This is a genomic window from Colwellia ponticola (genome assembly GCF_005885605.1).
Classification (GTDB): Bacteria; Pseudomonadota; Gammaproteobacteria; order Enterobacterales; family Alteromonadaceae; genus Colwellia; species Colwellia ponticola.
The window spans coordinates 1-53,666 of sequence record NZ_SZVP01000020.1 but is presented as its reverse complement, the minus strand read 5'-3'; the positions used below and the strand labels follow the sequence as shown (position 1 = coordinate 53,666).

Annotated in this window: 42 protein-coding genes, 5 tRNA genes and 1 pseudogene; 25 read left to right on the top strand and 23 right to left on the bottom strand. The window is 38.7% G+C overall.

Annotation, left to right across the window (positions count from 1 at the left end):
- Positions 1-143 precede the first annotated feature (143 nt).
- A protein-coding gene (locus FCS21_RS15280; protein ID WP_138624406.1) for an IS3 family transposase occupies positions 144-1,321 on the top strand; the annotation gives its coding sequence in 2 pieces (ribosomal slippage) (positions 144-402 and positions 402-1,321; 1,179 coding nt in all).
- A 13-nt stretch (positions 1,322-1,334) separates the two neighbouring features.
- Here FCS21_RS15280 and FCS21_RS15275 read toward each other — a convergent pair.
- The 5 genes and pseudogenes from FCS21_RS15275 to fdxA all read right to left on the bottom strand — a co-directional run.
- Positions 1,335-1,634: pseudogene (locus FCS21_RS15275) on the bottom strand (integrase arm-type DNA-binding domain-containing protein); the annotation flags it as partial.
- Between the two features lie 165 nt (positions 1,635-1,799).
- Positions 1,800-1,876: transfer RNA gene (locus FCS21_RS15270), tRNA-Val, on the bottom strand.
- A 163-nt stretch (positions 1,877-2,039) separates the two neighbouring features.
- Entirely contained in the window at positions 2,040-3,440 is a 1,401-nt protein-coding gene (locus FCS21_RS15265) for an MATE family efflux transporter (RefSeq protein WP_138624405.1), read from the bottom strand.
- Positions 3,441-3,646: 206 nt separating this feature from the next.
- Positions 3,647-3,841: a CPXCG motif-containing cysteine-rich protein gene (locus tag FCS21_RS15260; protein WP_138624404.1), complete on the bottom strand. Its 195-nt coding sequence runs from the start codon at positions 3,839-3,841 to the stop codon at positions 3,647-3,649.
- A gap of 155 nt (positions 3,842-3,996) precedes the next feature.
- Complete coding sequence (fdxA, locus tag FCS21_RS15255; RefSeq protein ID WP_138624403.1) at positions 3,997-4,335, bottom strand: ferredoxin FdxA; 339 nt, start codon at positions 4,333-4,335, stop codon at positions 3,997-3,999.
- A 149-nt stretch (positions 4,336-4,484) separates the two neighbouring features.
- Here fdxA and FCS21_RS15250 point away from each other — a divergent pair, with 149 nt between their 5' ends.
- Positions 4,485-6,185: an NAD(P)/FAD-dependent oxidoreductase gene (locus FCS21_RS15250; protein ID WP_138624402.1), complete on the top strand. Its 1,701-nt coding sequence runs from the start codon at positions 4,485-4,487 to the stop codon at positions 6,183-6,185.
- Between the two features lie 35 nt (positions 6,186-6,220).
- Here the strand turns inward: FCS21_RS15250 and FCS21_RS15245 are convergent, their stop codons facing one another.
- Complete coding sequence (locus FCS21_RS15245) at positions 6,221-6,958, bottom strand: SRPBCC family protein (RefSeq protein ID WP_138624401.1); 738 nt, start codon at positions 6,956-6,958, stop codon at positions 6,221-6,223.
- A gap of 340 nt (positions 6,959-7,298) precedes the next feature.
- Here FCS21_RS15245 and thrS point away from each other — a divergent pair, with 340 nt between their 5' ends.
- The 5 genes from thrS (at position 7,299) to FCS21_RS15220 (ending at position 12,282) form a co-directional block, all read left to right on the top strand.
- On the top strand, positions 7,299-9,209 hold the full coding sequence (gene thrS, locus FCS21_RS15240) for a threonine--tRNA ligase (protein WP_138624400.1): 1,911 nt from the start codon (positions 7,299-7,301) through the stop codon (positions 9,207-9,209).
- Positions 9,210-9,459: 250 nt separating this feature from the next.
- Positions 9,460-10,017, top strand: coding sequence for a translation initiation factor IF-3 (gene infC / locus FCS21_RS15235; RefSeq protein WP_138624399.1), 558 nt, complete (start codon positions 9,460-9,462; stop codon positions 10,015-10,017).
- 203 nt (positions 10,018-10,220) lie between these two features.
- Positions 10,221-10,415 carry a 50S ribosomal protein L35 gene (rpmI, locus tag FCS21_RS15230; protein ID WP_033094689.1) on the top strand — a complete coding sequence of 65 codons (195 nt, stop codon included), beginning with the start codon at positions 10,221-10,223 and terminating at the stop codon, positions 10,413-10,415.
- A gap of 16 nt (positions 10,416-10,431) precedes the next feature.
- Positions 10,432-10,791 (top strand): 50S ribosomal protein L20, encoded by a 360-nt coding sequence (rplT, locus tag FCS21_RS15225; RefSeq protein ID WP_138624398.1) that lies wholly within the window; start codon positions 10,432-10,434, stop codon positions 10,789-10,791.
- 387 nt (positions 10,792-11,178) lie between these two features.
- On the top strand, positions 11,179-12,282 hold the full coding sequence (locus FCS21_RS15220; RefSeq protein WP_138624397.1) for a phosphoribosylaminoimidazolesuccinocarboxamide synthase: 1,104 nt from the start codon (positions 11,179-11,181) through the stop codon (positions 12,280-12,282).
- Between the two features lie 96 nt (positions 12,283-12,378).
- Here the strand turns inward: FCS21_RS15220 and FCS21_RS15215 are convergent, their stop codons facing one another.
- A complete protein-coding gene (locus FCS21_RS15215; RefSeq protein WP_138624396.1) occupies positions 12,379-13,416 on the bottom strand; it encodes a Leu/Phe/Val dehydrogenase in 1,038 nt (345 codons plus the stop codon).
- A 219-nt stretch (positions 13,417-13,635) separates the two neighbouring features.
- Between FCS21_RS15215 and FCS21_RS15210 the strand changes: the two genes are divergently transcribed.
- A complete protein-coding gene (locus tag FCS21_RS15210) occupies positions 13,636-14,037 on the top strand; it encodes a DUF4826 family protein (protein ID WP_246047301.1) in 402 nt (133 codons plus the stop codon).
- 80 nt (positions 14,038-14,117) lie between these two features.
- Here the strand turns inward: FCS21_RS15210 and FCS21_RS15205 are convergent, their stop codons facing one another.
- The 6 genes from FCS21_RS15205 to FCS21_RS15180 all read right to left on the bottom strand — a co-directional run bounded on the left by FCS21_RS15205 (position 14,118) and on the right by FCS21_RS15180 (position 19,361).
- Complete coding sequence (locus FCS21_RS15205; protein ID WP_138624395.1) at positions 14,118-14,591, bottom strand: GNAT family N-acetyltransferase; 474 nt, start codon at positions 14,589-14,591, stop codon at positions 14,118-14,120.
- 247 nt (positions 14,592-14,838) lie between these two features.
- Positions 14,839-16,209 carry an adenylosuccinate lyase gene (gene purB, locus FCS21_RS15200; RefSeq protein WP_138624394.1) on the bottom strand — a complete coding sequence of 457 codons (1,371 nt, stop codon included), beginning with the start codon at positions 16,207-16,209 and terminating at the stop codon, positions 14,839-14,841.
- Positions 16,210-16,294: 85 nt separating this feature from the next.
- Positions 16,295-16,936: a high frequency lysogenization protein HflD gene (gene hflD, locus FCS21_RS15195; RefSeq protein ID WP_138624393.1), complete on the bottom strand. Its 642-nt coding sequence runs from the start codon at positions 16,934-16,936 to the stop codon at positions 16,295-16,297.
- Positions 16,937-17,019: 83 nt separating this feature from the next.
- Positions 17,020-18,147 (bottom strand): tRNA 2-thiouridine(34) synthase MnmA, encoded by a 1,128-nt coding sequence (gene mnmA / locus FCS21_RS15190; RefSeq protein ID WP_138624392.1) that lies wholly within the window; start codon positions 18,145-18,147, stop codon positions 17,020-17,022.
- Positions 18,148-18,256: 109 nt separating this feature from the next.
- Positions 18,257-18,766 carry an NUDIX hydrolase gene (locus tag FCS21_RS15185; RefSeq protein WP_246047300.1) on the bottom strand — a complete coding sequence of 170 codons (510 nt, stop codon included), beginning with the start codon at positions 18,764-18,766 and terminating at the stop codon, positions 18,257-18,259.
- The gene (locus tag FCS21_RS15180) at positions 18,756-19,361 is read right to left on the bottom strand and encodes a pseudouridine synthase (protein ID WP_138624391.1); all 606 of its coding nucleotides are present in this window, start codon (positions 19,359-19,361) and stop codon (positions 18,756-18,758) included. Before FCS21_RS15180 ends, FCS21_RS15185 begins: the two co-directional genes overlap by 11 nt.
- Positions 19,362-19,542: 181 nt before the next feature.
- On the opposite strand from FCS21_RS15180, the gene FCS21_RS15175 reads away from it, so the two are divergent.
- Together FCS21_RS15175 and icd are read left to right on the top strand one after the other, a co-directional pair.
- A complete protein-coding gene (locus FCS21_RS15175) occupies positions 19,543-21,774 on the top strand; it encodes an NADP-dependent isocitrate dehydrogenase (RefSeq protein WP_138624390.1) in 2,232 nt (743 codons plus the stop codon).
- Positions 21,775-22,031: 257 nt separating this feature from the next.
- Complete coding sequence (gene icd, locus FCS21_RS15170) at positions 22,032-23,282, top strand: NADP-dependent isocitrate dehydrogenase (RefSeq protein WP_138624389.1); 1,251 nt, start codon at positions 22,032-22,034, stop codon at positions 23,280-23,282.
- 136 nt (positions 23,283-23,418) lie between these two features.
- Here icd and cspD read toward each other — a convergent pair whose 3' ends face one another.
- A complete protein-coding gene (cspD, locus tag FCS21_RS15165; protein WP_138624388.1) occupies positions 23,419-23,631 on the bottom strand; it encodes a cold shock domain-containing protein CspD in 213 nt (70 codons plus the stop codon).
- A gap of 390 nt (positions 23,632-24,021) precedes the next feature.
- Between cspD and clpS the strand changes: the two genes are divergently transcribed.
- Together clpS and clpA are read left to right on the top strand one after the other, a co-directional pair.
- Positions 24,022-24,354 carry an ATP-dependent Clp protease adapter ClpS gene (gene clpS / locus FCS21_RS15160; RefSeq protein WP_138624387.1) on the top strand — a complete coding sequence of 111 codons (333 nt, stop codon included), beginning with the start codon at positions 24,022-24,024 and terminating at the stop codon, positions 24,352-24,354.
- 20 nt (positions 24,355-24,374) lie between these two features.
- Positions 24,375-26,633 carry an ATP-dependent Clp protease ATP-binding subunit ClpA gene (clpA, locus tag FCS21_RS15155; RefSeq protein ID WP_138624386.1) on the top strand — a complete coding sequence of 753 codons (2,259 nt, stop codon included), beginning with the start codon at positions 24,375-24,377 and terminating at the stop codon, positions 26,631-26,633.
- 601 nt (positions 26,634-27,234) lie between these two features.
- Here clpA and FCS21_RS15150 read toward each other — a convergent pair.
- The 4 genes from FCS21_RS15150 to FCS21_RS15135 form a co-directional block, all read right to left on the bottom strand.
- Positions 27,235-27,310: transfer RNA gene (locus FCS21_RS15150), tRNA-Asn, on the bottom strand.
- Between the two features lie 169 nt (positions 27,311-27,479).
- Positions 27,480-27,555 (bottom strand) — tRNA-Asn (locus tag FCS21_RS15145).
- 169 nt (positions 27,556-27,724) lie between these two features.
- Positions 27,725-27,800 (bottom strand) — tRNA-Asn (locus tag FCS21_RS15140).
- Between the two features lie 68 nt (positions 27,801-27,868).
- Positions 27,869-27,944: transfer RNA gene (locus tag FCS21_RS15135), tRNA-Asn, on the bottom strand.
- 639 nt (positions 27,945-28,583) lie between these two features.
- Here FCS21_RS15135 and FCS21_RS15130 point away from each other — a divergent pair.
- The 3 genes from FCS21_RS15130 (at position 28,584) to FCS21_RS15120 (ending at position 33,337) form a co-directional block, all read left to right on the top strand.
- A complete protein-coding gene (locus tag FCS21_RS15130; RefSeq protein WP_138624385.1) occupies positions 28,584-29,972 on the top strand; it encodes an MATE family efflux transporter in 1,389 nt (462 codons plus the stop codon).
- The gene (gene uvrB, locus FCS21_RS15125; protein WP_138624384.1) at positions 29,969-31,990 is read left to right on the top strand and encodes an excinuclease ABC subunit UvrB; all 2,022 of its coding nucleotides are present in this window, start codon (positions 29,969-29,971) and stop codon (positions 31,988-31,990) included. The genes FCS21_RS15130 and uvrB overlap by 4 nt, the downstream gene beginning before the upstream one ends.
- A gap of 75 nt (positions 31,991-32,065) precedes the next feature.
- Positions 32,066-33,337 carry an NRAMP family divalent metal transporter gene (locus tag FCS21_RS15120; protein WP_138624383.1) on the top strand — a complete coding sequence of 424 codons (1,272 nt, stop codon included), beginning with the start codon at positions 32,066-32,068 and terminating at the stop codon, positions 33,335-33,337.
- Positions 33,338-33,458: 121 nt separating this feature from the next.
- Here FCS21_RS15120 and FCS21_RS15115 read toward each other — a convergent pair whose 3' ends face one another.
- Complete coding sequence (locus tag FCS21_RS15115; RefSeq protein WP_138624382.1) at positions 33,459-34,433, bottom strand: ion transporter; 975 nt, start codon at positions 34,431-34,433, stop codon at positions 33,459-33,461.
- A 204-nt stretch (positions 34,434-34,637) separates the two neighbouring features.
- Positions 34,638-35,294 carry a 7-cyano-7-deazaguanine synthase QueC gene (gene queC / locus FCS21_RS15110; protein WP_138624381.1) on the bottom strand — a complete coding sequence of 219 codons (657 nt, stop codon included), beginning with the start codon at positions 35,292-35,294 and terminating at the stop codon, positions 34,638-34,640.
- Between the two features lie 147 nt (positions 35,295-35,441).
- On the opposite strand from queC, the gene queE reads away from it, so the two are divergent.
- The 3 genes from queE to FCS21_RS15095 all read left to right on the top strand — a co-directional run bounded on the left by queE (position 35,442) and on the right by FCS21_RS15095 (position 38,377).
- Complete coding sequence (gene queE, locus FCS21_RS15105) at positions 35,442-36,110, top strand: 7-carboxy-7-deazaguanine synthase QueE (protein ID WP_138624380.1); 669 nt, start codon at positions 35,442-35,444, stop codon at positions 36,108-36,110.
- Between the two features lie 82 nt (positions 36,111-36,192).
- On the top strand, positions 36,193-37,119 hold the full coding sequence (gene murQ, locus FCS21_RS15100) for an N-acetylmuramic acid 6-phosphate etherase (RefSeq protein ID WP_138624379.1): 927 nt from the start codon (positions 36,193-36,195) through the stop codon (positions 37,117-37,119).
- A gap of 7 nt (positions 37,120-37,126) precedes the next feature.
- Positions 37,127-38,377, top strand: a complete 1,251-nt coding sequence (locus FCS21_RS15095; RefSeq protein ID WP_138624378.1) for an exo-beta-N-acetylmuramidase NamZ family protein — start codon at positions 37,127-37,129, stop codon at positions 38,375-38,377.
- A 38-nt stretch (positions 38,378-38,415) separates the two neighbouring features.
- On the opposite strand, the gene FCS21_RS15090 is transcribed toward FCS21_RS15095, so the two are convergent.
- The gene (locus FCS21_RS15090; protein WP_306461465.1) at positions 38,416-39,558 is read right to left on the bottom strand and encodes an NAD(P)/FAD-dependent oxidoreductase; all 1,143 of its coding nucleotides are present in this window, start codon (positions 39,556-39,558) and stop codon (positions 38,416-38,418) included.
- Between the two features lie 134 nt (positions 39,559-39,692).
- Between FCS21_RS15090 and FCS21_RS15085 the strand changes: the two genes are divergently transcribed.
- Positions 39,693-40,634: a formate dehydrogenase accessory sulfurtransferase FdhD gene (locus tag FCS21_RS15085; protein ID WP_138624377.1), complete on the top strand. Its 942-nt coding sequence runs from the start codon at positions 39,693-39,695 to the stop codon at positions 40,632-40,634.
- A gap of 42 nt (positions 40,635-40,676) precedes the next feature.
- Here the strand turns inward: FCS21_RS15085 and FCS21_RS15080 are convergent, their stop codons facing one another.
- Together FCS21_RS15080 and FCS21_RS15075 are read right to left on the bottom strand one after the other, a co-directional pair.
- Complete coding sequence (locus tag FCS21_RS15080) at positions 40,677-42,992, bottom strand: FdhF/YdeP family oxidoreductase (RefSeq protein ID WP_138624376.1); 2,316 nt, start codon at positions 42,990-42,992, stop codon at positions 40,677-40,679.
- A 104-nt stretch (positions 42,993-43,096) separates the two neighbouring features.
- Entirely contained in the window at positions 43,097-44,308 is a 1,212-nt protein-coding gene (locus FCS21_RS15075) for an MFS transporter (RefSeq protein ID WP_138624375.1), read from the bottom strand.
- Between the two features lie 139 nt (positions 44,309-44,447).
- On the opposite strand from FCS21_RS15075, the gene FCS21_RS15070 reads away from it, so the two are divergent.
- The 6 genes from FCS21_RS15070 to FCS21_RS15045 all read left to right on the top strand — a co-directional run bounded on the left by FCS21_RS15070 (position 44,448) and on the right by FCS21_RS15045 (position 53,478).
- A complete protein-coding gene (locus FCS21_RS15070; protein WP_138624374.1) occupies positions 44,448-45,323 on the top strand; it encodes a LysR family transcriptional regulator in 876 nt (291 codons plus the stop codon).
- 108 nt (positions 45,324-45,431) lie between these two features.
- Positions 45,432-46,898: an exonuclease SbcCD subunit D C-terminal domain-containing protein gene (locus tag FCS21_RS15065; RefSeq protein WP_138624373.1), complete on the top strand. Its 1,467-nt coding sequence runs from the start codon at positions 45,432-45,434 to the stop codon at positions 46,896-46,898.
- 5 nt (positions 46,899-46,903) lie between these two features.
- Positions 46,904-50,932, top strand: a complete 4,029-nt coding sequence (locus FCS21_RS15060) for an AAA family ATPase (protein WP_138624372.1) — start codon at positions 46,904-46,906, stop codon at positions 50,930-50,932.
- A gap of 22 nt (positions 50,933-50,954) precedes the next feature.
- Entirely contained in the window at positions 50,955-51,854 is a 900-nt protein-coding gene (locus FCS21_RS15055; RefSeq protein ID WP_138624371.1) for a DMT family transporter, read from the top strand.
- Positions 51,855-51,986: 132 nt separating this feature from the next.
- The gene (locus tag FCS21_RS15050; RefSeq protein WP_138624370.1) at positions 51,987-52,490 is read left to right on the top strand and encodes an FKBP-type peptidyl-prolyl cis-trans isomerase; all 504 of its coding nucleotides are present in this window, start codon (positions 51,987-51,989) and stop codon (positions 52,488-52,490) included.
- Between the two features lie 592 nt (positions 52,491-53,082).
- Positions 53,083-53,478: a hypothetical protein gene (locus FCS21_RS15045; protein WP_138624369.1), complete on the top strand. Its 396-nt coding sequence runs from the start codon at positions 53,083-53,085 to the stop codon at positions 53,476-53,478.
- Positions 53,479-53,666: the final 188 nt, after the last annotated feature.

Below are 53,666 nucleotides of genomic sequence, written 5' to 3'. Positions count from 1 at the left end.
GAGCTCGTACATAAGTACGCATTTATTTCTTTGATTAAGTAATTTTGTTGTTGACACTGGGGGAGTCCACATAAGTGGCATAGTTAATTTGGCCACCTAACTAGAGGTGTTATTATGCACCTCATCAAACCTTAGGTGACACCATGACAAAAAGAACAAGACCCAATTTCACACCAGAATTCAGACTTGAATGTGCTCAATTAGTCGTTGATAAAGGTTACTCAGTTATTGAAGCTTCACAAGCAATGAATGTGGGTAAATCATCCTTAGATAAATGGGTTCGCCAGTTAAAAGGTGAGCGTAATGGCATCACAAGTAAAGCAACACCATTAACGCCAGATCAACTTGAAATTCTAGAGCTAAAAAAACGTATTGCTCGTATTGAAGAAGAAAAGGAAATTCTAAAAAAGGCTACGGCTCTCTTAATGTCGGACTCGCTGAACAGTTCTCGATAATTAAAGCCCTTAAAGGGAGTCATGCCGTTAAACGTTGCTGTGAAGTATTCAATATTCATCGCAGCAGCTATAAGTATTGGGCAAATCATACAAGAAGGATTAAACCTGAAGAGGTTGAAGCACTTGCGATGGTGAAAAGCATTTACGTAGAAAGTAATAGCTCCGCTGGTGCTAGAACTATCGCAGGTATTGCGACAACTAGAGGTTTACCATTAAGCCGCTATGTAGCGACTCGTTTGATGAAAGAACAAGGCCTAGTGAGCTGTCAGCTTCCTAGCCATCAATATAAGAAAGCAACGCAAGAGCATATTGCAATACCAAACACGCTTGAGCGTCAATTTGTAGTAACAGAGCCTGATCAAGTTTGGTGTGGTGATATCACGTTTATTTGGACAGGCAATCGTTGGGCGTATCTTGCGCTTGTTATGGATTTATTTGCACGTAAACCTGTTGGTTGGGCAATGTCTAATTCCCCTGATACAAAGTTAACAGTGAAAGCATTAACAATGGCATTTGAATCAAGGGGACGACCAAAAGGCGTCATGTTTCACTCAGATCAAGGTAGTACCTATACGAGTCGAAACTACCGTCAATTGTTGTGGCGTTATCAGATTGAACAAAGTATGAGTCGTCGTGGTAATTGTTGGGACAATAGCCCGATGGAGCGATTCTTTAGAAGTTTAAAAACAGAATGGGTACCAGCAACGGGTTACCGCTCATTTATTGAAGCTGAAAGCTCAGTTGTTGACTACATCATTGGATATTACAGCAAAGTTAGACCTCACAGTTATAACGGAGGGTTAACACCGAATGAGTCAGAGAAAAGATACTGGCTTGAATACAAATCCGTGGCCAGTTTTACTTGACCACTACAAATAGCAATTGCTCTCTGTGCTGGTCATTTTTGTATTCTTTAGGGTCAATATCTTTTGCTAAAAGCTCTCTTGATGCTACTCGCTTCTTTCTGGCCTCTTGTATTGATACTTCTGGATAAGCTCCAAGACTTAATGAAGTACGTTTTTTTGTGAAAGGTTTGAAGTAATCTAACAGCCATTGTTTAGAGCCGTTTGGCATAATACGTAGTTGTAAGCCGTCACCGTCAGATAGCTTATAAATCTTATCTTTAGGCTTTGCCTGTTTAACTTGTGTATTGGTAAGGGGATTTACTTTTTTAGCCATTTTAGTAGTACAACTTTTGTTAGATAAATGCTGTACTACTAAATGTACTACTAAAAAGTGCAGATGTCACGGGACAGGAATGGAAGGTAATGGACATAAAAAAACCCGTAAAGCTTGTTTTATAAGGCTTTACGGGTCTTTAATGGTTCTTAATGAACCTGTATTTGGTGCTCGCTGCGGGACTCGAACCTGCGACACCTTGCATGTCATGCAAGTACTCTAACCAACTGAGCTAAGCGAGCAGCTGTTGATATTCAACGAGGGCTATATTATCTTTTGGTTAATCATCTGGCAAGTAGTTTTACTTAATTAATTGAAATATAAATACTACTTGTTGATTAAATGCGCAAGCTGCTGAAATATCATCCCCATTAAAACAAAAATATTGCTGTTAAGGTATAAAAATTAGTTAAGTGGTATGCGTTGATGTTCATCATTCAGTGAAAACTCGCCATTTTTAATGCGTTGTTGAATGACTTTTAAGCGCCAAGCAAGCAATATCGCTGCTACGGTTAAACCAACAATAAAACCAATCCAAAAACCATAAGGGCCCATTTTAGGCACAAACCAATCGGTGATCCCTAAAATCAAACCAACGGATAAACCAACGCCCCAATAAGACACTAAGGTAATATATAAAATCGATTTAGTGTCTTGGTAACCGCGTAACACACCAGCTGATATAACCTGAATAGTATCTGAAAATTGATAAACACTAGCGAGTAACATTAAACTGGCGGCTAACTCTATTACCGGGATTTCGGTACTATAAATACCTGCTATTTGCGTTCTAAAAACGACGGTGATCAGTGCGGTAAAACAAGCCAGTACTAAACCCAGTATTACCGAGTATCGGGTATAGTCTTTAGCTTGTTTAAAATTATTATTACCAACGGCGTAGCCTACTTTAATGGTTGTTGCCATGGCGATACTTAACGGTACCATAAAAATTAAACCGGTAAAGTTTAAGGCAACCTGGTGACTTGCTATGACTTGAGCGCCAAAGGGCACTAAAATAATAGCGACAATAGCAAATAAACTCACTTCAAAAAGCAGTGATAACGCAATAGGTACACCTAAAGAGAGTATGTCTTTAATTTCTCGCCAAACAGGCCAATAAAAGGCGCTAAATAAATCAGCTTGTTTTAATACTTTTGAATAAAAACAATAGATAAGCATACTGATAAACATAGAGCAATACACTAATGCGGTTGCTAAGCCACAGCCTGCACCACCTAAGGCTGGCATGCCCAATTTACCGTAAATAAAAATATAGTTTGCTGGGATATTTACCAATAAACCCACGATACTAATAATCATGGTTGGCTTAGTATATGACAATCCTTCAGAGTAATTACGCAGTACTAAATACAAGCAATAGCATGGCGCGCCCCAAACAATATACGCTAAATAGTCGAACATTAATGCGCCAAGGTTAGCTTCTAACGTTACTAATGGTAATAATAAGGGAGTAAGGAGGTAGTAAATGGCAATAAGTGCTAAGCCCATTGCTAAGGCTATCCAAGCGGTCTGATACGTTTTTTCTATTACTTGGTTGTATTTTTGTGCGCCTGAAAGTTGTGAGGTAATGGCGGCTAATGCCATGATTAAACCAGAAATGGTAAGTATCAGCGGTAACCAAATACTATTTGCAACTGCAACGGCGGCTAAGTCAGTTGCACTGACGCGGCCAGCCATAACAATATCAACAAAGCCCATCATGTTTTGAATTAATTGAGCGATTAATATCGGATAAGTTAGTTTTAGTAAGCTTTTACTGTGGGTAAAAAAATCAGCTAGATTCATGTTGACAACTTTTAACATTGAGAGAAAAACAAAGGCGTACGAACGAGTTATTCAACGCCTTTAAGTTGTCGGCATGATAGAGGAGATAGCTTGAGCAAACAAGAAAAATGATACTTTTAAAAGTAAAGTAAGCGTGTTAAATAAAGCCAATTTTAGGGAACGTTTAGTGTGTTAACGCAGACACTAAACGTTAACTTAAAGGTATATCAGTCATCACCATCAACCGTTAATTGAATTTTTTTTCTGTATTCATCAATATGTAAATGGTAGTGAATCTCCATACAGCAAGCAGGGCATTCGTCGTAATAATCTTGATCACCCGCAGAAGTATCTAAGGTAGCATGTAAATGATGACCACAATGAGGGCAAGTAATGCGTTTTTCACTAAGAGCGTTGTTCATATTAGCCTCCAAAAAATATTAGAAATATATCTATAACACTCAAATTCACGTTAACATTATTACTCGTTACGTACGGTAAGTATGACTACTTTTTACTGAATTACCAAAATAATCAGTACTATTTATAAAGTAGCTATATCGGCTTTATGTTGACGTTATGATTCATCAGTTTGGGTGTCTAAGTATTGAATTTTATCAGGGACACCATCCCATTTTTTTGCCTGCGCTAATGGCGCTTTAACTTCAGTAATTCGTGGCCAATGTTTAGCGAGTTCAGCGTTGAGTTCAATAAATTCTTGCTGGTCTGTTGGCACTTCATCTTCTTGGTAAATCGCATCTGCCGGACATTCAACCGGACATAAATCACAATCGATACAATCATCAGGGTTAATAACAAGAAAGTTAGGCCCTTCATAAAAAGCATCGGCGGGGCACACTGCGACACAGTCAGTGTATTTACATAATATACAGTTATCGGTTACTACAAATGCCATAGTTTTATTTAAACTTGTCAGTTTTATCTTAGTGGTGGTGTCGATCATACCTTTGTTGAGAGCAAATTCAATCTCTTGTTTATAAAATGATGGCGTACAGGTAAAATAGCGAAAAATATTACACTTCCTTTATGCCGGTATCCCACAGAATGATTCGTTTAACCAATATTAAACTCGCGCTTGATCATCAAGAACATGAACTTAAGCAAGCTATTTTAACTAAATTAGCGATTGATGACGCTCAGTTAATCAATTTCACCTTGTTTAAACGTGGTTATGATGCCCGTAAGAAAAATCAAATTTTACTTATTTATACGCTTGATATTGAAACAACAATTAATGAGGCGTTACTTGAGCAATTTAAGGATGATAATCAAGTTAAAGCAACACCTGATATGGCTTATAAATTTGTTAGCCAAGCGCCAAAAAACCTTAAAAATCGCCCAGTTGTTATTGGTATGGGACCTTGTGGTTTGTTTACTGGGTTAGTGCTAGCGCAAATGGGCTTTAACCCTATTGTACTTGAGCGTGGTCAAGAAGTAAGACAGCGAACTAAAGATACTTTTGGTTTCTGGCGTAAAAAAATATTAAATACCGAGTCTAATGTACAGTTTGGTGAAGGCGGTGCAGGTACTTTTTCTGATGGCAAGCTTTATAGTCAAGTTAAAGATAGAAAGCATTACAGCCGTAAAGTGTTACATGAATTTGTAGCAGCAGGAGCACCTGAAGAAATTCTTTATGTAAGTAAGCCACATATTGGTACTTTTAAACTAGTGACCATGGTTGAACAAATGCGCGCCAAAATTTTTGAGTTGGGCGGTGAAGTAAGGTTTAACCAACGCGTAGATAAAATTCACTTCGCTGATATTAACGACCAGGTAGAGGGTAAAAAAGCCACCATAGAAGGTATTGAAGGTTATCAGAATCAACAAGTGACCGGTTTAACCTTAGCGACGGGTGAACATATTGAAACTAATCATATTGCCTTAGCGATTGGTCATAGTGCTCGCGACACCTTTAGTATGTTACTTGATGAAGGCATTTACATGCAGGCTAAGCCTTTTTCTGTTGGCTTTCGTATAGAGCATGAGCAATCGGTTATTGATGATGCCCGTTTTGGTGAAAATGCTGGTAATGAAATTTTAGGGGCAGCAGATTATAAATTGGTGCACCATTGCAGTAATGGTCGCAGTGTTTATAGTTTTTGTATGTGCCCAGGTGGCACTGTTGTTGCCGCAGCGTCAGAAGAAGGTCGCCTAGTGACTAATGGCATGAGCCAATACTCTCGTCATGAACGTAATGCTAATAGTGCTATTGTGGTGGGTATTGAGCCAGCAGACTTTGTAACAAGTGAATTTGCTTCAGATAAAGATTACGTGCTTGCCGGGATGGAATTTCAACGTAAGTTAGAAGAGAAAGCCTTTAAAGTTGGCGGTGAAAATTATGACGCGCCGGTACAGCTTGTTGGCGATTTTCTTGCTGGGCGTAAAAGTGGTGAGCATGGTAGCGTTATACCGTCATACAAGCCCGGTGTGACTTATTGCGATTTAAGTGAAACGTTACCTGATTATGCCGTTGCCGCTATTAGAGAAGCATTACCCGCCTTTGATAAAAAAATAAAGGGTTTTGCTATGGCGCAGGCGACGCTAACGGCAGTAGAAACACGTACCTCGTCACCTATTCAAATAACCCGTGATAAAGTAACATTGCAGAGTTTAAACACCCAAGGTTTATACCCAGCAGGTGAGGGCGCAGGTTATGCTGGTGGTATTTTGTCAGCGGGTATTGACGGTATTAAAGTTGCTGAAGCAATAGCATTATCGATAGCTGCCGAGCATGAGGCTTTATAAGTTGCTTAGTCTAGAATAAATATCTTTTAGGTGTTTTATTCAAAGTCACTCTTATGTAAAGGTATTGTCGGTAACTCGGTAATACCTTTAACTTGCTGTTGTTGCCATTTGTTTTCTGGTAACTGACGCTTAATATTTCGCATGCTTTTCCAAATAGATTTAAGTGCTAAATGATCAGCAAACCATTTTGGTGTGTCTCCCCGACCATCAGCAATAAAAATATAGTCAATAGTAATCATAGTACCTTCATCTTCTGACCATGTAGGTGTTATTTTCCAATGGGCACTATGGGTTTTTACTTGCAGATAATCATTAGAATCACTCATATGTGACAGTATGTAGTCTGCAAACAAAGTAGGTTTTACATCTACTAGCGCTATTTCTACACTCAAATCATCATTTTGCCAATAAGTAGAATTGAGCATTAATATTCGAGGTCTAAAGGGCCATAGCTGAGTAAGCTTTATATAAAAGCTATTTTCTTTAGCGGAGTATTGCTTAATTACCTTACTTTCACTGGCATTCACTAACCAATTTGGGGTGTTATTAACATCTAGCAAAAACGCTATAAAGCCAGAGATATTTGAATAGACTATCGTCTTAGCTCTAATTTCGATTAGCTCTTTGTTTATATAACCATCTGTTATCGCGGGACGATAACTAACACTTTGTGTGCTGTTTTTTTTCCATAACGTCCACGGACTTTCTGAGGCCATGGCGAAGTGTAGGTTGCTGCAAAATACCAGCACGATAATAGAGGAAAATATTTTCACTACGTTCAGCTAGTTATTAAGTCAATTGTCAGCATTATTACCGATTTTTCAATAAATTACTATGTAATATCACCTAATACCTATCTTATTCTATGATGTCGTCATTAACGCTATCATCGCTTTTAGCATAACAATTAAAACAAACTATTGAGAAAGACGCTTACGTTTTATCTTGCATTTATCTTGCATTTATTTTGTATTGGTGGATAAAAAAAGTGCTTAAGCTAGTCAAAACCCTTGTTTAAAAAGGGTAAGGCTTTTACAATCAGTCCCTTAAAATTTTACGTTAACAATTTTCAAGCGACGCTTAGTATGCGCCGCCACTGATCTAAGGAAAAACATGCCTGTAATTACTCTCCCTGACGGTTCTCAACGCACTTTCGATACAGCAGTCTCTATAATGGACGTCGCCCTTGATATTGGTCCTGGTCTTGCTAAAGCAACCATTGCTGGTCGTATCGACGGTAATCTTGTTGATGCTTGTGAACTTATTACCCAAGACGCTTCTTTACAGCTAATTACTAGTAAAGATAGCGAGGGTCTTGAGATCATTCGTCACTCATGTGCACATTTATTAGGGCATGCAATAAAGCAGTTATACCCCAATGTTAAAATGGCTATTGGTCCAACAATCGACAATGGCTTTTATTATGACATTGATCTTGATGAATCTATCACCGAAGATGATTTAGCTAAACTTGAAAAACGCATGACTGACTTAGCCCGTACTGGTTATGAGGTAGTAAAAAAAACAGGTACTTGGCAAGATGCTTATGATGCTTTCACTGAACGTGGTGAAACATACAAATTACAAATTCTTGATGAAAATATCGATAAGTCAGATACACCGGCTTTATATCATCATCAAGAGTATGTTGATATGTGTCGTGGTCCTCATGTACCAAGCATGCGCCATTGTCATCATTTTAAATTAATGAAAGTTGCTGGTGCATACTGGCGCGGCGATTCAGACAATAAAATGTTACAACGTATTTATGGCACAGCCTGGGCTGATAAAAAGCAATTAAAAGCTTATATAGTACGTTTAGCAGAAGCTGAAAAACGTGATCACCGTAAAATTGGTAAAACATTGGATTTATTCCATTGGCAAGAAGAAGCGCCAGGCATGGTGTTTTGGCATAACGATGGTTGGACTATTTACACGGAATTAGAAAAATTCGTCCGTGAAAAGTTACATGCTTATGACTATGACGAAGTTAAAGCGCCTATGATGATGGACAGAAGTCTTTGGGAAAAATCAGGTCACTGGGATAAATATGCTGATGGCATGTTTACCACTGAATCTGAAAAGCGTGAATACGCGATTAAACCAATGAACTGCCCTGGTCATGTGCAAATATTTAACCAAGGCTTAAAGTCTTATCGTGATTTACCGTTACGCATTGCTGAATTTGGTTGTTGTCATCGTAATGAACCGTCAGGCTCTTTACACGGCTTAATGCGTGTACGTGGTTTTACGCAAGATGATGCCCATATTTTCTGTATGGAATCACAAGTTCAAGACGAAGTAAAAAAATGTATCGACATGGTCTATGATATTTATGGTTCGTTTGGCTTTGACGATATTGTTGTTAAGTTATCAACTCGCCCAGAAAACCGTATTGGTAGTGATGAAATTTGGGATAAAGCCGAGGCTGGTTTAGCACAAGCATTAACCGATAGTAATATTGCTTTTGAATATTTACCGGGTGAAGGTGCTTTTTACGGTCCTAAAATAGAATTCACCTTAATGGACTGTTTAGGTCGTGCTTGGCAATGTGGTACAGTACAGCTTGATTTTGCTTTACCAGAGCGTTTAGGCGCAACCTATGTTGGTGAAGATAACGAAAGATACATTCCTGTCATGATTCACCGAGCCATTTTAGGTTCATTAGAGCGCTTTATTGGTATTTTAATCGAAGAGTTTTCAGGCAAGTTCCCAACGTGGTTATCACCTATTCAGACAACAATTATGAATATTACCGATAAACAAGCACCATATTGTGAAGAAATTGTTAAAAAACTAAAAGAAAATGGCTTTAGAGCGAAATTAGACTTGAGAAATGAGAAGATAGGCTTTAAAATCCGCGAGCACACTTTAAAGCGAGTTCCTTATTTATTAGTCGTAGGCGATCAGGAAATGGAATCTGGTCAAATTGCCGTTCGAACTCGCAGTGGTGAAGATTTAGGAAAAATGTCGGTTGATGCTTTTATTGCTAAATTAAGCGAAGAAGTTAAAACACGGGCATAAAGTCGTTTTACTAACGACAAGAGTCAAGGTTACGTATCATCGTTAATTCAATGGTTAAGTAATATTGACTATTTATAATAATTTTAAGTTAGCTAACAATAATGTTTTACTTTATTTGTTAGTTAACGGTTGTTTTTTATTTTAGGTGTTTTGCTATAAATACAGCGTTAATCAATGTTAACACTGGCACATCACTAAAATGAATAAACACACGCTATAAATTAATCAAAAAAGAGTTCTTTGGAGGAACATGGCTATTAAAGGTGGACAACGAGGCGGGCGTAAAGAGCCGGCTCATCGTTTGAATGAGTTAATTACAGATATACTAAACAACGAAGTTCGTTTAATTAAGTTTGACGGAGAAGCAGGTGGCATTGTTACATTAGATGAAGCAATGGACCAAGCGGAAGATGCTGGTGTTGATCTGGTTGAAATTAGCCCTACTGCTAAGCCCCCGGTTTGTCGTGTAATGGATTATGGTAAATTCATTTACGAAAAATCGAAAGAGCAGAAAGAACAACGTAAAAACCAAAAACAAATTCAGGTTAAGGAAATTAAATTCCGTCCTGGTACAGATGAAGGCGATTATCAGGTAAAACTACGCAACCTGAAACGCTTTTTAGAAGGCGGCGACAAGGTCAAGGTAACATTACGTTTCCGTGGTCGTGAAATGGCCCACCAAGAGCTAGGTTTACAGCTATTAACTCGTGTTAAAAACGATTTAGAAGAGTTAACTGTGCTTGAGTTCTTCCCGCGTAGAGCGGAAGGGCGTCAAATGGTGATGGTCTTAGCCCCTAAAAATAGATAAACCTTGGTTTAGCGACTTAATTAAGTCGCTAATAAGCAATAGAAAATAGTAATTTTTCTATTCACCAAATTTATCTTTACGCTGGTAGTAAAGGCTTACAAGTAAAATAATACAGTAACGATATTAACGTTAATGACATTATTTTCGCCCTTACTGCTTAATATTTGGCATATACCTACGGGTATAAATGCGGAGTTATTCTCATGCCTAAAATGAAAACCAATAAAGGTGCTGCAAAGCGCTTTAAAAAAACAGCCTCAGGCTACAAGTTCAAACAAGCTGGCCTTCGTCATATCTTGACTAAGCGTCGTACTAAAGTTAAGCGTCATCTTCGTGCTAAATGCATGATCGCCGCATCTGACATTAAGTCAGTTAAAAAACTTTTACGTCACGGTTAATTAGGAGAGATAGAAAATGGCTAGAGTAAAACGTGGTGTACAAGCTCGTGCACGTCATAAAAAAGTTCTAAAGCAAGCTAAAGGTTATTACGGAGCACGTAGCCGTGTTTACCGTGTTGCTTTTCAAGCAGTAACTAAAGCAGGTCAATACGCTTACCGCGATCGTCGTCAACGTAAACGTCAATTCCGTCAGCTTTGGATCACACGTATTAACGCAGCAGCTCGTGTAAATGGTTTATCTTACAGCAAATTCATTAATGGTCTTAAAAAGGCTTCTATTGAAATTGATCGTAAGATCCTAGCTGACATCGCAGTATACGATAAAGCAGCATTCGCTTTCTTAGTTGAAAAAGCGCAAGCTTCTTTAGCTGCTTAAGTAAGAATGTAAGCTTAACTAAGGTTTAGCTAAGCTTGAAAAAAGGACGCTTTATAGCGTCCTTTTTATTTCCCCAAAACCTATTTAACTAACGTTATTAATGACGTTAATAAACAAGCTAAGCAATGTTAGCTGAGTAATGTTAGTTAAGTAGTTTTAATATTGATAAAATATTTACTACTAGGGCCTGTTGAACTTTCGCGGTTAAATTTTGTTCGAGATAAAAGCGTTTTAATCGCAGCGAGTAGTGTGTAGCCTAGTTATTCTACGCCAATACGACTTAACAAATCGCTGAAAAAAAACTCGAAAAATCAACATACCCTAAGTAAACCATTTATTAAAAACAACCAATCACTTACTCCAAATAAGTAATCAAGAGAAATAATTATGAATCTAGCTGATAAAGTTTTAGCGGTTAATAACGATCTTCCTATTCGAACTGATGCGCCTGTACATAGTGGCAAAGTACGCTCTGTTTATTGGTTAACTTCAGCTGATAGCGAACGTCTTATCCAAGAGAAGGGCTATGATGTACCTAGCGATACAGCATTAGCTATTATGGTTATTAGTGACCGAATTTCTGCTTTTGATTGTATCTGGTCAGGTGAGAATGATATGCGCGGTGTACCTGGTAAAGGTGCGGCGCTTAATGCGATTTCAAATCATTGGTTCTCATTATTTAAAGAGCAGGGGTTAGCCGATAGCCATATTTTAGATATTCCCCATCCTTTTGTTTGGATTGTACAAAAAGCAAAGCCTGTGATGATTGAAGCGATTTGTCGTCAATATATTACCGGCTCTATGTGGCGTGCATATACACAAGGAGAAAGACATTTTTGTGGTATTGAATTACCTGAAGGATTAGCTAAAGACAGTAAATTAACGTCATTATTGCAAACACCATCGACCAAAGGAATATTAACTGATATTCCTGGTGTGCCAGCGGTTGATGACGTTAATATTACCCGTAAAAATATTGAAGATAACTTTGCTGCGTTTAACTTTGCATCTGTTGATGATATTGCGCTTTATGAAAAGTTACTTACAGAAGGCTTCAATGTTATTTCTACTGCGTTAGCCAAAATAGATCAAGTGTTTGTTGATACCAAGTTTGAGTTTGGTTATGTCAAAGACAAAGCGGGTAACGATAAATTAATCTATATGGATGAAGTAGGGACTCCTGACTCGTCACGCATATGGGATGGTGAGCAATATCGCATGGGTAACGTTGTTGAAAATTCGAAAGAAGGTTTTCGTCAGCTGTTATTAAACCACTTTCCAGATCCTGATATTTTATTAAATAAAAATCGTATGAGCGAACGAGAAGCGTTAGCACGTGATAACAAACTCCCCTTGTCAGTATTGATGGATGTTTCAAAAACGTATACCGATATTGCAGAAAAAATTACCGGTGAAAAAATAGTGCTTTCAGATAACCCTAAAGCAGAGATTATTGCTATTTTACGTGAGCAATATCAGCTAATTGATTAAATGCTAAGGCAATACCTTATACTTTTAATATTAATAAAAAAACCAGCTAATTGCTGGTTTTTTTATTTTATGTAGACAACAAACATCACAGTACAGTTAAGTTTTACTCCCCTTATTGATAATTTCACGCGCCATTTCGTCGGCAATAACCCCTGTTGGTTTATTTTGTGCGTCCGCTTTAGCGTAAATATCTAATAGGGTGTGATAAATTTCGCCAACTTTTGCAATAGACTTTTCACGATGATAATTCTCTTCAAATGATATATTGATGATGCCACCCGCATTAATCACATAATCGGGTGCATATAATATCCCACGCTCCACTAACGCATGATCATGGCGTGGTTGTGCTAATTGGTTATTTGCGCAACCTGCTATAATAGATGCTTTTAAACGGCTCAACGTCTCATCATTGATTGTTGCCCCTAATGCACAAGGCGCATAAATATCAACATCTTGATCATATATTTCATCTAAACCAACCGCAATAGCATTAAATTTAGCGACCGCTGACTCCACACTAGCTTGGTTAATATCGGTAACGATAAGCTCTACGCCTGCTTGGTATAAATGCTCACATAACTGATAACCGACGCTACCTAACCCTTGAACCGCCACTTTAAGTCCGGTTAAATCATCACGATTAAACTTATGTTTTACCGACGCTTTAATACCTAAAAAAGTACCAAGGGCTGTGAAAGGAGCAGGATTACCGCTCTTACTTTCCGTACCGGTTACATAAGGCGTTACACTATTTGTGATAGCAATATCATGGGTAGTAATATTGACATCTTCAGCACTTAAATAACGTCCATTTAGCCTATTTAGCGCTTCACCAAAGGCTTTAAATAACGCATCAGACTTGATTTTACTGGCATTCCCAATAATAACCGATTTACCACCCCCCATACTAAGGCCAGCCATCGCATTTTTATAGGTCATACCTTTTGATAAGCGTAATACATCCACCAATGCATCTTCATCACTTACATAATCCCACATTCTACAGCCGCCAACGGCTGCACCAAGTTTAGTACTATGTATGGCAATAATGGCTTTAAGTCCACTGGCGTCATCGCTGCAATAAATAACTTGTTCGTGATCGTCAAAATCAGGTAGATCAAATAAGGCCATTGTTTTTCTCCATTGCTTTTTTTGCTTTATATGTGTTGTAATCGTTTTGAGCAGTGTGTTGAATTATTATCACAAACAATAGCACCTCGAAAATATTCAGGCTAGTTACTGATTAAATTAACAATTTACCATTAGGTTGTAAGCTGTAAGTTATTAGCTACAGGGTTAAAATAAGTCATAGCGATTAGCCCTTTGACTTAAATAATGAAGGGAGTAAACATGAGTAAAACAGAGCAGATGACTGAAGAGCAGCAGCAACAATGGGTAAAAGAGCACTATCAAGTTGCCACTAAGTACTTAGCAGGCAAGGGCATTATTACTGATAGTGTTACGCTAGAAGATAGTCGCTATTTAGTGCCACTATTAGCGCTATGGAAGCTAACGTCAACAGACGGGAAAAAGTTTTGGGTGTTATGTGGTGATTTACCTAGTGATCATAATCTTGTTGATGTTGCGCCTAATGCGCGTGAAGCATTAAGACATTTTTCTTTAAAATGGCAAATGCAGGCAGAAAACTTATTACAAGCCAATAATGAAGAGCAGAATAAATTTGCGGACTTATTGATTAGTCGTGCTGATGGTTTATACCAGCTATACAACGATAAGTCTTTGTGGGGATAAGTACTCGCTATTTGTCGCCAATACGGCAATATTTTATAGTAAGTATTGTCGTGTTAATAACTTAGCGCCGTCATTTAGTTTTAGTGGCTTAAGTAGTATTTTGCTTTTTTTATGTGTTTAACCGCTTTACAGGTTGCGCATGCCATACGTTGTTTGGCCATGCCAGCCTCCATATAGACTGAGCCAACAGGATAAAAACCGTGTTTAGTAAAGTATGTTACCTTCTCAAGCGGACTGGAAATAAAGACCTCTTTGAGGGTCAATTTATCTGCTATACGAAATAACCCTTGCAAGATAAATATATCTATTCTTTCACTTCGATAGCTCATTACAACAGCGATACGGCTTATTTCTCCTTGGGGAGATATTCGGCCAGTAGCTATAGGCTCTTGATTTTTATCATCACATACTAGCATGTGATAAGCGATAGTATCGTCATGGTCAAACTCTATTTTTTTGGGGATGCGTCTTTCACAGACAAATACTTTTTCGCGAATACTTTTAAGTAGCGGGGCTGCTTGTTGCCATTCTACTTGGCTAATACTGTAAGACATTTAAAATCCAACGTTAACGATAGAGTTTCAGAGCAAGGATATCTTAATCTTAGTTAACCATTATATTTATTACCAATAAAAAGGTATGTTTTTTATTTATTTCTATTATAGCGTTTGTTAATAAGAGGGAAGGTAAAGTCGTTAACATTATCAACGGTATTAAGGTTAATAATGTTAACTTTACGCATAAAAAAAGAAGGCGGTTAACCTTCTTTTTTTATGTTGTTATAAAGCAGTAAGTGTTAACTTATTTAAGCTCATCAATAAAAGCAACTGCACGACCAATGTAGCTAGCAGGCGTCATTTCACATAACTGTGCTTTAGCATGTTCAGGTAGTTCAAGGGTCATAATAAACTCACGCATTGAGTCACCGTTTACACGTTTACCACGAGTGAGTTCTTTTAATTTTTCGTAAGGTTTTTCAATACCGTAACGACGCATTACGGTTTGTATTGGCTCTGCTAATACTTCCCAGTTATTGTCTAGTTCGTCAGCTAAATTCGCTTCATTAACTTCTAACTTACTCATCCCTTTTAAGGTTGCACCGTAAGCAATCATAGTATGGGCAAAACCAACACCTAAGTTACGTAAAACAGTTGAGTCAGTTAAATCACGTTGCCAACGAGAAATAGGTAGCTTTTGTGATAAGTGAGTAAATAACGCGTTAGCAATACCTAGGTTACCTTCTGAGTTTTCAAAATCAATTGGGTTGACTTTATGTGGCATAGTAGATGAGCCAATTTCACCAGCAATAGTTTTTTGTTTGAAATGACCCATAGCTATATAACCCCAAATATCGCGGTCAAAATCAATCAAAATAGTATTAAAGCGAGACACGGCATCAAATAGTTCAGCAATGTAATCATGCGGTTCAATTTGTGTAGTAAAAGCGTTAAATGTTAAACCTAATGAGGTAACAAACTCATTAGCATATTCATGCCAATCAATTTCAGGGTAAGCACTCAGGTGAGCATTATAGTTACCTACAGCGCCATTAATTTTACCTAACATGTCAACGTTAGCAATTTGATCACGTTGACGTTGTAAACGAACATAAACGTTAGCCATTTCTTTGCCTAAAGTACTAGGTGAGGCTGGTTGTCCATGAGTACGACACATCATAGGAATGTTTTTGTATTCATTTGCTAACGTTTTTAGTGCAGATAAAATATTATCTATTTCAGGTAAAAGCACTTTCTCACGACAGTCACTTAACATTAAACCATGTGATAAGTTGTTAATATCTTCAGAGGTACAAGCAAAATGAATAAACTCAGTGACCGCATTTAATTCAGCGTTAGAACAAATTTTTTCTTTTAAGAAGTACTCAACCGCTTTTACATCGTGATTAGTGGTTGCTTCAATTTTTTTAATTGCTAGGGCATCTTCTTCACTAAAGTGAGTAACAATGTCATCTAAAATAGTATTAGCTTGTGCAGAAAACGCTGGAACTTCACTAATTTCGTTCGTTGCTGCCAATTTTTGTAACCAACGTACTTCAACAGTCACACGGTATTTAATTAAACCAAACTCACTAAAAATAGGGCGCAATGATTTTACTTTGCTACCATAACGACCATCTACAGGTGATATTGCACTTAATGCTGAAAGTTCCATAATTTTTCCTAGGTTATATTAATATTCTCGAAGCTAAGGTGTTTAGTTTCAGAGTGATATAGTATTTAAGTTTTTATTAACGAATTTACTGAACAGTGTTGAGTAATGCTTTAGCGGTCTCAACAATCTTTTTACGGTTAAATAATATCTGACGTCTTTTACCACCGACTTGTCGCCATAATACGGCCGAACGAATGCCGGCTAATAATAAAGCTCTAATTTTATACTGATTAATGCTTTGTTTTAAAATAGTTGGCTCGCCGGTGACTTGAATTTTATGGCCTAACGGACTGATGATATCACTGTAAATACTAGCGAAACTTGCCGTTAGCGTGTCACTGGTTAGTGAATAGTGTTCAAGTTGGCGCTTAGTGGCATTAATGCGCTCACCAAGGGCATCAAGTAGCTGGGGTTGCTTGGTAAGACGTCTTTCTAAATTGATTAAGCTCATGATATAGCGAGTAAGCTCTGGGTCTTTATTGTCTTTACTATTACCACTCGTGTTAACTTCTTCACCACCTAAGTGATTGACTAATACTTCAAGACCTTTTTTAATATTATCGAGTTGACCACCATAAACTGCGAGAGTATTTACTGGCGAAGTTTCAATAATACTTTGTAATAAAATACTAAAATCGTCATCAGTAATGTGCCCAGTGCGTGATACATGCTGTACTTGATAGGCTACTTGACAAATAGCAGCCAGGGTAATAGTTATCTCTTTCATTATTTCTCTAATTCTGAGTTTATCTTGTCTATGTTTGGGGCGGCTTAGCTAACACTTATACGCGTCTATTTATAAGAGAATACCTAGCGAATAAGGGTGTCAATAATACCACCACCTAAACAAACATCTCCCTGATAAAATACCACAGACTGGCCCGGTGTTACCGAGCTTTGTGGCTCAGTAAAGTCTATTTGATATTCTCCAGTCGTTGAGCCGCTGACGGGGGTTACTGTACAGGAAACATCATCTTGGCGGTAGCGCGTTTTGACAGTGCAGTGAATACTTGTTGTCAGTGCTTTTCTGTCAACCCAATGCAACTGGTTAGCAATTAAGCCAACAGAAAAAAGGCGAGGGTGGTTATGTCCTTGACCCACAATGAGTACATTACGCAATAAATCTTTTTCAACAACGTACCAAGGTGCTTCGCCTGCATCGGCTAAGCCACCAATACGTAAACCTTTACGTTGACCTAAGGTATGGTACATAAGGCCATCATGATGACCAACAGCAACACCTTCAGCAGACTCAATAATACCTGGCTTAGCAGGTAAATATTGGCCTAAAAAGTCTTTAAATTTGCGTTCACCAATAAAGCAAATACCGGTACTGTCTTTTTTGTTGTGAGTAATTAAGCCTGCTTTTTCGGCAATAGCACGTACTTCTGGCTTTTCAATATGACCAACAGGAAATAATGTTTGTGCTAATTGCTTTTCGTCTAGCGTATAGAGGAAGTAACTTTGGTCTTTATTATTATCAAGACCTCGTATCATTTTCCAAGCGTTATCACGAAATTCACGTTGTACATAATGACCAGTAGCAATGTAGTCGGCGTCTAAATCTTCACAAGCAAACTCTAAAAAGGCTTTGAATTTGATTTCTTTATTACACATAATATCAGGATTAGGTGTGCGTCCTGCTTTGTACTCTTCAAGAAAATATTCAAAAACATTATCCCAATATTCGGTAGCAAAATTAATGGTATGTAATTTTATATCGAGTTTGTCACAAATAGCCTGAGCATCTTCTAAATCTTGAGCAGCAGCACAATACTCATCGGTATCATCTTCTTCCCAATTCTTCATAAACAAGCCTTCTACTTGATAACCTTGCTCTTTAAGTAAGTATGCAGAGACAGAAGAATCGACACCTCCAGACATACCAACAATGACTTTGGTTTGTGCTGGGGTTTTATTATTTGAGGCTGTTAACATGTGTATTGGACCAATAGATTTTAAAAGTAATAGTACTAACTAAGTACTAACTAACTGTACAGGAATAAGAGGCGAAAAATTATATCATGCAGAGCAAATAGGATATAGATTAAAGATTAGATTTTAGCTGCGATAAAGGTATTTTATTGCCCGCTAAGTAGTCTTCTATGCATTCTAGTACCATGGCACTGCGTAATACTTGATGTTTTTCTTTAATTTGTTCGAGAGTAAACCAATGTGTGTCAATTATTTCGTCATCTTGAGGTTGACCTGTTAACCATTGTTGCAATTCAATAACGAAACAAAAACGTAAAAAGTAGAGTTTAAGATCGGGACGATGAAAATAATAAATACCGGATAAATAATCGGGTTCTAATGTCAAACCTGTTTCTTCAAGTACTTCACGTTTTACTGCGCTTATAAGGCTTTCATTTTCTTCCAAGTGACCCGCGGGCTGATTAAAAACCACGTGCTCTTTTTCTTGCTCTTCAACTAATAAAAACTTACCTTGATGATGAATAATAGCAGCAACCGTGGTATTGGGTTTAAATTGTTTTTCGCCATGTTCGCTCAAGTCAATATTATTAGTAGGGTATACTATTTTATCTTTATTTATCAATTAGATAATCCCCATTGTTAATACCATCTAATGTCCATTTACCAATGCTATATCTAATAAGCCGCAGCGTAGGAAAGCCTATGTTGGCAGTCATTCGCCTTACTTGTCTATTACGACCTTCAGTAATGGTAATAGCTAACCAAGTCGTGGGAATATTGGCGCGCTCTCTTATGGGAGGAGTTCGCGGCCAGATAGCTGGCTCAAGCATAATATTGACTTTAGCGGGTTTAGTCATACCATCTTTTAATTCAACACCTTGACGTAACCTTTGTAAATCTTCTTCGCTTGGCGCTCCTTCAACTTGTACCCAATAGGTTTTTTCAGTTTTTTGGCTAGGGTTTGCAATTTTATGCTGTAATTTACCATCATTAGTTAATAACAATAAACCTTCGCTATCTTTATCAAGACGCCCAGCAGCATAAATATTAGGTATGGTGATAAAGTCCTTTAAAGTACGTCTATTGTCTTCATCGGTGAATTGACATAAAACATCAAAAGGCTTATTAAAAAGTAGAACAATTTGCTTTTCATCAACTGGTCTGACCTTTTGTCTTTTTTGCGCGCAATGTCTTGTATAACCTTTGCTTGGATTCATTTTTAAATTGATTATCCTCGAGAATATGTAGTGGCTTTTTACCGAGCTATATTAATACGCTTTGAATTACTATACTATGCGCCCGAAAAATAAATTTTTAGTTTGAGTGAATATTCATTAATTTTGTAGTTAATTTTTTTGTGTTCACTAGAACTTTTAGCTAATTAAAATAGGAATTTCAATGAGCACTGATAACTCAAAAATCATTTATACTATTACCGACGAAGCGCCAGCCTTAGCGACGTACTCTTTATTACCCATTATTCAAGCTTATACTGCTTCTTCAGGTATTGACGTTGAAACACGCGATATTTCTTTGGCAGGTCGTATCTTAGCTAACTTTCCAAAATACTTAACTAAAGAGCAGCGTATTGACGATGCTTTAGCAGAATTAGGTGAATTAGCGCAAACACCTGCGGCTAATATTATCAAATTGCCAAATATATCAGCGTCTATTCCACAACTAGAAGCGGTTATTAAAGAATTACAAGCCAAAGGTTATGATTTACCAAATTACCCGGCAGAGCCACAAAATGAAGCAGAAGAGTCTATTAAATTAACTTATGCTAAAGTGTTAGGTTCAGCGGTTAACCCTGTATTGCGTGAAGGTAACTCTGATCGCCGTGCGCCAGCCTCTGTTAAACAATATGCTCGTAAAAACCCGCATTCAATGGGAGCTTGGTCGAAAGATTCAAAATCTCATGTTGCTCATATGAACTCAGGTGATTTTTATGGTAGTGAAAAGTCAGTCACAATTGATGGTGCAACCAAGGTCAATATTGAGTTTGTTGCACAAAATGGTGCGGTAACGTCATTAAAAGAAAACTTACCATTACTTGATAAAGAAATTATTGATGCGTCAGTAATGAGCAAATCTGCCTTAGTAGACTTCTTTGAAACTGAAATTAATAAAGCAAAAGAAGAAGATGTTTTATTATCATTGCATTTAAAAGCAACCATGATGAAAGTCTCTGATCCGGTTATGTTTGGTCTTGCTGTTAAAGTATTTTATAAAGACGTGTTTGCTAAGCACGCCGCTACTTTTGAACAATTAGGCGTTGATGCTGATAATGGTGTTGGTGATGTTTATGCTAAAATCGCCCGTTTACCTGCTGCGCAAAAAGCAGAAATTGAAGCAGATATAGAAGCTGTTTATGCTACTCGTCCTGAAATGGCTATGGTTGATTCAGACAAAGGTATTACTAACTTACACGTACCGAGTGATGTGATTATCGATGCGTCGATGCCGGCCGCTATTCGTGCTTCTGGTATGATGTGGGGACCCGATGGTAAGCAAAAAGATACTAAGTTTATGATCCCTGATCGTAACTATGCTGGCGTTTTCTCTGCAGTCGTTGATTTTTGTCGTGAAAACGGGGCTTTTAATCCCTCGACAATGGGTACAGTGCCTAATGTTGGCTTAATGGCACAAAAAGCTGAAGAATACGGTTCACACGATAAAACATTTACTATGAAAGCACCTGGCACAGTACGTGTGGTTAATGCTGCAGGTGAAACACTTATTGAGCAAAAAGTTGCCCAAGGTGATATTTTCAGAATGTGTCAGGTAAAAGATGCGCCGATTCAAGATTGGGTTAAATTAGCGGTAACTCGTGCTAAAGCAACAGCAACCCCAGCGATTTTTTGGTTAGATGAAAACCGTGGTCATGACGAACAAATGATCAAAAAAGTTAAAACCTACTTAGCTGATCATGATACTACAGGTTTAGATATTCAAATTCTTGAGCCGGTTAAAGCCTGTGAATATACATTAGCACGTGTTGCTAAAGGTGAAGATGCTATCTCAGTGACGGGTAACGTATTACGAGACTACTTAACTGATTTGTTCCCAATTTTAGAGTTGGGCACTAGTGCTAAAATGTTGTCTATTGTACCGCTAATGAATGGTGGCGGTTTATTTGAAACTGGCGCTGGTGGCTCTGCACCTAAACACGTTCAACAGTTTGAAAAAGAAAACCACCTACGTTGGGATTCTTTAGGTGAGTTTTTAGCACTTGCTGCATCACTTGAGCATGTAGCGGTAACAACCGGTAATGCTAAAGCCCAAGTGTTAGCAGATACCTTAGATGAAGCGACAGGTAAATTCTTAGATACTAATAAATCACCTTCTCGTAAAGTAGGTGAGTTAGATAACCGCGGTAGTCATTTTTATCTGGCAATGTATTGGGCGCAAGCATTGGCAGCCCAAACAAAAGATACTGAACTACAAGCAAGTTTTAGCAGCGTCGCTCAAGCGCTTACTAAGCAAGAAGAAAAAATTGTCGCTGAATTAAATGCCGCTCAAGGTCCGGCTATTGATATTAATGGTTACTATTTTGCTGACACACAACTAGCAGAAAAAGCCATGCGCCCAAGTGAAACCTTTAACACTATTTTATCGGCACTACTGTAAAGTTGACCTAGTTAACGATTATTCTACCAATCAGTAGTACGAAAGGTTAGTAGAATTAAAATAGCGCTAGATAATATAGTAAGTAACAAAGCTAAGTAGTAATACTTAGCTTTTTTTTGGTCTTTTTTTAGGCTAGAGCAAGACATATTGATTGTCGTGATAGTCGCTATCACGACAAAGTGTTTAGTGATAGCCTCTTTTTTGCATTACTTTAGTAGAGCAACTTTTCTATACTCGTTAAATGTGGAGCTCGTCCTATGACCAATAAAATTATCATTCCAACGACTGGAGATAAAATTACCTTTATTGACGGTAAGTTATCAGTACCCAACAATCCCATTATTCCTTTTATTGAAGGTGACGGTATAGGTGTAGATGTAACACCTCCTATGCTTAAAGTTGTCAATGCCGCAGTAGCTAAAGCGTATGGTAGTGAACGAAAAATAGCATGGATGGAAGTGTATGCTGGTGAAAAAGCGACTAAAATGTACGATAGCGAAACTTGGTTGCCAGAGGAAACCCTTAATATTCTTCAAGAATATAAAGTATCTATAAAAGGTCCTCTAACCACACCAGTAGGTGGTGGCATGAGTTCTCTAAACGTTGCCATAAGACAAATGCTTGATCTTTATGTTTGCCAACGTCCGGTACAATGGTTTACTGGCGTACCTAGCCCAGTTAAAAGACCAGGTGAAGTGGATATGGTGATCTTTCGTGAAAATACTGAAGATATTTATGCTGGTATCGAATATAAAGCAGGCAGTGATAAAGCCAAAGCCGTTATAGACTTTTTAACAGAGGAAATGGGCGCAAGTAATATTCGCTTTACCGAAAATTGTGGTATTGGTATAAAGCCTGTATCAAAAGAAGGTTCACAACGTTTGGTAAGACAAGCAATTCAATACGCTATTGATAATGATAAAGACTCAGTAACTTTAGTTCATAAAGGTAATATTATGAAGTTTACTGAAGGCGCCTTTAAAGATTGGGGTTATGAGCTTGCTATAGAAGAATTTGGCGCAAGTTTACTTCATGGTGGACCTTGGTGTTCATTAATAAACCCTAACACCGGTAAAGAAATTATTATTAAAGATGTTATTGCCGATGCAATGTTGCAGCAAATTTTATTACGTCCTGCGGAATATAGCGTAATAGCAACGCTGAACTTAAATGGTGACTATTTATCAGATGCGCTAGCGGCACAAGTAGGTGGAATAGGCATTGCTCCAGGCGCTAACTTAGGTGATGAGGTTGCTGTATTTGAAGCTACACACGGCACAGCACCAAAATATGCTGGAAAAAATAAAGTAAACCCAGGTTCAGTAATACTTTCAGCGGAGATGATGTTAAGGCATATGGGCTGGTTTGAAGCGGCTGATTTATTACTTAAAGGTATGTCAGGTGCAATACAAGCAAAAACCGTGACTTATGATTTTGAACGATTGATGGATGATGCCACCTTAGTTTCTTGTTCTGCTTTTGGCGACTGTATTATTGAGCATATGTAATTAGCAAAATCTTAGCAGCACTAACTACTTTATAGTATTTTTTATAGGGTGCTGTAGCATAATAAAAACACAACTTAATCGTTGTGTTTTTATTTTTATGCCTTTTTAATGTAGCGTAACGACTTTATAATTAATTTTATTCGTCTTCTGCTAATTTTATACTCGCTGCATGATGACCTTTAGGCCCTTCATTTAGCTCGTAATCGACATCTTGTCCGGCCTTTAGCGTGCGATAGCCATCCATTTCAATGGTTGAATAGTGTGCGAAAATATCATCTCCACCATTATCTGGACGAATAAAGCCAAAACCTTTTGCATTATTAAACCATTTAACTGTACCGTGTGCCATACTGGGACTTCCTTTTATATCCTTTAGTATTTAATTATGTTTTACTTATATTGGTTAGCTGGTAACTTTAAAGCGCTAGCTATAAATGCTAAAACTAAAACTAAAACTAAAACTAAAACTAAAACTAAAACTAAAACTAAAGCGTTAGCGTTAGCTTTAAAACATTAGTGCTGTAGCGTAGCAGTAAGCTAATAAAGTAATAATGAATCAGCAATCAGCAATCAGCAATCAAAATAAAAAAGCATAAATAACGAGCTTAGCGATTAAATAATAACCACTGATAGAATCCTAGATAAAAAATAAGATTAGTCAAGTTGATAAAGTTTTTTTTTAAGCTTGTTTACACAAAAAGTTACAGCAAAAGTAAAAAGTAGAGACTAAGATAAACATATGAGTAATTGGAAAGAGTTATTTGACACCAAAGGCGACACCCAAGGTATTGTTGAAGAAGAAGTTAAAGACGAAATAAAAGAGCCAGCTAAATATCATGTTTTTTTACTTAACGATGATTATACCCCGATGGATTTTGTTGTAGATGTATTGTCTAGCTTTTTTAATAAAAGTGAAGAACAAGCAACAGATATTATGTTAACCATTCACTACAAAGGAAAAGGCCTTTGTGGCACATATACTGCAGAGATAGCAGAAACCAAAGTAGAACATGTTGTCCAGTACGCTTTTGAAAATCAACACCCTCTAAAGTGTGTGATGGAAAAAGCATAAAGTTAAAAATTGGAGTAGCTATGCTAAACAAAGACTTAGAAGTATCCCTTAATTTAGCCTTCCGCCAAGCTAAAGAATCACGTCACGAATTTATGACGGTAGAGCATTTATTATTGGCATTATTAGACAACCCTTCAGCGATAGAAGTACTTGGTGCTTGTGGGGCAGACTTAGCAACATTACGTAAAAGTTTATTAGACTTTATCAATGAAACAACTCCACTAATTCCGGTTGGCGAAATTGAACGAGAAACACAGCCAACATTAGGCTTTCAGCGTGTTCTGCAACGTGCTGTTTTTCATGTGCAATCATCAGGTAAAAATGAAGTGAGTGGCTCGAATGTGCTCGTGGCCATTTTTAGCGAACAAGAATCGCAAGCCGCCTATATTCTAAAAAAGGCAGATATTAGCCGTTTAGATATTGTTAATTATATTTCTCATGGTATTGCTAAAATTGATGATGATAGTTCAGCGCAGACTTTAAGTGGTGAAACACAAGGTGAAGAAGAGCCTAGGACCATTGAAAATTTTGCGGTAAACCTTAATCAAGAAGCTTTAAAAGGTAATATCGACCCTCTAATTGGTCGTGATGACGAACTTGAACGCACTTTACAAGTGTTAAGTCGCCGCAGAAAAAATAACCCATTATTTGTTGGTGAAGCGGGTGTTGGTAAAACAGCCATAGCTGAAGGCTTAGCGAACCTTATCGTCGAGAAAAAAGTGCCAGAGTTTTTAGCTGATGCCACTATTTTTTCTTTAGATATGGGGGCACTATTAGCAGGTACTAAATATAGAGGTGATTTTGAAAAACGCTTTAAAGGTTTACTAAAAGAACTTGAAGAAGATAAAAATGCAGTACTTTTTATTGATGAAATTCATACTATTATAGGTGCAGGCGCTGCTTCTGGCGGTATGATGGATGCCTCTAATTTGCTTAAACCTTTATTATCAGCGGGTAAAATTCGTTGTTTAGGCTCTACCACCTATCAAGAATATCAAAGTATTTTTGAAAAAGACCGTGCGCTAGCGCGACGCTTTCAAAAAATTGATATTGCCGAGCCTAGTGTTGCAGATACCACTAAAATATTACAAGGCTTAAAAGATAAATATGAGAGCCATCATGGTATTCGCTATACCAGTAAAGCATTACATGCAGCAGCTGAGTTATCAGCTAAGTATATTAACGATAGATTTCTGCCAGATAAAGCGATTGATGTTATTGATGAAGCGGGTGCAAAACAGCAATTAGTTGCGGCAAGTAAGCGCAAAAAAGTGATCAATAATACAGATATTGAAAACATTATTGCAAAAATCGCGAGGATCCCGAAAAAATCTGTATCACTGAATGAGAAAGATAGTCTTAAAAACCTAGATAGAAATTTGAAACTAGTTGTTTTTGGGCAAGATAAAGCGATTGATGAGCTTACTTCAGTTATTCGTTTATCTCGTGCAGGTCTAGGCAATGATGAAAAACCTGTTGGCTCATTCTTATTTGCAGGACCTACTGGTGTGGGTAAAACAGAAATAACTAAACAGTTAGCTAAAATATTAGGTGTGGAGTTACTACGTTTTGATATGTCTGAATATATGGAGAAACATGCGGTAAGTCGCCTTATTGGTGCTCCTCCTGGATATGTAGGTTATGAGCAAGGTGGTTTATTAACTGATGCCGTTTTAAAACACCCTCATGCGGTTGTTTTATTAGATGAAATAGAAAAAGCCCATGAAGATGTGTATAACATTCTCTTGCAAGTAATGGATCACGGTACATTAACCGATAATAATGGTCGAAAAGCTGATTTTAGAAATATTATTCTCGTGTTAACAACCAATGCTGGAGTACAAGAAACGGTACGTCAATCTATTGGCTTTAAACAGCAAGATCATAGCCAAGATGCGTTAAGTGAAATAAATAAAGTCTTTTCACCTGAATTTAGAAATAGATTAGACAACATTGTTTGGTTTAATCACCTCGACAATATTGTTATACACCAGGTAGTCGATAAATTTATTGTTGAACTACAAGCTCAGCTTGATGAAAAAGGTGTTTCACTTGAGTTAACCAAGCGAGCCAAACAATGGTTAGCTGATAAAGGTTACGATAAATCAATGGGGGCAAGACCGATGTCACGCTTAATTCAAGAACATTTGAAAAAAGCATTGGCAAATGAATTACTCTTTGGTGAGTTAACACATGGCGGCGTCGCTAAAGTTGACGTTAAAAAAGATCGCCTAGTGATTAATTTTGAAAACAAACAAGAATTGATTGTAGCGAAATAGTCTTTAATATAAAGATCCGTATCAGTACAGTTATTGATAAAACCTTACAAAGTCAGGTTCGTAAGGTTTTTTTATGTCTGATAGTCACGCGATATGATGTCATAACAGAACTAGGATATATAACATCATAGCTGAAGTTTCTGAACGGGTATCCATCGCCTTAGCGATTTGTAGCTATCACTATTTTTTAGTCGCTCCCCGCTCTTTGTTGAAGCAAAGGGCTCGAACCAGTGACACATACTTTCCTTTAGAGAGTACAGTCCATCGCTCTACCCACTGAGCTATTGGGGCATAAACTTTTTAGTCGTTGCTTATTTTGACGATTATAGCGAGTTTACTTTTCTTCAGGCGAAAAAAAACCTACATAAAGTAGGTTTTGTTTCACATTTTAATGTGGCTCCCAGCTGTTTATTGATAATCAAAGGGCTCGAACCAGTGACACATACTTTCCTTTAGAGAGTACAGTCCATCGCGCTACTAACTGAGTTATTGGGGAATGAATTTTTTTTAGTGTTTGTATATGATGAGGGGCATAGTTAGTTTACTTTTCTTTAGGCGAAAAAAAACCTACATAAAGTAGGTTTCGTTTCACATTTTAATGTGGCTCCCCAAACTGGGCTCGAACCAGTGACACATGGATTAACAGTCCATCGCTCTACCAACTGAGCTATTGGGGAATAAACTTTTTTAACTTCTGTTTATCACGAAGTATTTAGTTTTCAAGCTGCGCTTGATAACTGATATGTGGCTCCCCAAACTATACTCGATAAGCCCGTCAGTGACATATGCTTATTTAAAGAGAGTACAGTCCATCGCTCTAGCGATCTGAAACCATCATTTTTAATGTGGCTCCCCAAACTGGGCTCGAACCAGTGACACATGGATTAACAGTCCATCGCTCTACCAACTGAGCTATTGGGGAATAAACTTTTTTAACTTCTGTTTATCACGAAGTAGTTAGTTTTCAAGCTGTGCTTGATAACTGATATGTGGCTCCCCAAACTATACTCGATAAGCCCGTCAGTGACATATGCTTATTTAAAGAGAGTACAGTCCATCGCTCTAGCGATCTGAAACCATCATTTTTAATGTGGCTCCCCAAACTGGGCTCGAACCAGTGACACATGGATTAACAGTCCATCGCTCTACCAACTGAGCTATTGGGGAATAAACTTTTTTAACTTCTGTTTATCACGAAGTATTTAGTTTTCAAGCTGCGCTTGATAACTGATATGTGGCTCCCCAAACTGGGCTCGAACCAGTGACACATGGATTAACAGTCCATCGCTCTACCAACTGAGCTATTGGGGAATCTCGCGTTAACCTCAGTGGCTAACGGGGCAGAATAATAAAGACCTGTGACCTTACTGTCAACACTAAAAGACATATAATTTTAAAATAATGAGCGTTTGCTGAAATTGTGCACATAAGAGAGATTTTTACATCACTTGAGGCTATTTTTTGCACTGAACTCATGTAGTCCATATGCTAAGGTCAATAGTAGAGTTAACACATAGTTATCCACTTTTCCTGTGGATAACTATGTGAGTTAACGTGTAACTTTATTGTGATAATACGGTTTAATTGACTTAGCTACAAGTCAATACAAATCCACTTTATATTTATTCCCTTATAATTCAATGTTTTATTTCTTTTTTTAACTTTACTCTATAATTAGGCTGATTTTTAATCACCACATTTATTAACACTATCCATAGTTATAATTGTGTATTGTTGAATGACTTCACACAATACAGAAAAAATGCACAGTATTTTGTTCATTCGTGAGATAAATAGTTCACTTACCTTTTATTTTTTAATATTACGAATTTACGTTGAGCTAAAGCGAGCCACTGTCATGAATCTAAGCTAGGTAAAAGCGGCTTAATCTTTTACAATGTAGCGCGACATGGTATTTACCCTGATTAAAAGAACTACAGATAATATTTAATGACCCAAAAAAACACAGCTAGATACAACAATAAGCAAATTAACTTACTAGAAGATCCTGTCCCTAATACACTAAAACGTATGACCATCCCTATGATATATGGCATGGTCTTGTTAATGACATTCAACCTAGTTGATACGTTTTTTGTTGGACTTCTTGGTACGCAGCCGCTTGCTGCAATAAGTTTTACTTTTCCCGTTACTTTCACTGTATTGAGTTTAACTATTGGTTTAGGTATAGGAACCTCTGCTGTTATTGCTAAATTTTTAGGAAAGAAAGACACCAAGTCAGCAAAAAATGCGGCAACAGCAGCGCTTTATTTAGCCGCTATCATTGTTGCTTGTTTATCAATTATAGGTTATTTCATTACCGATCCTTTATTTACATTACTTGGAGCCCAACCGTCTTTATTACCTTTAATTCATGAGTATATGGATATCTGGTATATCGGTAGTGTTTGTTTAATTGGCCCTATGATAGGGAATGCTGTTTTACGCGCATCGGGAGATACTAAAACACCCAGTATAATTATGGGCAGTGCTGGCTTAATTAACGCTATTTTTGATCCTATTTTAATTTTTGGTCTTGGACCTATCCCTGCTATGGGGGTTCAGGGCGCAGCTATTGCAACCTTAATTTCCTGGGTTTTTGGACTCGGTTTAGTCTTTTATGTGTTAACGATAAAGCACGATCTAATTCATACTGCTATGTTACCTATAAAAGAATTAACCAGTGCTTGTCGAGATATATTAAAAATAGGTTTACCTGCGGCAGGAGCGAATATGCTAACACCTATCGCTGCGGCTATCATGACAGCAATTGTTGCCACCTATGGTGAGTCAGCGGTTGCCGCTTTTGGTGTTGGCTCAAAACTTGAGTCAATCGCTTGTTTAATCGTGTTAGCCTTATCCATGACTTTACCGCCTTTTATCAGTCAAAATTTTGGAGCAGGACAGTTACATCGTGCTGAAGATGCGTATAAAGTTGCCATTAAGTTTATTCTCGCTTGGCAAATTGTCATTTACCTCTTCTTGGCGCTTTGTGCTCCTTGGATCGCTAGTATTTTTACCCAAGACGAGGCGGTTGCTGAGCTTATTAAACTCTTTATTTGGATATTACCATTAGGGTATGGTTTACAAGGTATTGTCATTTTAACTAATTCATCACTCAATGCACTACATAAACCCATGATTGCATTGGCACTAAGTGTTATTAGACTGTTTGTTTTTTATCTGCCATTAGCGTACCTTGGCAGCGTACTTTATGGTTTAACCGGTTTATTTGCCGGCGCTTTACTTGGTAATATTCTTATGGCAATGATTTCGTACCGATTATTTACTAAACAATTTATGTTACTCGAACTTGCGCCTGCGGAGAAGGTGGTATGAAAAAATTAACAATTTGTTCTGATTATATCCCCAGTGGTGATCAACCTAGCGCAATAAAACAGTTGTTAGACGGTATAGAATCAGGCTTAGCTCATCAAACGCTTTTAGGGGTAACTGGCTCAGGTAAAACCTTCACCATTGCTAATGTTATTGAAAAGCTTAATCGACCGACGATGATGTTAGCACCGAATAAAACCTTAGCGGCGCAACTTTATGGCGAAATGAAAGAGTTTTTCCCCAACAATGCTGTTGAGTATTTTGTTTCTTATTATGACTATTACCAGCCTGAAGCTTATGTACCCACAACCGATACCTTTATAGAAAAAGATGCTTCAGTCAATGAACACATTGAGCAAATGCGTTTATCTGCGACCAAAGCACTGTTAGAGCGTCGAGACGTTATTATTATAGCGTCGGTGTCAGCCATTTATGGTTTGGGCGATCCCGACTCTTATTTAAAAATGATGTTACATATTAGCCAAGGTGACATTATCAATCAGCGCGATATTTTACGTCGTTTAGCTGAATTGCAATATACCCGTAATGATATTGCTTTTGCCCGGGCGACTTATCGCGTTCGTGGTGATGTTATTGATATCTTCCCCGCTGAATCAGACCGCCTTGCTTTACGCGTTGAACTCTTTGATGAAGAAATAGAGCGTATTAGTCAATTTGATCCACTAACGGGGCAAGTTGAACGGACACTCGCTCGCGTAACGGTTTACCCTAAAACACACTATGCTACGCCAAGAGAAAAAATTTTAGCTGCGGTAGAAAACATTAAAATTGAACTTAAACATCGTTCGAAACAACTTAAAGATAATAATAAGTTAGTTGAAGAGCAACGCCTTACTCAGCGCACGCAATTTGATATTGAGATGATGACTGAACTTGGCTATTGCTCAGGTATCGAAAACTACTCTCGTTATTTATCCGGCAGAGAAGAGGGCGGTGCACCGCCGACACTATTTGATTATTTACCTGATGATGGTTTACTCATTATTGATGAGTCGCATGTGACTGTACCGCAAATTGGTGCTATGTATAAAGGTGATAGATCGCGTAAAGAAAATTTAGTGGAATACGGTTTCAGACTACCTTCAGCACTAGATAACAGGCCGATGAAATTTGAAGAATTTGAAGCCATTTCTCCACAAACCATTTATGTATCAGCAACGCCGAGTAACTACGAGCTAGAAAAGTGTGTTGGTGATATTGCGGAACAAGTCGTAAGACCAACGGGGTTACTTGATCCTGAAATTGAAGTAAGACCGGTTGAAACGCAAGTGGATGATTTATTGTCCGAGATACGTAAACGATTACCGTTAGATGAACGCGTATTGGCTACTACGTTAACTAAGCGTATGGCTGAAGATTTAACCGATTATTTAGATGAGCATGGTATTAAAGCCCGTTATTTACACTCCGATGTTGATACCGTTGAGCGTGTTGAGATTATCAGAGACTTTAGGTTAGGAAAGTTTGATGTTCTCGTTGGTATTAACTTATTGCGTGAAGGCTTAGATATGCCAGAAGTGTCGTTAGTGGCTATTTTAGATGCCGATAAAGAAGGCTTTTTACGATCCGATCGTTCATTAATTCAAACCATAGGTCGTGCTGCCCGTAACCTCAATGGCCGAGCAATATTATATGGTGATAAAATAACCGGCTCCATGCGCCGTGCTATTGACGAAACTGAGCGACGTAGAATAAAGCAACATCAGTATAATCTAGACAACAATATTACGCCTCAAGGGGTTATTAGACGAATAACGGATGTGATGGGTGTTGGCAATTACAGTGATGCTAAATCACTTGATAAAGTAGCAGAAGCTAATAGCAACTATCATATTAACCAGCAAGCAGAAGAGCCTTTATTAAGCACTAGGCAAATTGATGCAAAAATAGTTGAATTAGAAAAAGTAATGCAAGGGCATGCGCAAAACTTAGAATTTGAACAAGCCGCTTCTGTGCGTGATAAAATAGCTAAATTAAGAATACAGCAGTTATCTACTTAATCGTATCACTGGCTAATACACAGTTAAGTAATGACTGATTAGCGAGCTCTAAAATAAAAATCAGGACAATATGTTATGGAAGCGAGTGCCGCGTTAAATCCCCCTCCACAAAATAAAATAGCTATGATTATTCAATCGCTTGGACCAGGTATTATGATGGCCACCGCTGCGGTTGGCGGCTCTCACCTTGTTGCCTCTACCAAAGCGGGCGCAATTTTTGGTTGGCAACTTGCCGCGCTTATTTTGTTAGTTAATTTGCTCAAGTACCCCTTCTTCAGAGCTGGGGTCACTTATACTATGGGTACGGGTCAAAGTTTGGTGGCGGGTTATGCAAAAATGGGTCGCGGCTATTTAGGGTTATTCACCTTACTTACGGCTATTTCTGCGGTTATTAATACCGCCGCGCTTACCTTGTTTAGTGCCAGTTTATTAGGTCTATTTCTTCCTTTTGAGCTATCACTACCGATATTATCAGCAGTAGTGATCATTGCGTGTTTAGTTATTTTATTACGCGGTCATTATCAGGCATTAGATGGCCTATCAAAAATAATTATGGCGGTGTTAACGCTAACGACATTAATTGCTGTCGTTATGGCGGCAAACCAAGTACAAGCTTTACCTACTGATTTTAATCCACCTTCTGCGTGGACCATTGCTTCCATAGGCTTTATTGTCATCACTATGGGATGGATGCCAGCGCCTATTGAAATCTCTTGTTTAACGTCGCTATGGTTAAAAAGGCAATGTCAACAAGGTAAGGTAACCAACAAATCAGCACTGTTTGATTTTAACATTGGTTATACCATTACCGCGTTATTAGCCATTGTCTTTTTAGCTTTAGGGGCATTGGTATTACATGGTAAAACAGACAACTTAGCTAATTCTGGTATTGCTTTTTCTCATCAACTTGTCGGTATGTATGCTAGTGCTATTGGTGAGTGGTCTCGAATACTTATTTCGATTATTGCTTTTGGCTGTATTTTTGGTAGCACTATTACGGTCATTGATGGTTATGCGCGAGCTTTAGCTGAAGCTAAACAACAAATAAAAAATCCACAACATGAAGGGGAGCCTCGACATAATAGTTGGATGTTGTTAATTAGTGCCTGTGCCATGGCGGTTATTTTATTTTTTGTATCCTCTTTAATAACCATGCTTAACTTTGCCATGGTGTTAGCATTTATGACCACACCTATTTTTGCTTCTCTTAATTACTGGCTGGTAGCAACAACAGCATTACCTAAAGAATTAGCGCTAAGTAAAAAAATGAAAATATTGTCTTGGGTAGGCTTAGCATACTTATTTGGTTTCTTAGCCGTGTTTATTTGGTGGAAATGGTTTATGTAGTGACAATAACATTACTATATTCTTTACTTAACACAGTGTTAGGCTATTAAGTCTTGATGGTGTTTGAGTAAAAGTAGTCGTTGCTAATTCTTATGGTTTAACATGAGAATTAGCGTTATTACTATTTACCGCAGTGCGGACACTTCTCGTGGTTATTGATGCGTTTAAATTGCGCAATAGTGCGTTGGAAATCTTCTGGGTCAATCTCTAATCTATCAGCTAACTCTACTAGCTCTTGATATTCTTCTTGCCCTATATAACCATCAGCTAACGCTTGCTTTATTTTACTGTCGAGATCTTCTTTTCTCTCTCTAAGCTCTTCACCAAATCGGGCCGCTAGCATACCTGCAGGCAAGGCAACCAAGCCAACACCAATCAGCATAATAATGGTAGCAATTAATTTTCCTATGGGCGTAACAGGTACGACATCGCCATAACCAACCGTTGTCATGGTCACAACAGACCACCATAATGATTTTAATATACTGCCAAAAGTTTCAGGTTGAACTCTACCTTCAATAATATGCATTAAGCTTGCAGCAATGGTGATAATAAATACCATCACCAGCATAGCGGCGGTAATACTTTTCAACTCTTTAGCAATCACTGAAATAAAAATATTAAAGCCTTTAAAGTAGTGCGTTAGCTTTAATAAACGTAACACTCTAATAAGACGTAATGAGCGTAAATCAATATTGAAAAATAGTGCTAAAATAAAAGGTAATATAGTAATAAGGTCAATTAAGGCGACGCCACTGCGTATGTACTTAATTCTTGCTTTACTTGGGGATAGGTTTTGATATTTTTTTGCTTCAACGCAGCACCACACCCGTAAGCCGTATTCAATACAAAAGATAGTTAAGGAGATTAATTCAAATACGGTAAACTCAACTAAGTATTGTTGATGGTAACTAGACTCTGACTCAAAGATGGTGGCTATCACATTGGTGATGATGAGCATAATCAAAGATATATTAATTATTTTAGCTATCAGAGTCATATTAGTATGCTCTTCAAGCAGTTGATATGTTGTAGCTCGGTAGGATTGTGTCATCGTATTGCTTGCACTATTGACCGCTAACTTGGGTTCAGTCATAACTTCACTTTTTAATTGCGTTTATAAATTGATAGTAAGAAAAAACCGAGTTCATATCACATTATCTTCGATGATAGCTAGTAGACTTAAGTGTCGAAAGCAACTGTCCTTAGATAATAAGGACAGTGAACCGTTACGCATCAATATTCAATATAAGTTACTAGTAAAATTTATAAAGGAAATAGAAGCGTTAAAACCGATATGTTATTCGTATGCGATAGGGTCCGTTTGATTATTATCGGCAAAAGCGGCTAAGCGCTCCTGGCACGAACTACACTTACCACAAGCTTTATCTCGTCCGTTATAACAGGTCCAAGTATTACTGTAATCTAAACCCATTGAGATACCATCAGCAAGAATTGCTGTTTTATCAACGTTTAGATAAGGACTAAATATTTCCACACTTTCATAGTTAGCAATTTTACACACGTCATTCATTTTTTCGAGAAATTCAGGGCGACAGTCAGGATAAATAGCATGATCACCAGAATGCGCACCATAATAGACTTGCTCAGCCCCAATAGACACCGCATAGGCAACCGCTAAAGACAACAACACCATATTACGATTAGGGACTACCGTTGATTTCATGTTATCTGTTTCGTATTCGCCTTCAGGAATATCAATATCATCAGTTAATGAAGAGCCAGCAAGTAATTGATTAATTGCTGAAATATCAATTACTTTATGGTTTACACCCAACGCATTGCAAACTGTATTAGCGCACTCTAACTCTTTTACATGGCGTTGACCATAATCAAAAGATAATGAAAATACTTCTTTTCCATCTTGTAAAGCACGGTTTAATACCGTAAATGAGTCCATGCCACCAGAATAAATAACAACAACTTTTTCAGTCATTTCAAAGCTCTCTTAATTGATCTAAGGTATAATAAAAATAACTGTTATGTTACTTGAAATCAGTAGTAGGCTAAAGCATAAAGTGTATAACGACTTAATAAAAACACTAAAACACACCATAATGTAGAAGAGACATCCATAATTGCCATGAACTATAAAATTAATGAACTTTTTGAAACCATTCAAGGAGAGGGCTCCTTTACAGGACAACCGTCTATTTTTATTCGATTACAAGGTTGTCCTGTAGGATGCTCGTGGTGCGATACTAAACACACATGGGATATTGAACTTGCTGATCAAGTTAGCCCTGAGGTGATGTTGAATAAAACCGAAGAAACCGTACAGTGGGCTAATTTTAGCGCGGAAGATGTCTTGGCATTAGTGAAAGACAAAGGCTTTCAAGCTAAGCACATTGTCATTACCGGTGGCGAGCCTTGTATGGTTGATTTAACACCGCTGTGTGCAGCATTAGAGCAACAAGGTTACAGCACACAAATTGAAACATCAGGTACCTTTGAAATTATCACGACTGAAAAGTGCTGGGTAACCGTATCACCTAAAATTAATATGCGCGGAGGTTATAAAGTATTAGCAAGTGCTATGTCTCGGGCTAACGAAATTAAACACCCCGTTGCCACAGAGCAGCATATCGATGAACTAAAAGCGTTACTGGCTCAGCACAAGGTAGTAAATACGCCTATTTATATACAACCTATCAGTCAAAAGAAACGCGCAACCGAACTAGCGATAGCAAGCTGTATCGCCAATAATTGGCGTTTATCTGTGCAAGTGCATAAATATATTGGTATCGAATAATATCTTTATCGATAGCTTCAACAGCCACGCTAGAGAATATTTCACAAGTACATCAGCAGTAAAAACATCACGAGAGCAGTCAATGGACAGTCAAGTTGCGTTAGTTAATCAGCTAAACAGTATTACCACCGAAGGGCGAAACCCTAATACGGTAGATATTGATTTATTAGACACCTTAGGCGTCCTTAAAAAAATCAATGCTGAAGATAAAAAAGTCGCGGTTATCGTTGAGCAATTATTAGCTGAAATAGCCCAAGCGGTTGACTTTATTGTCGATGCTTTTGCTTGTGGTGGTCGACTGATTTATATTGGCGCTGGCACTAGTGGCCGCTTAGGTGTGCTTGATGCAGTGGAATGTCCACCTACGTTTAGTGTGTCAAGTGAACAGGTTATTGGTATTCTTGCCGGTGGCGCTGGCGCTATGTATAAGGCGGTTGAAGGCGCAGAAGATAATAAGCAATTAGCCATTGATGATTTGAAAAAAATCAACTTAACCCGTAACGATGTCTTAGTGGGGATTGCGGCCAGTGGCCGTACACCTTATGTTTTATCAGCAATGGCTTTTGCTAAAAGTCAAAACGCAAAAGTCATTGGGATTAGTTGTAGCGCTAACAGCAGCTATGCACAACACAGTGATGTTGATATTTGTGCCGTGGTTGGCCCTGAAGTACTAACAGGCTCTACGCGAATGAAATCAGGTACCGCGCAAAAACTTATTTTAAATATGCTTAGCACGGCCAGTATGATCCGCAGTGGCAAGAGTTATCAAAACCTAATGATTGATGTCAATGCCAGTAATGACAAACTCTACGCGCGTGCTATTCGTATTGTCATGCAGGCAACAGAGTGCGATTTTGACACCGCGGCACAGGCGTTAACGCAAGCTAATAATCAAACTAAACTAGCCAGTTTAATGGTATTGACAGGTTTAAACTGTGCTCAAGCTAAAGCAGCACTAGATAATAATAAAGGTTTTTTACGTAAAGCCGTCGAGCAACAAAAAGGTTAATAGCATTATGGCGTTCGTTACACTGACTAAAGCCATAAGCTTATTACTAGCTTGTTATTTCGTTAGTTGCTCCTTGCCAGTATTTGCGAGTATTGATACTCGTGTTGATACTGCTGCTAACGTTAAGGTTAGCGCGACCCAAAAGATAATCGTCGGGGCTGAGCAATTAGAGCAATACCTGCCAAAACTAAAAGGTAAACGCGTTGGTTTGGTGGTCAATCAAACGTCTCTCGTGTTTAATCAGCACTTAGTGGATGTGTTATTAACACACAATATAACGATTAACATGATTTTTGCCCCTGAGCATGGCTTTCGTGGCGATCGTGATGCGGGTGAAAAATTTGACTCTAGTGTTGATACTAAAACCGGCATACCGCTGGTGTCACTGTATGGTAAAAACCGCAAGCCTTCGTTAAGCTTATTGAAAAAAATCGATGTTATCGTGTTTGATATTCAAGATGTTGGTGTGCGCTTTTATACTTACATCAGTACCATGCACTATATGATGGAAGCGTCAGCACAAGCGGGCATCGAGTTTATCGTCTTAGACAGACCCAATCCTAATGGCGGCTTTGTTGATGGCCCAATATTAGAAGCAGCGTTTCGCTCATTTGTTGGTATGCACACCATACCTTTATTACATGGCATGACTGTTGCTGAACTGGCGCTGATGATTAATGGTGAAGGTTGGTTAACAAGTGATAAAAAATTAGCGCTTAGCGTGGTTAAAGTGGCAAATTATCAACGTAACTTACCTTATACATTAGCCATTAAACCAAGCCCTAACTTACCTAATGATCAGTCCATTGCGCTCTATCCATCATTGGCTTTTTTTGAAGCCACCCCGGTAAGTATTGGTCGGGGCACGCCTTTTCCGTTTCAGGTGATCGGTCATGATAAAGTCACGGTTTCTTCAAACATAGACTCTCGCGCAGATAACTTTACCTTTACCCCCGTCTCTACGCCTGGTGCTGCCAGTAAACCTAAGTTAATGAATAAAAAGTTAACAGGGCAAGATCTTCGTCAAGTGACAAGCCATAGCTTAGATTTAACATTTATTATCCAGTGGTATAACGCTTTTAGCGAGCAAGGCGTTACTTTTTTTACCAGCCCAACATTTTTCGACAAGTTGGCCGGTACGGATAAGTTAAGAAAAGCGATAATGGCAGGACAAAGCGCTGAGCAAATTAAACTTAGCTGGCGTGAAGGTATTACTCACTTTAAACACCAGCGCGCACCGTATTTATTATACCCTTAATGCTATGCTCCTTAATAGTAGGCTCTAGCTATAAGGTATTAGCGCTTATTGATTTGTTCAGCGACATACTCAGCAATAGCCAAACTCGACGTTAACCCGGGTGAGTCAATGCCAAATAGGTTTATCAGCCCGTTAAGCTGATGTACCTCGCTTGTTTGAATGACAAAATCTTTAAAAGGATCGTCAGCGCCTTGCAGTTTAGGGCGAATACCGGCATAAGCAGGCTGTAACTTGTTTTTGTCTAACGTTGGAAAGTAGCGTGATATTTGTCGGATAAACGCTTCTTTGAGGTTTTCCGGGAAATGATAATCCAAGTGCTCTATATACTGCGTATCAGGACCAAATTTTAATTGTCCGCCCATATCAAGAGAAGCATGAATACCTAAGCCATTATCGCGTGGAATAGGGTAAATAAGCTGTTTAAAAGGGCTTTTCCCTTGATAAGAAAAATAATGACCTCGACACCAATGCAATTTAGGAATATGTGCGCTATCTAAACCTTTAATACACTTTGCTACGGCTTCACTATGTAAACCGGTACAATTAATCAGATATTTACATTGCATAGACAGTACTTCACCCTGACTATCTAAGCGCACTTCAAAGCCATTATTCGTTGGCGTGGCACTAATCAGTTTAGTTTGTGCAACAAACATCGCATTATTTTGTTCAGCTTCCGCTAATAAATTTTGCATATAAGCATGGCTGTCAATAATACCGGTTGATGGCGAGTGCAAAGCCGCCGTAGCACGCAATGACGGTTCAAGCTGTGTTAATTGCGTTTGATCAAGCCAAGTTAAATCATCTACGCCATTGTTTAGCGCATTGATGCGTATTTTTTCAAGTGATAGCTGCTCTTCTTCGCCGTTGGCAACCAATAACTTACCTATTTTATTTACTGGGATATGTCGAGCTTGGCAATATTGATAAAGCATGGCTTTACCTTGCACACATAACATCGCTTTGAGACTATTTTGCGGGTAGTAAATCCCTGCATGAATGACTTCACTGTTACGGCTACTGGTTTCTTCACCAAAACTAGCATTTTTATCAATAACTAATACCTCATTAAACTGCTGACTGAGTTTAGCTGCTATGGCTAAGCCAATAACACCGGCACCAACAATAAGTACTTCTACGTTATCCATAATATCCTTCGCTTTCTTTGAGTTCGCATACATTACGACCACTTTTATTAGTTATATATTGTAACTACTTCTTTCTACTTTGAAAGTAAGACGTTAAACTTTCAGCACTAAATAAACTGAACACAGTAAACAACTCATTCATAACGACATTGGTATTAGATTTTTATATGAACAATACTGCAATATCTGAAAACGCAACCAAAACGATTAACAAGGTCAGTTATACCTTTATTGATAAAAATCTTGACCGTGCGGTAAATCCGCAGGTGAAGCTGATAAGAAAAATCAGTACCGATACCGTCATTGTTGAGCAACCTTTACAGATAAGCTTATCTTGGTTAGCGCAAGACCTTATTAAACGCAAAGTCTTCACTATTACCATGCGCACCCCAGGGCACGACTACTTTTTGATTCTTGGCTTATTACATAGTGAAGGCGTGATAAAGCAGTTAACTGATATTGAGTCAATAACACTAACCTCTGCAGATATTGCTGGCGAAGGTCAACAAAATGAATGGTTAGTTCACTTTACTAATGGATTCATTCCTGATTTATCATTAATAGAACGATATATGATGAGTTACTCCAGTTGTGGTTTGTGCGGCACAACGTCCTTAAAAAAATTGCAGTTAAAAACCACAATCAACTTAGCTAATACAGCCCATAAAGGCGCACTTGCCGTGCAATCGTTATTATTATTGTCCAATAAAATGCGCCAAGAACAAGGCCTTTTTGACCAAACTGGCGGTGTTCATGGCGTGGCATTATTTGATCAATCGTTAACCATACAACACTTGCACGAAGATATAGGTCGTCATAATGCCGTAGATAAAGTCATTGGTGCATTACTATCGAAAAATCATGCGGGAAATGAGTCGGAAAATGAGCAGCCACAAGTAGCACCGCTATGGATATTATTAGTGAGTGGTCGCATCAGTTTTGAGATAGTACAAAAAACCATTATGGCTGGTATTAGTGTGCTTATTGGCGTTGGCGCTCCCTCAGATCTTGCCATACAAGCAGCCAAGCAATTTGATTTAACCTTAATAGGCTTTGTGAGCAATACAGGCTTTAATGTTTATCATGGTGATTGGCGCTTAACTACTTAACGCCTAATCACTGGACTTATTAGCTGTAAGTTATTGTTATCATTAAATGAGCGGCGGGTTTATCGCTTTAGTAATGATAACCGCAACTGACTTTGAGGTAGGTGTATAAGAGCGATCACCATAACTATCAAGTGGCACTAACGGATTGGTTTCTGGGTAATAAGCGGCAAGGTTGTCCCTGGGGATATCGTAAAAACACAAGACAAAATTAGTCACCGTTCTGTTTTCGTTATCAGACCAAATTGAGGTAATATCAACATAGTCGTTATTTTTAAATCCTTGCTTTAGCGCATCTTTTTCATTGATAAATAATACATTTCTGGCGTTACTTACCCCGCGATATCTATCGTTCATACCATAGATGGTGGTGTTGTACTGATCATGCGATCGTAGTGACTGTAAGGTATAAAGTTTTTGCTTGTTATGTTCAAGCTCGTGCAGTTTTTCTTCAGAAACACTCACAATACTACGAGGTAGTGCGTGTGCAGCAAATAAGGCTTTTCCTTGAGGATTTTTCCATTGTAGCTGTGCAGCACTGTTACCTAAGTAAAAGCCACCTGGTTGCTCAAGTACTTGATTAAAATTGCTAAAGCCTGAAATACTTTGTGCAATCAAATCACGAATGAGATCATAATTACCTTTTAATTGTTGCCAGTTGACTGTGGTGTTTTTTAACGTTGCTTGAGCAATGTCGGCAATAATAGCGGTTTCAGAATGTAGGGTATTTGCCAGTGGAGTGACACTACCTTGCGAGGCATGTACCATACTAAACGTATCTTCAACGGTAATAAATTGCTCACCGCTGTCTTGATAATCTATTTCTGTTCGCCCTAAACAGGGCAGAATAAGCGCATCTTCACCGATACATAAATGACTACGGTTGAGCTTGGTACTTATTTGTACATTCAATTCAGTATTTTTTAACGCTTGATGCGTTTGTTTGGTATCAGGTGCTGCTTGGGCGATATTACCGCCTAAACAAATTAACACCTTACTGGTTTTTTCTAATAAAGCATTTAACGCATAATAAACGTTATGTCCCATTGCCTTAGGTAAAGAGGCATCAACAGCGCGCGATAGTTTATCGATAAAGTCGGCACTGGGCTTTTCATTGATGCCCATGGTGCGATTGCCTTGCACATTCGAATGGCCGCGAACCGGCGATAAACCAGCACCTTGTTTGCCAATATTGCCAGACAACAGCTGTAAATTAACAATTTCTTGAATAGTGGCGACAGAATGTTTGTGCTGGGTAATACCCATCGCCCAAGTACAAATGACCTTATTGGCATTTAAAAATATATCAGTGGCTTGTGATAATTGCTTAAACGATAGGCCCGATTGTTGCTCAATTTGTTGCCATGATGTGTCATTAACGACTTGTTGGTATTGTTCAAAGTCTTGGCAATGTTGCTCAATAAAAGCTTTATCTATAATTGCTGACTCATTGCTGTCAATACGCGCCGCATTACGGGCAAGAATAATTTTTACGATACCACGCACGGCTGCCATATCGCCGCCTAGTTTAGGGGTAAAATAAGCATGACTGATAGTGGTCGCCTTAGGCGTTAATAACTCTATTGCATCTTGCGGACTAGCAAAGCGCTCGAGCGCCACTTCTTTTAAATTATTAAAACTCACTATTTTACAACCACCGCGTGCGGCTTTGCGCAGGGCATTCATCATTCTAGGGTGATTAGTCCCCGGATTTTGTCCAAAAACGAATATTGCCTCAGCGTGGTTAAAATCGTCTAAAACTACCGTACCTTTGGCAATGCCAATGGCTTCATTTAAGGCGACGCCACTGGCTTCGTGACACATGTTTGAACAATCAGGAAAATTATTAGTGCCGTAAAGTCGGCCAAATAATTGATAAAGAAATGACGCTTCATTACTCGCACGCCCTGAGGTATAAAATTCAGCTTCATTCGGCGAGGCTAAACCGTTGAGTTTATCAGCGATTAATTGAGTGGCATCGTGCCAGCTAATGGCTTCGTAATGATCAGTGTGTTTATTGTACTTCATCGGCTCGGTTAACCGACCTTGATATTCTAACCAATAATCACTCTGTTTTTGTAATTGGCTGACACTATATTGTGCGAAGAAGTCTGCGGCAACTTTTTTGTTGGTAGACTCCCAAGCAATAGCTTTAGCGCCATTTTCACAAAATTGTAGCAAACCTTCTTTTTCATCCCCCCAAGCACAACCTGGACAATCAAAGCCTTTATCTTTGTTGGCTTTTAATAAGTTTTTAACATTGGTTTGTGGTTGCTGGCTTTGAATAATGTATTTTAAGGTCGAAGTTAATGACGAAAAACCACCGGCTTTATTGGGTTTTTTACTAAAATGTTCAGACATAAAATACACCTTTGAATCATGATATTATTGGTAATTGTAAAAGTAGACTACCATTTATTGAGCAATTATATACAGAGGTTGATGGTAGATACCAGTCAATCAACCTAAAGTATGACGGCTACTTTATCTTCTTTAAATGGGTTAAAGGTATTGCGGTGTAACAACCAACACAATAAATAAATTAACGTATAGAGCACCATAGCGCCAGCAAGTACGCCATGCCAGTTGCCGTATTGCCAACAGGCCACTAAATAAAAGCCGCCTAAACTACCGCCAACGTAATAATGCATAAGGTATAATGCTGTTGCGGTCGCCTTTGCCGTCGTGGCATTTTTACTGACCCAAGCATAGGCAAGCGAATGGGTAAAAAAAGCGCCAGAGCTAATGCATAATAAACCAATGAGCATAGCGTACAATGAGTCGTAAGCAGCGATCCACATGCCTACAGCACTAATCGTTGTGCCTAATACCATACCACTTATTGGGTTATACGCTTGGCTCCAACGACCACTTAACTTGGCGGTAATAGTACCACTGAGATAACATAAAAAAATCATTGAAGTGAAGCTAATAGACAGTGAGTAAGGCGGCTCGACTAAACGAAAGCCCATCACGGTATAAAGGTTAACGAATAAAGCAAAGTTGATGCCGCCAATTAGCATAGCTAACCATAATTTAGCTTGCTTTAAGTGACCGATAACATCACGGTTATGGCTATGAAATTGACCTTTTTTAGGGACAAAATATTTCTGCTCGGGCAGTAGCCGATGAACGACTAGTGCGCCGACTAAACTAGCAATAGCCATACCAACAACCGCCATTTGCCAGCCCCAATACTCAGTGGCAAAGCCGCCATATAAACGCCCAGTAATACCGCCTAACGAATTAGCACTAATGTAGCCACCAATGGCAAGCATTAACGCCTTGGGGCTAAACTCTTCAGCCATATAGGCAACAGCAACCGCAGCAAAGCCAGCCAGCGCTATGCCCATTATCCCGCGTGTGATAGTTAACATAATTAAAGAATCTGTTAACAACATGGCCATGCCAGCAAAGGGTAAGGCAAACAAACTGAGCATCATCACTTTACGGCGACCAAACATTTCTGAGCCGATAGCCCATGGCACTAATGTTAAGGCTAAAGTTAACGTACCAGCGGCTAATAACCAGTTAATGGCTAAGGCACTGGCGTTAAATTTTTCAGCCATTAGCGGTAGCATGGGCTGAAACATGTATAAGTTACAAAAGACAATAAAAGAGCCTAACGCTAAGGCAAAGCTGGCGCGGCGATAAGCCGCTGTTTTTACTTCAATCATGGTGATAACACTCAACAGATGGTGTTTAATAAAAAGCTATTAGACGAATTGGCAAGAGAATAACAATATTATTTTAATAATTAAAATATATAATAACTATCACAATGATAGTTTAAGGTTATAGCTTGAGGTAATAGTAATGAACACGCGCTTATTAAGGTACTTTGTTAAACTGGTCGAAACAGAAAACTTTACCCACGCAGCCAAGCAGTTGCATATTGCCCAGCCGGCCTTAAGTGTGGCTATCAAAAAATTAGAGCAACATCTTGATGTACCTTTGTTTCATCGTAATGAACGAAAAGTGACCTTAACCGATGAAGGTAAAGTGTTACTTGAGCACGCTCGTCTTATTTTACAGCAAATTGACGATGCGACTATTGCCATGGCTGAGCTAAAAGGCCTTGAAAAAGGAGAGGTAAAACTAGGCGTGCCGAGTATGTTAGGATCGTATCTTTTTCCTGAAATATTAATGGGTTTTAAAAGCCAATATCCTAATCTTAAACTCACTATTATTGAAGCCGGTACACAATCTATTCGACAAATGTTGTTAGCAGGAGAGTTAGATTTAGGCGTAATACATAATGAAGCAGTACCAGAGCGACTTGAGACAACACACTTAATCACCTCGCAGATGGTCGCCGTAGTCAGTGAAGCACATCATTTAGCTGCTCAACCGGTGATGAAATTTGATGATTTTTTTAAAGAAGAGTTGGTTATGTTTAAAGCCGGCTACTTTCATCGAGAGTTTATTGATGATGTTTGTCATAAATACCATTTCACCCCCAAAATATCTTTTGAAACCAACTTATTACCGATGATGTTAAATATAGTTCGCCATAATTTTTCAATATCAGCACTGCTTGAGTTGGTTACCGAACATGAAAAAGGCGTTATTGCTATCCCTTTTGAAGAGCCTGTATACCTTAACATTGCTATGGCTTGGCGAAAAAATGGCTATTTATCGTTAGCAGACAGAGCCTTTTTAGCATTCGTTAAAGAGTATCGTTCATGCTAATTAGCTAATTTACGCCCACAGTGTAAGTAAACCCAGTGTTACTACCCATAGTTTATCTGTTCAGGTAAACTATGGCGCATTCTTCATTGCACAGTTTTCTTCTACGTTATGCGCATTATTCATACCTCAGATTGGCATCTTGGCCAATACTTTTACGGCAAAAGCCGCGCCAATGAACATCAACAATTTCTTAGCTGGTTATTAAACCAAGTTAGCACGCATAACATTGATGCTATTATTGTTGCGGGTGATATTTTTGATACGGCAACACCGCCAAGCTATGCCCGTGAAATGTATTTTGACTTTATCGCTAAGTTACATGGTAGCCAATGCCAACTTATTGTTTTAGCAGGAAATCATGATTCTGTTGCTATGCTGTCGGAATCTCAAGCGGTGTTAGCCAGTTTATCTACTCGGGTTATTACTCAGGCTATTCCGCAAGTTATTTCTGCGTTAACACCGTCGTTAATTGATGAGAGTACATGTGAAAGTGACGGTGAAAGTGAGAGTAACGCCCAAAGCGCCGCGCTAAATCAGCAAGTGTTTCCGCTATTAAATACTAAAGGGCAACCGTCAGCGATTATTTGCGCCATTCCTTTTGTGCGACCTCGTGATGTCATTAAAAGTAGAGCAGGACAATCAGCTAAAGATAAACAACAAAGTTTACAACAAGCGATCAGCGATCATTACCAATATCTTTATCAACACGCACTTACCCTAGCAAAGCAGTTCGCCAAAGCGCAAAATTTAGCGCAGGGCGAATTACTACCTATTATTGCCACAGGTCATTTAACCGCGCTTGGCGTATCCGTAAGTGACAGTAAAAGTGATTCAGTGAGAGATATTTATATTGGTTCTTTAGAAGTCTTTCCCGCGAGTGCTTTTCCACCAGCTGATTATATTGCCCTAGGACATATTCACCGCGCGCAACAGGTGGCTAAATCAGCGCATATTCGCTATTGCGGTTCACCCATTCCGTTGAGTTTTGATGAAGCCAAACAAGATAAGCGCGTATTGATGGTTGAGTTTAGTGCGGGTAAGTTGAGCCAAGTTAGCGATATCATTATACCGCGCTTTCAGCCCTTATATATGGTGAAAACATCGGTTGACGAACTGGAACAGAACTTGAAAAACACCTTGGTTGAATTTGAAGCGTTTAAAGTACAGCAAATGCAACTTAATGAAACAAACACCTTAAAAGCTTGGCTAGATATTGAAATTGATAATGGCGATCACTTAAGTGATTTATCACAGCGGGTTAGTGATCTTGTTGTTGATATGCCTTTTGAAGTATTGCTAGTAAGGCGTTGTAAAAAAGCACGACAACGTCGACAAGCCCAATTTTCACAACAAGATAACAGTACGTTAAGTGAATTATCGTTAACGGATGTTTTTGATTCACGTTTATCACAACTTGATTGGCAAACTGACGAAGAAATCGCTCGCAAAGCGCGTTTGCAACACTTGTTTACAGAGATTGTTGACACATTAGCTGCTGGGCAACAAGCCGATGATAGTGAACTTAAAAGTACTCTTGCAATGAAAAGTGATAACGCTGTAGAGGTTAAGCAATAAAATTTATGAGAATATTAAGTTTACGCTTTGAGAACATTAATTCACTCAAAGGCAGTTGGAAAATAGATTTTAGAGATGCTCCTTTTGATAACAATGGTTTGTTTGCTATTACCGGGCCTACTGGTGCAGGTAAAACCACCATACTCGATGCCATTTGTTTAGCGCTATATCATCAAACACCGCGTTTAAATGTCTCTAAAAAACAAAATCAATTAATGACCCGCCATACCAGCCATTGCATGAGCGAGGTGGAATTTGAAGTAAAAGGCCAAGGCTATAGAGCTTTTTGGAGCCAAAAACGTGCACGTAATAAGCTTGATGGTAATTTATTAGAACCGGTAGCTGAATTGGCTAAACTTGATGGCACAATAGTGTCTGACAAGCTGACTACGGTGCGAAGTGATATCAGCACCTTAACCGGGCTTAACTTCTCACGTTTTACCAAGTCAATGATGCTTTCTCAAGGAGAGTTTGCCGCCTTTTTAAATGCGCCCGCTAATGATCGTGCGCAATTACTAGAACAATTGACCGGTACTGAAATTTACGGCGAACTATCAAAACAAGTCTTTGCTGAGCATCGCAGCGCTAGCGATGAATTAAAGCTATTACAAGCAAAAAGCCAAGGGGTTATTTTGCTTGACGATGCCCAAGTGAGCGAACTTGAGCAACAGCTGGTGCAAACTACTGATGAAGAGCAGCAATTAACCAAACAATTGCAATACACCCAGGCTGTAAAAGACTGGTGCAGCAATGCTATTGCCAATGAGCAAAACCAAAAAACAGCACAGCAGCAACTAACCGCGGTAAAAGAGCAAGAGCAGTTAGCTAAGGCAGATCTTGAGCGACTTGCACAATCGTCAATCGCTGAGCCACTGCGCGCACCTTATGAGAAAATGGTGCATTATCGCGAGCAATATCAGCACACATTGCAACAAGTGACCGAGCAAACAACACAACTTGCTAAACTTGATCAAGTCGTTATTGAAAGTGACGCTGCGTTAACCGCATTAAAAAATAGCCAAGTTGCCGCAGAAAAGCAGCGAAAAGTCATTGAACAAGTCATCCAAGAAAAAATTCAACCACTTGAGCATGCCATTGCTCATCAAACAGCAACAGTGCAAGAGTCAAAAGCCCGTGTTGCCACGCAAAGCCAAACACTCAAAGATAATCACAGTAACTTAGCAACAGCAACGCTTACCCAACAAGCTGCAGCAAGTAAAGTAGCAGAACAGCAAGCGTATTTAGCTACTAATGAAGCATTGCAATTATTGCCTGAAAAACTACCACTTTGGCAAAATCAATATCAGCAATTAACGGCGCAACAAACGAATGTCCAGCGTTTATTAACTGAGCAAAGCGCGGTTGAACAAACACTGTCAAGCTTAACTGCCCAGCAACAGCTACAACAGCAAAAAATTGCAGAAAGTGACCGGAAATTACAACAACTGACTGAGCAAAAGCAAGCTATTGACACACAAGTTCAGCAGCTTGTGCAACGTAGCCCACTCGCGCAAGCTATTGTTGCAAACCCCGCTACTAGCGAAACAGCCCAAGACCAAGCGCTTAGTTTTAATCAGCTAAACTCAGCACTTAATCAAGCGCTAGGTGATAGACAAAACCAACAACTAGTGCTCAAAGAAGCGATACAGTTAGCGCAACGCTTTACTGTACTGGCGCACGAGCACAAAACGATTACCCAGCAACAAGCGCAAGACCAACAGCAATTGCAGGTAACTGATCAAGAACTCGGCGCGTTACGTCAAAGTTATAGTGCGATAAAACAGCAGAAAAAAGATGTAGAAACATTACTTGCTCAGCAACAAACTATTATGGCGCTAAGTGAGCACCGAGCAAAACTTCAACCTGAAGAAGCTTGCCCTTTGTGTGGCTCGGTTGACCATCCGGCAATTAATGACTACCAAGCCTTAGATAGCGATGCGCATCAACAGCGTTTATCATTACTCAATAATGAATTAGCAACCATAGAAAAACAGGGTAACCAGTTTAAGGATGTTAAAGCACAATTAATAGCGCAACTTAACGCTCAGCAAAATCGTTTAGCAAGCATCGCTACCGATCAACACCGTATAGAACAACAGTGGCAAACCTTAACGGTTGAACAATGCGATAGCGGTTATATTGGCAGTAATGTTGTTGACAGTAAACGTGATTATGAAAGTGACGATAAGTCACCGCTTTCGCTACAAGATGTTGAGATAGAGCAGGTGCTAACTCAGCAATTAACACAAGGCTCACAACAACTAACCGAGCTTGTTTCGTTACAACAAAAACTGCAAGAAACTAACCAAACACAACAACAAAATACTCAGCAAATGATTGATTGTGATAAGCAACTGACTATTGAGCAGAGTCAGTTGCACTTAATACAAGAGCAAGGTAATGCTCAATATAATTTGCAGACAAAAATTGCTGACAGCTTAACCTTGGCACAACAAGCGCTGGCAACACTTAATACCCAGTTGTTAGCAGATATCAGTACCACCAAGATAGCATTGCCAGGGACATCAGCAGATAGTGAGACCACGCTTTGTATCGATGAACAGTGGCTCAATGGTGTAGTGCAACAAGTACAAGAATATCAAACAACGGTGAATACCTACCAAGCAGCACAAGAGCAGTTAACTAACCTTGATCATCAATTGAGCTTGTTAAAACAACAAGTTGACCAGCAACAAAGTCAGCTTGAGCAAACACAAAGTCAGTTAATGTCGCAAGAAGATGAATTAACTAACCAGCGTACTTCACGCCTTGCCTTGCTTACTGAACTGAGAGTTGATGAACTGAATGTTGACAAACAGGGTATTGACGCTCTAAGTAGTGAGCAATCTCGTCAGCAAAATACTGCTGCGCTGCGTGACATCATGACTAAGCAACGCCAAGCGAGCGAAAGTGCTTTACATACTGCTATAGAGCAACACCATGAAAAACTGTCGTTGCAACAAGGCCATAAAGGTCAGCTAACAACCGCGAATACACAATTATCAACTTTATCAACACAATATGAACAGGTAAACACTGACTGGCAAAATCGCTTTGCTAGCAGTCATTTTAACGATGAAAAGCAGTTTTTATTGGCGCTGATAAGTCCAGAAGAAAAACAGCAGCTAAATCAACTGGCTAACGATATTTCGGATAACAAAAAACAAGCACAAATGTTAATAGCGCAAAGTGAGCAAGTTACGCTTGAACTAGCTGAAAAAAAACGGACGTTAATTGACGCCGGCGCTGATATTGAGCCCGTTGACGGCATTGAGAGCTTTGATGATAACGTTAATGATAAGTCAGTCGCTCAAGCGCTAGTTAACTTGTCTGAATTATTACGAAAGTGTCAGCAAAAAATGGGACAATTTAGTCAACAAATTAGTCATGATCAAGCCAATAAACGCCAACAAAAATCACTGCTTGAACAAATAAAAAAATCGCAATTGGCATTAGATGATCTAAGTCACCTTAATGCACTGATTGGCTCAGCTGATGGCGCTAAATTTAGACGTTTTGCACAAAGCTTAACGCTAGAGAATTTAGTGCACTTAGCTAATATACAATTAGAGCGACTGTTTGGTCGCTATCAATTGCAGTGTCAACAACGTGATACCTTGGCGCTTGAAGTGGTTGATACCTGGCAAGGAGATGCGGCGCGCGATATTAAAACCTTATCGGGCGGTGAAAGCTTCTTAATCAGTTTGGCACTAGCCCTAGCGCTGTCTGATTTAGTGAGTAATAAAACCAGTATTGACTCGTTATTTCTTGATGAAGGTTTTGGCACGCTCGATAACAATACGTTAGAAGTAGCACTTGATGCGCTCGATAACTTAAATGCCAGTGGTAAAATGATTGGTGTGATAAGCCATGTTGATGCCTTAAAAGAACGCATTGGCGTACAAATTAAGGTAAGAAAACTCAGTGGATTAGGCATTAGCAGCTTAGATAAACAGTATGAATTTCATACGGATACGGCTAATGAGCTAACAGTCAAAGCCAGTCAAACAGCTAAAAAAGCTAACAACACTTAGTAACTGAGTTTTAGGAATATTTGTGGATACCTGGATTTACTTTACCTTATTAGCCGCCACCATGCAGGCGGTAAGAACCGCGGGACAAAAGCAATTATCGGCTAAGCTAAACTCAATGGCGACCACGGGCGTACGGTATCTATTCGCGTTACCGTTTGCTTGGCTATATTTAGGCTGGCTGCTTGATTTTAGACAAGTTGCGGTGCCTGAGTTAAACCATCGCTTTTTACAATATGCGTTAATTGCCTGTGTGATGCAAATATGGGGCACGGCGTGTTTAGTCGCGGCTTTTCGTTATCGTAATTTTGCGGTGGCTACCAGTTTAGCTAAAACTGAAGCCATACAAGTCGCCATTGTTGGCGCGTTAATTTTTGGCGTAACACTGTCTGGCTTAGGCTGGTTTAGCGTTATTGTTGGTGTGGTCGGGGTGTTTTTAGTCTCTAAAGTAAGGTTTCGGCTACGCGATATTTTAGCCGATCGACAAAGTCTTATTGGTATTGGCTATGGTTTAGCTGCGGGCCTTGGCTTAGCAATTACTACCTTGCTTATTCGAGAATCGAGTTTGGCACTTAATACCGACTTAATGGTCAGCGCAGCAGTTACCTTAGTCTTTATGATCACAGTGCAATCGTTTATTTCGCTTGTTTATGTGTACATTGAAGACAAAAAGCAATTGCCGTTAATGCTCAAACATTGGCGACTTTGCTTATTTGTGGGTATTACCAGTGTGTTAGGCTCAATTGGCTGGTTTACCGGCGCTAGCTATCAAATAGTGGCTTACGTAAAAGCATTAGGGCAGGTTGAATTTTTTATTACCTTGGCATTAACCTATCGACTTTTTAAAGAAACTATCACATTAAAAGAATACTTAGGTATGTTCCTGATTGTACTGAGTGTCGTTATCTTGCTTTTATCTTCATAAACCAAGCGATATAAAAAGGCGTAGTGACAAAAAATTTCGTCGTAGTAGGCAAGTTCTTTGATTACTTACTAAAGCAAGGTATTATGCTCAACATAACCTAATTATTAACAAAAGCACTAAAAAGAGAACACTATGAAAATTGCTGAAAAAACCGTTGCTCACTTTCACTACACCCTTAAAAATGAAGCGGGTGAAGAAATAGAATCATCAAACGGTCATGAACCTCTTACCTATTTACACGGCGCTAACAACACCTTACCTGGTTTAGAAAAAGCATTAGCAGGTAAAGAAAGAGGTGATAAGTTCTCGGTAACTTTACAACCAGAAGATGCTTACGGCCCTTATCAAGAAGGCTTAGAGCAACGTGTACCAGTTAAACACTTACAGGGTTTAGTGAGCAAAAATGCTAAATGGAAAAAAGGCATGACTGCTGCAGTACAAACTGAACAAGGTCAACGCCAAGTTACCGTATTAAAAGTAGGTAAATTTATGGTAACTGTTGATATTAACCCACCATTAGCGGGCAAAGTACTAACCTTTGATATTGACGTAGTTGACGTGCGTGCAGCGACTGAAGAAGAAGTGGCTCATGGACATGTGCATAGCGCTGATAGCAGCTGTGGCCACGATCACTAGTTACTAATTCATAGATAAAATATTTATCGGTGAACGGTTAAGAAAAAAAAGCGCTAAGCAGTTAAACTGCTTAGCGCTTTTTTTGTTGAGCGTGCTTGAGCAGGTGAATAGCTGTATTGAATTATAAGCCAGAGTTGTGATATTTACTTAACGGCTCAGGCTTGTCAGTAGAGCTACCCTAGTGACTATTTTAGACAACTACCAGCCAGCTGAGTTAAACACTAGCTGACAATTAGTAGTGCTTAATAAGTGAACATTACTAATAATAAAAGCGCAATTTAGGTGATTAGGTCGTATTTTTTGATTTAATTACTTTATATTTACTTTTACATGTAGAGCGATGCTGTTTTTTTTGTACAGTTCAAGCTATTTCCTTCTTTCTACAAGAAAGAGTGCATATTGCCTGCTTTCACACGTCGACCAGTTAGTGCTTGATTTTTAAGTCATTGATCTATCGATAGCAATCGAGTAATCTGTTGCTATTATAAAATTATGGACGATTAATCCCACCGTGTAGAAACAAGGGTTGTTGCCTCATAATAAACTGTTAGTTTTATTATCAAAGTGTGTACATTAAAAAGGATGAATGGATATGGGCGAATGGTCTGATTATTTCGAAGACTTCCCTGAAGAAGCACCACAACCACCGAGCGCTGAAGAAAGAGCAAAAGAAAAATTTGACTCTGATATCAAAGAAATGAATTCAGATGCATTTGCTTTAATAGCTAAAACAAAGAAAAAAGCCAATGATGCGGCTCAACTACAAAAGAAAGAATTTCTTGAGTCGGTTGATGACTGTCCTCAATGTGGTGAAAAAGAGTTAAATGTCTATAAATTAGCTAATAAAATTTATCTATGTGAGTGTCAAGATTGTGGTATCTACGGCTCTGGAGATGATTTTTCCTCGGCATTACATAAAACGGCGTCAGCAATCGGGGATAACATCGATTGGCGAGACGGTTCATTATTTTCAGTCAGTACAAAATAAAACTAACAAGGCACTCAAAAGGACAAAAAACAGTTGGTTCTTGCTCCTTCGTCGCTAATTTTAACCAACTATTTTTTGCCTGTTAACAGGGCGTTGGTATGACTCCCCACGTCAAGTTAAATACACTGATCCTTGTTCATTAATTTAGAACTCTTTCTATTCACTTCACATATTAAGTGAGTTAACGC

Excerpts from the sequence above, each read along its gene's own strand:
- FCS21_RS15265 (WP_138624405.1), bottom strand. The coding sequence starts at position 3,440 with ATGAATCTAGCTGATTTTTTTACCCACAGTAAAAGCTTACTAAAACTA.
- FCS21_RS15260 (WP_138624404.1), bottom strand. The coding sequence starts at position 3,841 with ATGAACAACGCTCTTAGTGAAAAACGCATTACTTGCCCTCATTGTGGT.
- fdxA (WP_138624403.1), bottom strand. The coding sequence starts at position 4,335 with ATGGCATTTGTAGTAACCGATAACTGTATATTATGTAAATACACTGAC.
- FCS21_RS15250 (WP_138624402.1), top strand. The coding sequence starts at position 4,485 with ATGATTCGTTTAACCAATATTAAACTCGCGCTTGATCATCAAGAACAT.
- thrS (WP_138624400.1), top strand. The coding sequence starts at position 7,299 with ATGCCTGTAATTACTCTCCCTGACGGTTCTCAACGCACTTTCGATACA.
- infC (WP_138624399.1), top strand. The coding sequence starts at position 9,460 with ATGGCTATTAAAGGTGGACAACGAGGCGGGCGTAAAGAGCCGGCTCAT.
- rpmI (WP_033094689.1), top strand. The coding sequence starts at position 10,221 with ATGCCTAAAATGAAAACCAATAAAGGTGCTGCAAAGCGCTTTAAAAAA.
- rplT (WP_138624398.1), top strand. The coding sequence starts at position 10,432 with ATGGCTAGAGTAAAACGTGGTGTACAAGCTCGTGCACGTCATAAAAAA.
- FCS21_RS15220 (WP_138624397.1), top strand. The coding sequence starts at position 11,179 with ATGAATCTAGCTGATAAAGTTTTAGCGGTTAATAACGATCTTCCTATT.
- FCS21_RS15215 (WP_138624396.1), bottom strand. The coding sequence starts at position 13,416 with ATGGCCTTATTTGATCTACCTGATTTTGACGATCACGAACAAGTTATT.
- FCS21_RS15210 (WP_246047301.1), top strand. The coding sequence starts at position 13,636 with ATGAGTAAAACAGAGCAGATGACTGAAGAGCAGCAGCAACAATGGGTA.
- FCS21_RS15205 (WP_138624395.1), bottom strand. The coding sequence starts at position 14,591 with ATGTCTTACAGTATTAGCCAAGTAGAATGGCAACAAGCAGCCCCGCTA.
- purB (WP_138624394.1), bottom strand. The coding sequence starts at position 16,209 with ATGGAACTTTCAGCATTAAGTGCAATATCACCTGTAGATGGTCGTTAT.
- hflD (WP_138624393.1), bottom strand. The coding sequence starts at position 16,936 with ATGAAAGAGATAACTATTACCCTGGCTGCTATTTGTCAAGTAGCCTAT.
- mnmA (WP_138624392.1), bottom strand. The coding sequence starts at position 18,147 with ATGTTAACAGCCTCAAATAATAAAACCCCAGCACAAACCAAAGTCATT.
- FCS21_RS15180 (WP_138624391.1), bottom strand. The coding sequence starts at position 19,361 with ATGAATCCAAGCAAAGGTTATACAAGACATTGCGCGCAAAAAAGACAA.
- FCS21_RS15175 (WP_138624390.1), top strand. The coding sequence starts at position 19,543 with ATGAGCACTGATAACTCAAAAATCATTTATACTATTACCGACGAAGCG.
- icd (WP_138624389.1), top strand. The coding sequence starts at position 22,032 with ATGACCAATAAAATTATCATTCCAACGACTGGAGATAAAATTACCTTT.
- cspD (WP_138624388.1), bottom strand. The coding sequence starts at position 23,631 with ATGGCACACGGTACAGTTAAATGGTTTAATAATGCAAAAGGTTTTGGC.
- clpS (WP_138624387.1), top strand. The coding sequence starts at position 24,022 with ATGAGTAATTGGAAAGAGTTATTTGACACCAAAGGCGACACCCAAGGT.
- clpA (WP_138624386.1), top strand. The coding sequence starts at position 24,375 with ATGCTAAACAAAGACTTAGAAGTATCCCTTAATTTAGCCTTCCGCCAA.
- FCS21_RS15130 (WP_138624385.1), top strand. The coding sequence starts at position 28,584 with ATGACCCAAAAAAACACAGCTAGATACAACAATAAGCAAATTAACTTA.
- uvrB (WP_138624384.1), top strand. The coding sequence starts at position 29,969 with ATGAAAAAATTAACAATTTGTTCTGATTATATCCCCAGTGGTGATCAA.
- FCS21_RS15120 (WP_138624383.1), top strand. The coding sequence starts at position 32,066 with ATGGAAGCGAGTGCCGCGTTAAATCCCCCTCCACAAAATAAAATAGCT.
- FCS21_RS15115 (WP_138624382.1), bottom strand. The coding sequence starts at position 34,433 with ATGACTGAACCCAAGTTAGCGGTCAATAGTGCAAGCAATACGATGACA.
- queC (WP_138624381.1), bottom strand. The coding sequence starts at position 35,294 with ATGACTGAAAAAGTTGTTGTTATTTATTCTGGTGGCATGGACTCATTT.
- queE (WP_138624380.1), top strand. The coding sequence starts at position 35,442 with ATGAACTATAAAATTAATGAACTTTTTGAAACCATTCAAGGAGAGGGC.
- murQ (WP_138624379.1), top strand. The coding sequence starts at position 36,193 with ATGGACAGTCAAGTTGCGTTAGTTAATCAGCTAAACAGTATTACCACC.
- FCS21_RS15095 (WP_138624378.1), top strand. The coding sequence starts at position 37,127 with ATGGCGTTCGTTACACTGACTAAAGCCATAAGCTTATTACTAGCTTGT.
- FCS21_RS15090 (WP_306461465.1), bottom strand. The coding sequence starts at position 39,558 with ATGTATGCGAACTCAAAGAAAGCGAAGGATATTATGGATAACGTAGAA.
- FCS21_RS15085 (WP_138624377.1), top strand. The coding sequence starts at position 39,693 with ATGAACAATACTGCAATATCTGAAAACGCAACCAAAACGATTAACAAG.
- FCS21_RS15080 (WP_138624376.1), bottom strand. The coding sequence starts at position 42,992 with ATGTCTGAACATTTTAGTAAAAAACCCAATAAAGCCGGTGGTTTTTCG.
- FCS21_RS15075 (WP_138624375.1), bottom strand. The coding sequence starts at position 44,308 with ATGATTGAAGTAAAAACAGCGGCTTATCGCCGCGCCAGCTTTGCCTTA.
- FCS21_RS15070 (WP_138624374.1), top strand. The coding sequence starts at position 44,448 with ATGAACACGCGCTTATTAAGGTACTTTGTTAAACTGGTCGAAACAGAA.
- FCS21_RS15065 (WP_138624373.1), top strand. The coding sequence starts at position 45,432 with ATGCGCATTATTCATACCTCAGATTGGCATCTTGGCCAATACTTTTAC.
- FCS21_RS15060 (WP_138624372.1), top strand. The coding sequence starts at position 46,904 with ATGAGAATATTAAGTTTACGCTTTGAGAACATTAATTCACTCAAAGGC.
- FCS21_RS15050 (WP_138624370.1), top strand. The coding sequence starts at position 51,987 with ATGAAAATTGCTGAAAAAACCGTTGCTCACTTTCACTACACCCTTAAA.
- FCS21_RS15045 (WP_138624369.1), top strand. The coding sequence starts at position 53,083 with ATGGGCGAATGGTCTGATTATTTCGAAGACTTCCCTGAAGAAGCACCA.